General features: G+C 60.6%; 56 protein-coding genes (2 of these 56 cut by a window edge). 29 read left to right on the top strand and 27 right to left on the bottom strand.

Features of this window, described 5'->3' with window-relative positions:
• The 5 genes in view from metW to L8H52_RS15875 are tightly spaced (at most 26 nt apart) and all read left to right on the top strand, a layout consistent with a single transcriptional unit that may run on beyond the window.
• A protein-coding gene (gene metW / locus L8H52_RS15895) for a methionine biosynthesis protein MetW (RefSeq protein ID WP_242207786.1) crosses the window boundary here: on the top strand, positions 1 to 354 show its 3' portion. The gene continues 267 nt to the left of window position 1, outside the view; only the last 354 of its 621 coding nucleotides appear in the window; the start codon falls outside the window, past its left edge; the stop codon is at positions 352 to 354.
• Between the two features lie 26 nt (positions 355 to 380).
• Complete coding sequence (locus tag L8H52_RS15890) at positions 381 to 815, top strand: DUF4426 domain-containing protein (protein ID WP_242207785.1); 435 nt, start codon at positions 381 to 383, stop codon at positions 813 to 815.
• Positions 812 to 1408: an RdgB/HAM1 family non-canonical purine NTP pyrophosphatase gene (gene rdgB, locus L8H52_RS15885; RefSeq protein WP_007913634.1), complete on the top strand. Its 597-nt coding sequence runs from the start codon at positions 812 to 814 to the stop codon at positions 1406 to 1408. The genes L8H52_RS15890 and rdgB overlap by 4 nt, the downstream gene beginning before the upstream one ends.
• On the top strand, positions 1405 to 2610 hold the full coding sequence (hemW, locus tag L8H52_RS15880; protein ID WP_242207784.1) for a radical SAM family heme chaperone HemW: 1206 nt from the start codon (positions 1405 to 1407) through the stop codon (positions 2608 to 2610). Before rdgB ends, hemW begins: the two co-directional genes overlap by 4 nt.
• Before the next feature lie 22 nt (positions 2611 to 2632).
• Positions 2633 to 2956: a DUF3392 domain-containing protein gene (locus tag L8H52_RS15875; RefSeq protein WP_007913629.1), complete on the top strand. Its 324-nt coding sequence runs from the start codon at positions 2633 to 2635 to the stop codon at positions 2954 to 2956.
• A 134-nt stretch (positions 2957 to 3090) separates the two neighbouring features.
• Here the strand turns inward: L8H52_RS15875 and trmB are convergent, their stop codons facing one another.
• From trmB to L8H52_RS15855, 4 genes are all read right to left on the bottom strand, one after another.
• On the bottom strand, positions 3091 to 3816 hold the full coding sequence (gene trmB, locus L8H52_RS15870; protein ID WP_201231625.1) for a tRNA (guanosine(46)-N7)-methyltransferase TrmB: 726 nt from the start codon (positions 3814 to 3816) through the stop codon (positions 3091 to 3093).
• 9 nt (positions 3817 to 3825) lie between these two features.
• Positions 3826 to 4620, bottom strand: a complete 795-nt coding sequence (locus tag L8H52_RS15865; protein WP_016983239.1) for a thiazole synthase — start codon at positions 4618 to 4620, stop codon at positions 3826 to 3828.
• Between the two features lie 60 nt (positions 4621 to 4680).
• Positions 4681 to 4881: a sulfur carrier protein ThiS gene (thiS, locus tag L8H52_RS15860; RefSeq protein ID WP_122604433.1), complete on the bottom strand. Its 201-nt coding sequence runs from the start codon at positions 4879 to 4881 to the stop codon at positions 4681 to 4683.
• Positions 4882 to 4952: 71 nt separating this feature from the next.
• Positions 4953 to 5333 carry a DUF423 domain-containing protein gene (locus L8H52_RS15855; protein WP_242207783.1) on the bottom strand — a complete coding sequence of 127 codons (381 nt, stop codon included), beginning with the start codon at positions 5331 to 5333 and terminating at the stop codon, positions 4953 to 4955.
• Between the two features lie 74 nt (positions 5334 to 5407).
• Here L8H52_RS15855 and mtgA point away from each other — a divergent pair, with 74 nt between their 5' ends.
• Complete coding sequence (gene mtgA, locus L8H52_RS15850; protein ID WP_242207782.1) at positions 5408 to 6130, top strand: monofunctional biosynthetic peptidoglycan transglycosylase; 723 nt, start codon at positions 5408 to 5410, stop codon at positions 6128 to 6130.
• 114 nt (positions 6131 to 6244) lie between these two features.
• On the opposite strand, the gene rpoH is transcribed toward mtgA, so the two are convergent.
• From rpoH to ftsY, 4 genes are all read right to left on the bottom strand, one after another.
• Positions 6245 to 7099, bottom strand: a complete 855-nt coding sequence (rpoH, locus tag L8H52_RS15845; RefSeq protein ID WP_007913617.1) for an RNA polymerase sigma factor RpoH — start codon at positions 7097 to 7099, stop codon at positions 6245 to 6247.
• A gap of 115 nt (positions 7100 to 7214) precedes the next feature.
• Complete coding sequence (gene ftsX, locus L8H52_RS15840; protein WP_099757424.1) at positions 7215 to 8240, bottom strand: permease-like cell division protein FtsX; 1026 nt, start codon at positions 8238 to 8240, stop codon at positions 7215 to 7217.
• Positions 8237 to 8908: a cell division ATP-binding protein FtsE gene (gene ftsE, locus L8H52_RS15835; protein WP_008065082.1), complete on the bottom strand. Its 672-nt coding sequence runs from the start codon at positions 8906 to 8908 to the stop codon at positions 8237 to 8239. The genes ftsX and ftsE overlap by 4 nt, the downstream gene beginning before the upstream one ends.
• The gene (gene ftsY / locus L8H52_RS15830) at positions 8905 to 10476 is read right to left on the bottom strand and encodes a signal recognition particle-docking protein FtsY (RefSeq protein WP_242207781.1); all 1572 of its coding nucleotides are present in this window, start codon (positions 10474 to 10476) and stop codon (positions 8905 to 8907) included. The genes ftsE and ftsY overlap by 4 nt, the downstream gene beginning before the upstream one ends.
• On the opposite strand from ftsY, the gene L8H52_RS15825 reads away from it, so the two are divergent.
• From L8H52_RS15825 to L8H52_RS15800, 6 genes are all read left to right on the top strand, one after another.
• Positions 10475 to 10669, top strand: a complete 195-nt coding sequence (locus tag L8H52_RS15825) for a hypothetical protein (protein WP_025112092.1) — start codon at positions 10475 to 10477, stop codon at positions 10667 to 10669. The genes ftsY and L8H52_RS15825 overlap by 2 nt on opposite strands.
• Before the next feature lie 152 nt (positions 10670 to 10821).
• Entirely contained in the window at positions 10822 to 12177 is a 1356-nt protein-coding gene (locus L8H52_RS15820) for a pitrilysin family protein (protein ID WP_242207780.1), read from the top strand.
• On the top strand, positions 12170 to 13657 hold the full coding sequence (locus tag L8H52_RS15815; protein ID WP_242207779.1) for a pitrilysin family protein: 1488 nt from the start codon (positions 12170 to 12172) through the stop codon (positions 13655 to 13657). The genes L8H52_RS15820 and L8H52_RS15815 overlap by 8 nt, the downstream gene beginning before the upstream one ends.
• Positions 13657 to 14271 (top strand): 16S rRNA (guanine(966)-N(2))-methyltransferase RsmD, encoded by a 615-nt coding sequence (gene rsmD / locus L8H52_RS15810; RefSeq protein WP_242207778.1) that lies wholly within the window; start codon positions 13657 to 13659, stop codon positions 14269 to 14271. Before L8H52_RS15815 ends, rsmD begins: the two co-directional genes overlap by 1 nt.
• 63 nt (positions 14272 to 14334) lie before the next feature.
• Positions 14335 to 15330, top strand: a complete 996-nt coding sequence (locus tag L8H52_RS15805; protein ID WP_242207777.1) for a hydrolase — start codon at positions 14335 to 14337, stop codon at positions 15328 to 15330.
• Positions 15327 to 16169: an AraC family transcriptional regulator gene (locus L8H52_RS15800; RefSeq protein ID WP_242207815.1), complete on the top strand. Its 843-nt coding sequence runs from the start codon at positions 15327 to 15329 to the stop codon at positions 16167 to 16169. Before L8H52_RS15805 ends, L8H52_RS15800 begins: the two co-directional genes overlap by 4 nt.
• A 101-nt stretch (positions 16170 to 16270) precedes the next feature.
• Here the strand turns inward: L8H52_RS15800 and L8H52_RS15795 are convergent, their stop codons facing one another.
• Positions 16271 to 17125: a sulfurtransferase gene (locus tag L8H52_RS15795; protein ID WP_242207776.1), complete on the bottom strand. Its 855-nt coding sequence runs from the start codon at positions 17123 to 17125 to the stop codon at positions 16271 to 16273.
• 32 nt (positions 17126 to 17157) lie between these two features.
• Complete coding sequence (locus L8H52_RS15790; RefSeq protein WP_007913599.1) at positions 17158 to 17829, bottom strand: TetR/AcrR family transcriptional regulator; 672 nt, start codon at positions 17827 to 17829, stop codon at positions 17158 to 17160.
• A gap of 128 nt (positions 17830 to 17957) precedes the next feature.
• Here L8H52_RS15790 and L8H52_RS15785 point away from each other — a divergent pair, with 128 nt between their 5' ends.
• From L8H52_RS15785 to L8H52_RS15765, 5 genes are all read left to right on the top strand, one after another.
• Positions 17958 to 19406 carry a coniferyl aldehyde dehydrogenase gene (locus L8H52_RS15785; protein ID WP_347340749.1) on the top strand — a complete coding sequence of 483 codons (1449 nt, stop codon included), beginning with the start codon at positions 17958 to 17960 and terminating at the stop codon, positions 19404 to 19406.
• A gap of 29 nt (positions 19407 to 19435) precedes the next feature.
• The gene (locus L8H52_RS15780) at positions 19436 to 19981 is read left to right on the top strand and encodes a twin-arginine translocation pathway signal protein (RefSeq protein WP_242207774.1); all 546 of its coding nucleotides are present in this window, start codon (positions 19436 to 19438) and stop codon (positions 19979 to 19981) included.
• 91 nt (positions 19982 to 20072) lie between these two features.
• The gene (locus L8H52_RS15775; RefSeq protein ID WP_242207773.1) at positions 20073 to 21668 is read left to right on the top strand and encodes a GMC family oxidoreductase; all 1596 of its coding nucleotides are present in this window, start codon (positions 20073 to 20075) and stop codon (positions 21666 to 21668) included.
• A 115-nt stretch (positions 21669 to 21783) separates the two neighbouring features.
• On the top strand, positions 21784 to 22263 hold the full coding sequence (coaD, locus tag L8H52_RS15770; protein ID WP_003229157.1) for a pantetheine-phosphate adenylyltransferase: 480 nt from the start codon (positions 21784 to 21786) through the stop codon (positions 22261 to 22263).
• A gap of 148 nt (positions 22264 to 22411) precedes the next feature.
• A complete protein-coding gene (locus L8H52_RS15765; RefSeq protein WP_038358877.1) occupies positions 22412 to 22663 on the top strand; it encodes a YfhL family 4Fe-4S dicluster ferredoxin in 252 nt (83 codons plus the stop codon).
• A gap of 131 nt (positions 22664 to 22794) precedes the next feature.
• Here L8H52_RS15765 and L8H52_RS15760 read toward each other — a convergent pair whose 3' ends face one another.
• The 3 genes from L8H52_RS15760 to L8H52_RS15750 form a co-directional block, all read right to left on the bottom strand.
• The gene (locus L8H52_RS15760) at positions 22795 to 23118 is read right to left on the bottom strand and encodes a multidrug transporter (protein WP_242207772.1); all 324 of its coding nucleotides are present in this window, start codon (positions 23116 to 23118) and stop codon (positions 22795 to 22797) included.
• Positions 23119 to 23187: 69 nt separating this feature from the next.
• Positions 23188 to 24000 (bottom strand): bifunctional DNA-formamidopyrimidine glycosylase/DNA-(apurinic or apyrimidinic site) lyase, encoded by an 813-nt coding sequence (gene mutM, locus L8H52_RS15755; RefSeq protein WP_007913582.1) that lies wholly within the window; start codon positions 23998 to 24000, stop codon positions 23188 to 23190.
• Positions 24001 to 24012: 12 nt separating this feature from the next.
• Positions 24013 to 24825, bottom strand: coding sequence for an HDOD domain-containing protein (locus tag L8H52_RS15750; RefSeq protein WP_242207814.1), 813 nt, complete (start codon positions 24823 to 24825; stop codon positions 24013 to 24015).
• A gap of 227 nt (positions 24826 to 25052) precedes the next feature.
• On the opposite strand from L8H52_RS15750, the gene L8H52_RS15745 reads away from it, so the two are divergent.
• The 6 genes from L8H52_RS15745 to ilvD all read left to right on the top strand — a co-directional run bounded on the left by L8H52_RS15745 (position 25053) and on the right by ilvD (position 32767).
• Positions 25053 to 25592, top strand: a complete 540-nt coding sequence (locus L8H52_RS15745) for a type 1 glutamine amidotransferase domain-containing protein (RefSeq protein WP_242207771.1) — start codon at positions 25053 to 25055, stop codon at positions 25590 to 25592.
• A 172-nt stretch (positions 25593 to 25764) separates the two neighbouring features.
• Complete coding sequence (locus L8H52_RS15740) at positions 25765 to 26961, top strand: class I SAM-dependent rRNA methyltransferase (RefSeq protein WP_242207770.1); 1197 nt, start codon at positions 25765 to 25767, stop codon at positions 26959 to 26961.
• Positions 26962 to 27396: 435 nt separating this feature from the next.
• Entirely contained in the window at positions 27397 to 28470 is a 1074-nt protein-coding gene (locus tag L8H52_RS15735) for a SagB family peptide dehydrogenase (RefSeq protein WP_242207769.1), read from the top strand.
• The gene (locus tag L8H52_RS15730) at positions 28467 to 29444 is read left to right on the top strand and encodes a diiron oxygenase (RefSeq protein WP_242207768.1); all 978 of its coding nucleotides are present in this window, start codon (positions 28467 to 28469) and stop codon (positions 29442 to 29444) included. The genes L8H52_RS15735 and L8H52_RS15730 overlap by 4 nt, the downstream gene beginning before the upstream one ends.
• A complete protein-coding gene (locus tag L8H52_RS15725; RefSeq protein WP_242207767.1) occupies positions 29437 to 30669 on the top strand; it encodes a multidrug effflux MFS transporter in 1233 nt (410 codons plus the stop codon). Before L8H52_RS15730 ends, L8H52_RS15725 begins: the two co-directional genes overlap by 8 nt.
• A gap of 256 nt (positions 30670 to 30925) precedes the next feature.
• Positions 30926 to 32767: a dihydroxy-acid dehydratase gene (ilvD, locus tag L8H52_RS15720; protein WP_053124757.1), complete on the top strand. Its 1842-nt coding sequence runs from the start codon at positions 30926 to 30928 to the stop codon at positions 32765 to 32767.
• Between the two features lie 207 nt (positions 32768 to 32974).
• Here the strand turns inward: ilvD and L8H52_RS15715 are convergent, their stop codons facing one another.
• The gene (locus tag L8H52_RS15715; protein WP_242207766.1) at positions 32975 to 34036 is read right to left on the bottom strand and encodes a haloacid dehalogenase-like hydrolase; all 1062 of its coding nucleotides are present in this window, start codon (positions 34034 to 34036) and stop codon (positions 32975 to 32977) included.
• 241 nt (positions 34037 to 34277) lie between these two features.
• On the opposite strand from L8H52_RS15715, the gene L8H52_RS15710 reads away from it, so the two are divergent.
• Positions 34278 to 35669, top strand: a complete 1392-nt coding sequence (locus L8H52_RS15710) for an L-cystine transporter (protein WP_242207765.1) — start codon at positions 34278 to 34280, stop codon at positions 35667 to 35669.
• A 103-nt stretch (positions 35670 to 35772) separates the two neighbouring features.
• Here the strand turns inward: L8H52_RS15710 and L8H52_RS15705 are convergent, their stop codons facing one another.
• The gene (locus L8H52_RS15705) at positions 35773 to 36285 is read right to left on the bottom strand and encodes a dihydrofolate reductase (protein ID WP_242207764.1); all 513 of its coding nucleotides are present in this window, start codon (positions 36283 to 36285) and stop codon (positions 35773 to 35775) included.
• Positions 36286 to 36370: 85 nt separating this feature from the next.
• Here L8H52_RS15705 and L8H52_RS15700 point away from each other — a divergent pair, with 85 nt between their 5' ends.
• Positions 36371 to 37744 (top strand): DUF2868 domain-containing protein, encoded by a 1374-nt coding sequence (locus L8H52_RS15700; RefSeq protein WP_242207763.1) that lies wholly within the window; start codon positions 36371 to 36373, stop codon positions 37742 to 37744.
• The gene (locus L8H52_RS15695; RefSeq protein WP_242207762.1) at positions 37737 to 39122 is read left to right on the top strand and encodes a GTPase/DUF3482 domain-containing protein; all 1386 of its coding nucleotides are present in this window, start codon (positions 37737 to 37739) and stop codon (positions 39120 to 39122) included. Before L8H52_RS15700 ends, L8H52_RS15695 begins: the two co-directional genes overlap by 8 nt.
• Positions 39123 to 39394: 272 nt before the next feature.
• Here the strand turns inward: L8H52_RS15695 and L8H52_RS15690 are convergent, their stop codons facing one another.
• The 7 genes from L8H52_RS15690 to L8H52_RS15660 form a co-directional block, all read right to left on the bottom strand.
• A complete protein-coding gene (locus L8H52_RS15690) occupies positions 39395 to 39955 on the bottom strand; it encodes a phosphonate degradation HD-domain oxygenase (protein WP_242207761.1) in 561 nt (186 codons plus the stop codon).
• A complete protein-coding gene (locus L8H52_RS15685; RefSeq protein ID WP_242207760.1) occupies positions 39955 to 41088 on the bottom strand; it encodes a TIGR03364 family FAD-dependent oxidoreductase in 1134 nt (377 codons plus the stop codon). Before L8H52_RS15685 ends, L8H52_RS15690 begins: the two co-directional genes overlap by 1 nt.
• A gap of 145 nt (positions 41089 to 41233) precedes the next feature.
• Entirely contained in the window at positions 41234 to 42259 is a 1026-nt protein-coding gene (locus L8H52_RS15680; protein WP_242207759.1) for a putative 2-aminoethylphosphonate ABC transporter substrate-binding protein, read from the bottom strand.
• Positions 42260 to 42295: 36 nt separating this feature from the next.
• Positions 42296 to 44020 carry a putative 2-aminoethylphosphonate ABC transporter permease subunit gene (locus L8H52_RS15675; RefSeq protein ID WP_242207758.1) on the bottom strand — a complete coding sequence of 575 codons (1725 nt, stop codon included), beginning with the start codon at positions 44018 to 44020 and terminating at the stop codon, positions 42296 to 42298.
• On the bottom strand, positions 44020 to 45096 hold the full coding sequence (locus L8H52_RS15670; protein WP_095112817.1) for a putative 2-aminoethylphosphonate ABC transporter ATP-binding protein: 1077 nt from the start codon (positions 45094 to 45096) through the stop codon (positions 44020 to 44022). The genes L8H52_RS15675 and L8H52_RS15670 overlap by 1 nt, the downstream gene beginning before the upstream one ends.
• 221 nt (positions 45097 to 45317) lie before the next feature.
• The gene (locus tag L8H52_RS15665; RefSeq protein WP_242207757.1) at positions 45318 to 46181 is read right to left on the bottom strand and encodes a LysR family transcriptional regulator; all 864 of its coding nucleotides are present in this window, start codon (positions 46179 to 46181) and stop codon (positions 45318 to 45320) included.
• 13 nt (positions 46182 to 46194) lie between these two features.
• Positions 46195 to 48450: a heavy metal translocating P-type ATPase gene (locus L8H52_RS15660; RefSeq protein ID WP_242207756.1), complete on the bottom strand. Its 2256-nt coding sequence runs from the start codon at positions 48448 to 48450 to the stop codon at positions 46195 to 46197.
• A gap of 84 nt (positions 48451 to 48534) precedes the next feature.
• On the opposite strand from L8H52_RS15660, the gene cadR reads away from it, so the two are divergent.
• The gene (gene cadR, locus L8H52_RS15655) at positions 48535 to 48984 is read left to right on the top strand and encodes a Cd(II)/Pb(II)-responsive transcriptional regulator (RefSeq protein WP_034153703.1); all 450 of its coding nucleotides are present in this window, start codon (positions 48535 to 48537) and stop codon (positions 48982 to 48984) included.
• 125 nt (positions 48985 to 49109) lie between these two features.
• On the opposite strand, the gene L8H52_RS15650 is transcribed toward cadR, so the two are convergent.
• The 3 genes from L8H52_RS15650 to L8H52_RS15640 all read right to left on the bottom strand — a co-directional run bounded on the left by L8H52_RS15650 (position 49110) and on the right by L8H52_RS15640 (position 51807).
• Entirely contained in the window at positions 49110 to 50081 is a 972-nt protein-coding gene (locus tag L8H52_RS15650) for a thymidylate synthase (RefSeq protein WP_007913001.1), read from the bottom strand.
• A 50-nt stretch (positions 50082 to 50131) separates the two neighbouring features.
• Positions 50132 to 50947: a prolipoprotein diacylglyceryl transferase gene (gene lgt, locus L8H52_RS15645; RefSeq protein WP_201236402.1), complete on the bottom strand. Its 816-nt coding sequence runs from the start codon at positions 50945 to 50947 to the stop codon at positions 50132 to 50134.
• Positions 50948 to 51024: 77 nt separating this feature from the next.
• A complete protein-coding gene (locus tag L8H52_RS15640; protein WP_122604460.1) occupies positions 51025 to 51807 on the bottom strand; it encodes a sulfite exporter TauE/SafE family protein in 783 nt (260 codons plus the stop codon).
• 132 nt (positions 51808 to 51939) lie between these two features.
• Here L8H52_RS15640 and L8H52_RS15635 point away from each other — a divergent pair, with 132 nt between their 5' ends.
• Positions 51940 to 52686, top strand: coding sequence for an NRDE family protein (locus L8H52_RS15635; protein WP_242207755.1), 747 nt, complete (start codon positions 51940 to 51942; stop codon positions 52684 to 52686).
• Positions 52687 to 53000: 314 nt separating this feature from the next.
• Here L8H52_RS15635 and ptsP read toward each other — a convergent pair whose 3' ends face one another.
• Together ptsP and L8H52_RS15625 are read right to left on the bottom strand one after the other, a co-directional pair.
• Positions 53001 to 55280, bottom strand: coding sequence for a phosphoenolpyruvate--protein phosphotransferase (ptsP, locus tag L8H52_RS15630; protein ID WP_242207754.1), 2280 nt, complete (start codon positions 55278 to 55280; stop codon positions 53001 to 53003).
• A gap of 22 nt (positions 55281 to 55302) precedes the next feature.
• Entirely contained in the window at positions 55303 to 55782 is a 480-nt protein-coding gene (locus L8H52_RS15625; protein WP_003229203.1) for an RNA pyrophosphohydrolase, read from the bottom strand.
• A 143-nt stretch (positions 55783 to 55925) separates the two neighbouring features.
• Here L8H52_RS15625 and L8H52_RS15620 point away from each other — a divergent pair, with 143 nt between their 5' ends.
• A protein-coding gene (locus L8H52_RS15620) for an HAD family hydrolase (protein WP_242207753.1) crosses the window boundary here: on the top strand, positions 55926 to 55936 show its 5' portion. Its footprint extends 646 nt past the window's final position; only the first 11 of its 657 coding nucleotides appear in the window; it begins with the start codon at positions 55926 to 55928; the stop codon falls past the right edge of the window.

The following is a 55936-nucleotide window of genomic DNA, read 5'->3' as shown; positions in this document are numbered from 1 at the left end:
CATTACCCGGACAAGATCCTCGACGAAATGCTCCGGGTCGGTCGCCAGTGCATCATCACCTTCCCGAACTTCGGTCACTGGCGCTGCCGCTGGTACCTGGCGAGCAAAGGCCGCATGCCGGTCTCCGAGTTCCTGCCATACACCTGGTACAACACGCCGAACATTCACTTCTGCACCTTCGAAGACTTTGAAGAACTTTGCCGCGAACGTGATGCGAAGGTCATTGATCGGCTTGCCGTGGATCAACAGCACCGTCACGGGTGGGCCAGTAAGCTATGGCCTAATCTGTTAGGTGAGATCGGTATCTACCGCGTCAGCAGCCCGCAGCTTGCAGACCACAAAATCGCGGTCTGAATCCCGGCATTTCGAGGAGCACGATCATGGGTCGTTTAGCATTGTTGTTATTGACTGCCTGCCTGAGCGCCAGCGCCATGGCGGCCGATGTCATCAAGGGTGAGCGTCAGGAAACCTTTGGCGACGTCACGGTGCACTACAACACCTTCAACTCGACGTACCTGCAACCGGACATCGCCAAGGCGGCGGAGCTGATCCGCAGCAAGAATCAGGGCGTGATCAATGTCTCGGTAATCAAGGACGGCAAACCGCTGGTCGCCAACGTCACCGGCACGGTCAAAGACCTGACCAGCCAGAGCGTGCCGCTGAATTTCAAGCAAGTCACCGAGCAGGGTGCGATCTACTACATCGCCCAATACCCGGTGCCTCAGCAGGAAACCCGCACCTTTGAAATCAAGGTGCAGAACGGCGACAAGATCAACACCATCAATTTCAACCAAGAACTCTTTCCCGGCGAATGATGAACATCAAGCAGCTCGTACTGGCCAGCCATAACGCCGGCAAACTCAAAGAACTTCAGGCCATGCTCGGCGAATCGGTGCAACTGCGCTCGATTGGCGAGTGGAGCAAGGTCGAGCCGGAAGAAACCGGTCTGTCGTTCGTCGAGAACGCGATCCTCAAGGCGCGCAATGCCGCACGCATTTCCGGGTTGCCGGCGCTGGCCGACGATTCCGGTCTGGCGGTGGATTTCCTCGGCGGTGCGCCGGGCATCTATTCGGCGCGTTATGCCGACGGCAAAGGCGATGCAGCCAACAACGCGAAACTGCTCGATGCGCTGAAGGATGTGCCGCAAGCCGAGCGCGGTGCGCAGTTCGTTTGCGTGTTGGCGCTGGTGCGTCACGCCGATGATCCGTTGCCGATCCTCTGCGAAGGCTTGTGGCACGGGCGCATCCTCACCGCTGCCAGCGGCGAGCACGGTTTCGGTTATGACCCGCTGTTCTGGGTGCCGGAACGTGACGTCTCCAGCGCCGAGCTGAGCCCGGCGGACAAGAACCAGATCAGCCACCGCGCCCGTGCAATGGATCTGCTGCGCCAGCGTCTGGGCTTGAAATGACCCGTGACTCTTCTGCGCCGTCGCTGATTGTCGGCGGCGCCACTTCTTCGCCTCGGGCACCGTTACCAACGCTGCCGCCCCTGGCGCTGTACATCCACATCCCGTGGTGTGTGCGCAAATGTCCGTATTGCGACTTCAACTCGCATACTGCCAGCCCGGTGTTGCCGGAGCAGGAATACGTCGACGCCCTGCTGGCCGATCTCGATCAGGATCTTCACGCTGTTTACGGCCGTGAAATCAGTTCGATCTTCTTTGGTGGCGGCACGCCGAGCCTGTTCAGCGCCGAAGCCCTCGGGCGGCTACTGGAAGGCGTCGAGCAGCGCATTCCGTTTGCCGACGACATCGAAATCACTCTGGAAGCCAATCCCGGCACCTTCGAGCAAGAGAAGTTCGTCGCCTATCGCAAGTTGGGGATCAATCGCCTGTCGATCGGTATCCAGAGCTTCCAGCAGGAAAAGCTCAAAGCGCTGGGCCGCATTCACAACGGTGACGAAGCCGTGCGCGCGGCCGGTATGGCGCGTCAGGCCGGGTTCGATAACTTCAACCTCGACTTGATGCACGGTTTGCCCGATCAGTCGCTGGACGATGCCTTGAGCGATTTGCGCCAGGCTATCGAACTGAATCCGACGCACATTTCCTGGTATCAACTGACGCTGGAACCGAACACGGTGTTCTGGAACCAGCCGCCGGTGCTGCCGGAAGACGACACGCTGTGGGACATTCAAGAAGCCGGGCAAGCGCTGCTGGCTGAACACGGTTACGCGCAGTATGAAGTCTCGGCTTATGCACAGGCCGGGCGTCCGGCGCGGCATAACCTCAATTACTGGAGTTTTGGCGACTTCATCGGCATCGGCGCGGGTGCCCACGGCAAGCTGAGTCATCCCGACGGGCGCATCGTGCGTACCTGGAAGACCCGTCTGCCGAAGGACTACCTCAACCCGGCAAAAAGCTTCCAGGCTGGCGAAAAAGCGCTGACCAACGACGAGATGCCGTTCGAGTTTCTGATGAACGCCTTGCGCCTGACCGCGGGCGTCGAATCGCGCCTGTATCCGGAGCGCACTGGTCTATCGCTGGAAAGCCTCGCCGAAGGCCGGGCAGCGGCAGAACAAAGCGGTCTGTTGCAGGTCGAACCGTCACGTCTGGCGGCCACCGAGCGCGGACAGCTGTTTCTCAACGACTTGCTGCAACAATTTCTGAACTGATTTCAGTGTTAAGGGAAAACGCATGGATTTGATACTCGACCTGCTCGCCACCGTCTCCCGCTGGAGCCGCAGCAACCTCTCGGAAATCGCTCTGGCCCTGGTGGGCTGCCTGCTGGTGCTGTTCGGCGCTGACTTCAAAGGCTGGGTCGAACAGCGCCTGGGCAGCATCGCCGGCGCCCTGCGCGTGCCGCTGATGGCACTGCTGTGCGTGATCGGCAGCGGCGCCGCACTGATCTACGCCACGCCGTGGGTGATCAAGGGTCTGAGCCAGTTCAACAACTACAGCCTGGCGCCGGTGTTGTTGGTGGTGCTGGTGCTGATCGGCGTCGTAGCTGACCGCCGCTGATTTTTCGGCCGCTTTTGATCGTTCCCATGCTCCGCGTGGGAATGCCTCAATGGACGCTCTGCGTCCGCTGTGGGACGCAGAGCGTCCCGGGCAGCATTCCCACGCAGAGCGTGGGAACGATCATAGCGTGATACTTAGGACTGCTTTTCGAACTTCAGGTCCCATACGCCATGGCCAAGACGTTCGCCGCGGCGTTCGAACTTGGTGATCGGGCGTTCGGCCGGGCGTGGCACGCACTTGCCGTCTTCGGCGAGGTTGCGATAGCCCGGCGCGACGTTCATCACTTCCAGCATGTATTCGGCGTACGGTTCCCAGTCGGTGGCCATGTGCAGAATGCCGCCGACCTTCAACTTGCTGCGTACCAGCTCAGCGAACGAGGCCTGAACGATACGGCGCTTGTGGTGGCGGCTCTTGTGCCACGGATCCGGGAAAAACAGCATCAGGCGATCGAGGCTGTTGTCGGCGATGCAGCGGTTGAGCACTTCGATCGCGTCGCAATCGTAGACCCGCAGGTTGGTCAGGCCCTGAGTCAGCACGCCATTGAGCAGCGCGCCGACACCCGGGCGGTGCACTTCAACGCCGATGAAGTCCTGATCCGGTGCCGCCGCTGCCATTTCCAGCAGCGAGTGGCCCATGCCGAAACCGATCTCCAGCGAGCGCGGTGCCGAACGGCCGAACACTTGATCGTAATCCACCGGCGCGTCAGCCAGCGGCAGCACGAACAGCGGCGTGCCTTGATCCAGACCTTTTTGCTGGCCTTCGGTCATGCGCCCGGCGCGCATCACGAAACTCTTGATGCGGCGGTGTTGGCGCTCGTCGCCCTCTTCCGTCTGGATAGGCGTGTCGTTCGATTCAGTCATCAATGGCTCTTACTTGATCAGACCATCCAGCGGCGAGGAGGCGCTGGCATAGAGTTTTTTCGGCATACGGCCAGCGAGGTAGGCCAGACGGCCTGCAACGATGGCGTGTTTCATGGCTTCAGCCATCATCACCGGCTGCTGGGCGTGGGCGATGGCCGAGTTCATCAGCACCGCATCGCAACCCAGTTCCATGGCGATGGTCGCGTCGGACGCAGTGCCGACACCGGCATCGACCAACACAGGGATCTTGGCTTCTTCGAGGATGATCTGCAGGTTGTACGGGTTGCAGATCCCCAGACCGGAACCGATCAGACCGGCCAGCGGCATCACCGCGATGCAGCCGATTTCCGCCAGCTGGCGGGCGATGATCGGGTCATCGCTGGTGTAAACCATCACGTCGAAACCTTCCTTGACCAGCGTTTCGGCGGCTTTGAGGGTTTCGATGACGTTAGGGAACAGAGTCTTTTGGTCAGCCAGCACTTCCAGCTTGACCAGGTTGTGACCGTCGAGCAGCTCACGGGCCAGGCGGCAGGTGCGCACGGCTTCGATGGCGTCGTAGCAACCGGCGGTGTTCGGCAGGAAGGTGTAGCGCTGGGGCGAGAGCACGTCGAGCAGGTTCGGCTCGCCTTCGATCTGGCCCAGGTTGGTGCGGCGCACGGCGAAGGTGACGATCTCGGCACCCGAGGCTTCGATGGCCTGACGGGTTTCTTCCATGTCACGGTACTTGCCGGTACCGACCAGCAAACGCGACTGGTAAGTACGACCGGCCAGCACAAAAGGCTTGTCGCTACGAACGATGCTCATGGGGAATCCTCTTTAGGAGTGAGGGTCTTGCAGAATTCTGTGCCCTTGCGGGCCGCCCGATCAGCCGCCGCCGATGGCGTGCACGACTTCGACGTTGTCACCGTCATTGAGCGTGGTGTCGGCATGCTGGCTGCGCGGAACGATATCCAGATTGAGTTCGACTGCCACCCGGCGTCCGGTCAGTTCCAGACGGGTGATCAGGGCCGCAACGGTCTCGCCGTCGGGCAGTTCAAGGGATTCGCCGTTCAATTGAATGCGCATGCACAACGCCGCCATCATTTTTAGGGGCTGGCATTCTAGCCCGATCATGACCTAAAGGTCAGCACCAAGCGTCAAGCGGTTGGTTGCAGGCGCCAGGCGGCGAGCCCCAGGCACAGCCAGCCGACCAGAAATGCCAGGCCACCGAACGGGGTGATGATGCCGAGCTTGCTGATACCGGTCATGGTCAGCACGTACAGGCTGCCGGAGAACAGCAGGATGCCGACGGCGAACGACACGCCAGCCCAAGCGACCAGTCTGCCCTGAATCTGCGTGGCCAACAGCGCCACACCGAACAGCGCCAGGGTGTGCACCAATTGATAGGTGACGCCGGTGTGGAAAATTGCCAGATACTCGGGTGTCAGGCGGTTTTTCAGGCCGTGGGCTGCGAATGCGCCCAAAGCGACCCCGGTAAAACCAAAAAAAGCGGCCAGCATCAAAAAGCTACGCAGCATTGGGAACTCCAGTCAGACGCAATCGGCAGGGTCTGTATAATGGCCCGCTCCACCGGTTCGGCCAAGCCATCTCTATGCTGCGTACTATTTTCCGTCGTCTCACGAAGGCCCTGCTCTGGTTCGCGGGTGGCAGCATCTTGCTGGTGCTGGTGTTCCGCTTCGTGCCGCCGCCGGGCACGGCGTTGATGGTCGAGCGCAAAGTCGAATCCTGGATCGATGGCGAGCCGATTGACCTGCAACGTACCTGGAAGCCATGGGACGAGATCTCCGACGACCTCAAAGTCGCGGTCATGGCCGGTGAGGATCAGAAATTTCCCGAGCATTGGGGCTTTGACTTCAGTGCGATTCAGGCCGCGTTGGCGCACAACGAGCTCGGTGGATCGATTCGCGGCGCCAGCACCTTGAGTCAGCAGGTTTCGAAAAACCTGTTTCTGTGGGCCGGGCGCAGCTATCTGCGTAAAGGCCTGGAAGCGTGGTTTACCGCGTTGATCGAGATTTTCTGGCCCAAGCAGCGGATTCTTGAGGTGTACCTGAACAGCGTCGAGTGGGATGACGGGGTATTTGGTGCAGAGGCTGCGGCCCGCCATCACTTTGGCGTGAGCGCGAAATCGCTGTCACGGCAGCAGGCGAGTTATCTGGCTGCCGTTTTGCCCAATCCGCGCGTATGGAGTGCGAGCCATCCGACCGCTTATGTGTCGCGTCGGGCCGGGTGGATTCGGCAGCAGATGAGTCAGTTGGGTGGGGATAGCTATTTGCTGGGGCTCAATGATTCGCGGCGGGCGCCGTGGTCTCGCTAACCAGTCACGAATCTTCCAAACCCTGAAGATCCCATGTGGGGGCCAGTACGTCCGCACAAATGAAAACGCCCCGATCATCGCTGATCGGGGCGTTTTTTATTGCCGAGGCGCCGGTTATGCGGCGATCGACAATTTGAGCTTGTTCATCGCGCTCTTCTCGAGCTGACGGATCCGCTCAGCCGACACGTTGTACTTCTGCGCCAGGTCGTGCAGCGTGGCTTTCTCTTCTGCCAGCCAGCGCTGGTAGAGGATGTCGCGGCTACGTTCGTCCAGCACTTCCAGCGCTTCGTGCAGGTTGCTGTTGGAGTTGTCGCTCCAGTCGGCATCTTCCAGTTGACGCGCCGGGTCGTACCGGTGGTCTTCCAGGTAGTTGGCCGGCGACTGGAAAGCGCTGTCGTCGTCGGCTTCAGCAGCCGGGTCGAAGGCCATGTCATGGCCGGTCAGGCGACTTTCCATCTCGCGCACTTCACGCGGTTCAACGCCGAGGCTTTCCGCCACACGGTGGACTTCCTCGTTGTTCAGCCACGCCAGACGTTTCTTCTGGCTGCGCAGGTTGAAGAACAGCTTGCGCTGGGCCTTGGTGGTCGCGACTTTCACAATGCGCCAGTTGCGCAGGATGAATTCGTGAATTTCCGCCTTGATCCAGTGCACGGCGAACGACACCAGACGCACACCCATTTCCGGGTTGAAGCGCTTCACGGCCTTCATCAGGCCGACGTTACCTTCCTGGATCAGGTCAGCCTGAGCCAGACCGTAGCCGGAATAGCTACGGGCGATATGTACGACAAAACGCAGGTGGGCGAGCACCATCTGCCGAGCCGCCCCCAAATCCTGCTCATAGTAGAGACTCTCGGCCAGTTCACGCTCCTGCTCCGGCGTCAGCAATGGAATGCTGTTGACGGTGTGCACGTAAGCTTCCAGGTTCGCACCCGGAACCAACGCATACGCAGGTTGCAAAGAATTGGTCATACGAAAAAACCTCCCACTTACATACTCGTGCCTCTCGGCACTGCGAAAAATTGACCGGGAATTCAAGTGCAAGTTCCCAAAAAAACCGCAAGGTCAATCACGCGCAAAAAAGATTCTACTTCGGCGCCAGCTCCCTGAGATGACGTGCGACTGCAATCCATGCACCGATATAACCCAACAGCACCGCGCCAAGCAAGAGCGACAGACCATCGGCAACTGGCACTCCGGCCAGCGCGAAATCACTGCCGTACAAGCCGGCCAGCCCAACCACCGCGTCGTTCAGCCAGTTCAGGCCGAACGCCAATACACCCCAGGACAACAGTCCCGCACCGAAGCCATACAACGCACCCATATAAAGGAAGGGACGTCGCACATAGCTGTCAGTGCCGCCGACGAGTTTAATCACTTCTATCTCGGTGCGGCGGTTTTCAATATGAAGACGAATGGTATTGCCTATCACCAAAAGTAATGCAGAAACCAAAAGCACCGTCAGACCGAAAACAAAACGGTCGCCAAGCTTGAGGATGGCAGCCAGACGCTCGACCCAGACTAGATCAAGTTGCGCCTGTTGTACCTTGGGCAGCTCGGAAAGTTTTTGTCTTAATGCTTCCAGCGTCGGCTTGTCGACTTCGTTCGGCGTCACCAGCACAACGCCCGGCAGCGGGTTCTCCGGCAGCTCGCGCAGGGCTTCACCCAGCCCGGACTGCTGCTGGAACTCTTCCAGCGCCTGATCACGGCCGACATATTCAGCATCAGCTACGCCGGGCATGCCTTTGATCTGTTCACGCAAAGACTCGCCCTGTTCCGGGCTGGCGTCGAGTTGCAGGTACAGCGAGATCTGCGCCGCTCGCTGCCACGAGCCGCCCAGACGCTCGACGTTGTTGAGCAGCAGCGACAAGCCCATCGGCAGGCTCAGCGCCACAGCCATCACCATGCAGGTGAAGAAACTGCCGATTGGCTGTTTGCCAAGGCGACGCAGGCTGTCGAGCAGGCTGGCGCGATGGCTTTCGATCCAGGCGCGGAACAGCGTGGCGAAGTCCGGGCCATCGTCTTCGTCGTGTTTTTTCTTCTTCGGTGGTTGCGGATCGGCGGCTTTCGGGGCCACGCGTTCGGAAACCTTCGGACTGCGTGTCGCACTCATTCTCCGGCCTCCCCGTCGCCAATCAATCGGCCGCGTTGCAGGGTCAGCATGCGGTGACGCATGCGCGCGATCAGTGCCAGGTCGTGACTGGCGATCAGCACGCTGGTGCCCAGACGGTTGATGTCTTCGAACACGCCCATGATTTCCGCCGCCAGACGCGGATCGAGGTTACCGGTCGGTTCGTCCGCCAGCAGCAAGGCCGGACGGTGAACGATGGCGCGAGCAATACCGACACGCTGCTGCTGACCGGTGGACAGGTCGCCCGGATACAGATCGGTTTTATCCGAAAGTGCCACGCGCTCCAGCGCCGAATCGACACGCTTGGCGATTTCGGCTTTGGACAGCCCGAGAATCTGCAGCGGCAACGCGACGTTGTTGAACACCGTGCGATCGAACAGCAACTGGTGATTCTGGAACACCACGCCGATCTGCCGGCGCAGGAACGGAATCTGCGCGTTGCTGATGGTGCTCAGGTCTTGCCCGGCCAACAGCAGTTTGCCGCTGGTCGGACGTTCCATCGCCAGCAACAGGCGCAACAGCGTGGATTTACCGGCACCGGAGTGGCCGGTGACAAACAAGAACTCGCCACGACGGACTCGAAAGCTCAGCTCATGCAAGCCGACGTGACCGTTCGGGTAGCGTTTACCGACCTGTTCGAAACGAATCATGAACGCTCCCGCTCGGCAAACAGTGCCTGGACAAAGGGTTCGGCTTCAAAGGTACGCAAATCGTCGATGCCTTCACCGACACCGATGTAGCGGATCGGCAGACCGAACTGCTTGGCCAGGGCGAAAATCACCCCGCCCTTGGCGGTGCCGTCGAGTTTGGTCAGCGCCAGCCCGGTCAGTTCGACGGTCTGGTTGAATTGCTTGGCCTGGTTGATGGCGTTCTGGCCAGTACCGGCGTCGAGCACCAGCAACACTTCGTGCGGCGCGTCGGCGTCGAGCTTGCCGATGACCCGGCGAACCTTTTTCAGTTCTTCCATCAGGTTGTCTTTGGTGTGCAGACGACCGGCGGTGTCGGCGATCAGCACGTCGATGCCACGTGCCTTGGCGGCCTGCACGGCGTCGAAGATCACCGAAGCCGAGTCGGCGCCGGTGTGCTGGGCGATCACTGGGATCTTGTTGCGCTCGCCCCAGACCTGCAATTGCTCCACAGCGGCGGCGCGGAAGGTGTCACCGGCGGCGAGCATGACTTTCTTGCCTTCCAGTTGCAGCTTCTTCGCCAGTTTGCCGATGGTGGTGGTCTTGCCGGCGCCGTTGACGCCCACCACCAGAATCACGAAAGGCTTGTTCTGCGAGACGATTTTCAGCGGTTGTTCGACCGGTTTGAGCATCGCGGCCAGCTCGGCCTGCAGGGATTTGTACAGCGCGTCGGCGTCGGCCAGCTCTTTGCGGGCAACCTTCTGGGTCAGGCGCTGGATGATCTGCGTGGTGGCTTCGACACCGACGTCGGCGGTGAGCAGACGGGTTTCGAGGTCATCAAGCAGATCGTCGTCGATGGTTTTGCGGCCAAGGAACAGGCTGGCCATGCCCTCGCCGATGCTGGCGCTGGTTTTCGACAGGCCTTGCTTGAGGCGAGCGAAGAAGCCGGCTTTGGTTTCTTCGGTACGCGGGGCTTCGATGGGCGTTTCGGCAACCACTTCAACCGGCACAACTGGCGCAGCGACAACCGGTGCAGGTGCAGGTGCAGGTGCAGGTGCAGGTGCAGGTGCAGGTGCAGGTGCAGGTGCAGGTGCAGGTGCAGGTGCAGGCTCGGGTTGTTGAACAACTGGTGCAACAAACACCGGCGCAACAGGCTCAACGACCACCGGCGCAGCTTCGACAACCGGCTCAACCACGGGCGCCGGAGCAACCTCTGGAACGAACGCAGCAGGCGCAGGAATCTCTGGGGTGATGTGCGGCGCGGTTTCTTCAACCAACGCCACCGGCTCTTCCGCCACCGGCAAGCTCAGCCACGGCTCAGGCGCCGGAGTCAGCGGCAGTTCAGCCGCCACTGGCACTTCTGGCTCAGGCTCAGGCTCAGGCTCGACCGGTTGCAACACCGGCTCGGCAATCGGCAGCACAATCGGTGCCGGCTCTTCTTCTATAACCGGAGCAGGTTGCGGCGCAGGCTCAGGAATCGCGGGCGGCTGTTCGACGACGGGTTCCTGCGGTTTCTTACGCAGCCATCCGAACAGGCTTTTCTTCTCGCCAGCCGCAGCTGGGGTCTTCTTGTCGTCGTTGGAACCAAACATGGAGGACGGCTATCTCACGGTAGCGACGCGCCATAAGGGCGCCCCGGCAAATAAATATTCGATGCAGAACAGACTGTGTTTCATCCAGCTTGTTCACGCGCAACATTTTGTCGAGGCGCCACAGGCACCTCAAAGGTCGATTAATACGAAGGACTGGAACGGCATCGTCGGCGAAAACGCAGAGTTTAGCTGACAAACTCAAAGCTTCTGCCGGGAACCCATACAACCTATCGACCGATCAGTGGCTTGATAGGCGTGGCCGCCAGTAAAACGGATCAGTATCCTAGCACCTCCTCGCCCGCCTAGGCTAAGACCAAGCGGGCAGCCCAACAGGTTAAAAAACGAATGAATGCTCTAGCCCGCCGCGCCGCAGGCCTGCTGCTCAGCACAGTCTGCCTGCCCCTTTCGGCCCTGGCGGCCGACCCGCAACCGACTCACGAATTCACCCTCGACAACGGCCTCAAGGTCGTCGTGCGCGAAGACCATCGCGCGCCAGTGGTGGTCTCGCAGGTCTGGTACAAGGTCGGCTCCAGCTACGAAACCCCGGGCCAGACCGGTCTGTCCCACGCGCTCGAGCACATGATGTTCAAGGGCAGCGAGAAAGTCGGTCCCGGCGAAGCGTCGCTGATCCTTCGCGACTTGGGCGCCGAAGAGAACGCCTTCACCAGCGACGACTTCACCGCTTATTACCAGGTGCTGGCTCGCGACCGTCTGGGCGTAGCCTTCGAACTGGAAGCCGACCGCATGGCCAATCTGCGCCTGCCGGCCGACGAGTTCGCCAAGGAAATCGAAGTTATCAAGGAAGAGCGCCGCTTGCGCACCGATGACAAGCCGATGTCCAAGGCCTACGAACGCTATAAAGCCATGGCCTACCCGGCCAGCGGCTATCACACGCCGACCATCGGCTGGATGGCCGACCTCGACCGCATGAAAGTCGAAGAGCTGCGCCACTGGTACCAATCCTGGTACGTGCCGAACAACGCCACGCTGGTCGTAGTCGGTGACGTTACTCCGGACGAAGTGAAAACCCTCGCCCAGCGCTATTTCGGCCCGATCGCCAAGCGCGACGTGCCACCGGCGAAAAAACCACTGGAACTGGCCGAACCCGGCGAACGCCAGATCACCCTGCACGTGCAGACGCAGTTGCCGAGCCTGATGCTTGGTTTCAACGTGCCGAGCATCGCCACCGCTGAAGACAAGCGCTCGGTCAACGCTCTGCGTCTGATCTCGGCGCTGCTTGACGGTGGTTACAGCGGGCGCATTCCGACGCAACTGGAGCGCGGCGAAGAGCTGGTCTCTGGCGGTTCGTCGAGCTACGACGCCTACACCCGTGGCGACAGCCTGTTCACCTTGTCGGCAACCCCGAACACGCAGAAGAAAAAGACCATGGCGCAGGCCGAGGCCGGTCTGTGGAAACTGCTGGAACAGCTGAAAACCACCGCACCTTCCGCCGAAGAGCTGGAACGCGTGCGCGCGCAAGTGATCGCCGGTCTGGTCTTCGAACGTGATTCGATCACCAGCCAGGCCACCGCGATCGGCCAACTGGAAACCGTCGGCCTGTCGTGGCAACTGATGGACACCGAACTCGCCGATCTGGAAAGCGTGACCCCGCAAGACATCCAGAACGCCGCCAAGCTGTATTTCACCCGCGAACGTCTCAGCGTCGCCCACGTCCTGCCACTGGAGACGACTCATGAGTAAGCGCAAATCCCCACGCCTGCTACTCGGCCTGATTGCCGTGGCGGTGATCGGCTCTGCCGCGCTGTACCTGTCGCCGGGCGCTGACAGCAATGCCAGCGAAGCCCTCGACAACGCCAAGACCAGCCAGAAGCTGCAATCACTGACCGAACTCGACGGCAAGGCCCCGGCCAGCCGCAAACTCGACGTGCAAACCTGGAACACCGCCGAAGGCGCCAAAGTATTGTTCGTCGAAGCCCATGAGCTGCCGATGTTCGACATGCGCCTGATCTTCGCCGCCGGCAGCAGCCAGGACGGCAGCGCATCGGGTCTGGCGGTGCTGACCAACGCAATGCTCAACGAAGGTGTCGCCGGTAAAGACGTCGGCGCTATCGCGCAAGGCTTCGAAGGCCTCGGTGCGGATTTCGGCAACGGCGCTTTCAAGGACATGGCGCTGGCCTCGCTGCGCAGCCTGAGTGCTGCCGACAAGCGTGAACCGGCACTGAAGCTGTTCGCGGAAGTGGTCGGCAAACCGACGTTCCCGGCCGACTCGTTCGCGCGCATCAAGAACCAGCTGCTCGCCGGTTTCGAATACCAGAAACAGAACCCCGGCAAACTCGCCAGCCTCGAGCTGATGAAGCGTCTGTATGGCGATCATCCGTACGCGCATTCGAGCGACGGCAACCCGCAAAGCGTGCCGAAGATTACCCTCACGCAACTGCGCGAGTTCCACGCCAAGGCCTACGCCGCTGGCAACGTGGTGATCGCGCTGGTCGGTGACTTGTCTCGCGCAGAAGCCGAGGCGATTGCCAATCAGGTCTCTTCTGCCCTGCCGAAAGGCCCGGCGCTGGCGAAGATCGCGCAGCCGCAGGAACCGAAGGCCAGCACTGGCCATATCGAATTCCCGTCGAAGCAGACCAACCTGATGCTCGCGCAACTGGGCATCGACCGTGACGACCCGGATTACGCGGCGCTGTCGATGGGCAACCAGATACTCGGTGGCGGTGGTTTCGGCACACGCCTGATGAGCGAAGTGCGCGAGAAACGCGGCCTGACCTACGGCGTGTACTCGGCTTTCAGCCCGATGCAGGCGCGTGGCCCGTTCATGATCAACCTGCAGACCCGCGCGGAAATGAGCGAAGGCACCCTGAAACTGGTGCAGGACGTACTCGCCGACTATCTGAAAACCGGGCCGACGCAGAAAGAACTCGACGACGCCAAACGCGAACTCGCCGGCAGCTTCCCGCTGTCCACTGCGAGCAATGCCGATATCGTCGGCCAACTCGGCGCGATGGGCTTCTATAATCTGCCGCTGAGCTACCTGGATGATTTCATGCGTCAGTCGCAAAGCCTGACCGTGGAACAAGTCCGCGACGCCCTGAACAAACACCTGAGCACGGACAAAATGGTCATCGTCACCGCGGGTCCAACCGTGCCGCAAAAGCCGTTACCGGCCCCATCTGATAAACCTGCCGAGCAACCGCTCGGGGTTCCGGAGCATTAATGGCGACTCGTTCCCCTAAGAAACCTGCGCACAACGTTCACAACGGTGTGAACCAGTTGCGCATCATTGGCGGCCAATGGCGCAGCCGCAAGCTGAGCTTCCCCGACGCGCCGGGCCTGCGCCCGACGCCGGATCGCGTGCGTGAAACCTTGTTCAACTGGCTCGCACCGTACGTTGAAGGGGCTAAGGTGCTTGATCCGTTCGCCGGCAGCGGCGCGCTGTTTCTCGAAGCATTGTCCCGTGGCGCGGCCATGGGTCAGGCGCTGGATGCCAGCAACATTGCGGTGTCCAGCCTGAAAGAACACCTCGGCACCCTGCGCTGCACCAACGGTCAGGTACAAACGGCTGATGCCCTGCGTTATCTGGAAACCCAGACCGCCAGCCCGTTCGACCTGGTATTCCTCGACCCGCCGTTCAATCAGAACCTGCTGCCGGCCGTTTGCACCTTGCTCGAAGAGCGTCAGTGGCTGGCCCCCGACTCGTGGATCTACACTGAAAGCGAAACGGCGCCATCGACGCTGGGCCTGCCGGGCAACTGGCGCCTGCACCGCGAACAGAAATCCGGCCGGGTTTACTACGCGCTGTGGCAACGTACGGCAGAGATCGCCGGTTAACCGACCGGTCTGAATCAGCGGCGTCCCTTCCAATGGGGTCGCCGCTCTGCATCGAGAACCATCGTGTCCGCCTCTTCAGAACGCTTCACCCCCGCCCTCGGCCTCGGCAATCCGCACCTGCAAACCTTGTGGGGGCCGCTGTGGCGCAAAACCGTGCATATCGAACGTGAACGCGAACGCCTGTGGCTTGAGGATGGCGACTTTCTCGACCTCGACTGGCACGGCCCGCACACCGCCGATGCGCCACTGGTGCTGGTGCTGCATGGGCTGACCGGCTCGTCCAATTCGCCTTATGTAGCGGGTATCCAAAAAACCTTGGCCGATCAAGGCTGGGCCAGTGTCGCGCTGAACTGGCGCGGCTGCTCGGGCGAACCGAATCTGCTGCCGCGCAGCTACCACTCCGGTGCCAGCGAAGACCTCGCTGAAACCATCAGGCACCTGCGCGCCAAACGTCCGTTGGCGCCGTTGTATGCCGTCGGTTATTCCCTCGGCGGCAACGTGTTGCTCAAGCATTTGGGCGAAACCGGCAGCGCCAGTGGTGTGCTCGGCGCTGTGGCGGTGTCGGTGCCGTTTCGGCTCGATCAATGCGCCGACCGGATCGGCCAGGGCTTTTCCAAGGTCTATCAGGCGCACTTCATGCGCGAGATGGTCGCCTACATCAAGAACAAGCAACGGCAGTTCCAGCATGACGGTCGCGAGGACGGCCTTGCGGCACTGGCAGCGCTTGGCTCGCTGGAAAACATGCGTACGTTCTGGGATTTCGATGGCCGGGTGACCGCGCCGCTACATGGTTTCAACGATGCCGAGGATTACTACCGGCGCGCATCGAGCCGCTATTTCCTCGGAGAGATCCGCACCCCGACGCTGATCATTCAGGCGGCGGACGATCCATTCGTATTCCCGCACAGCTTGCCCCAGGCCAGTGAACTGTCGGCCTCAACCGCATTTGAGTTGCAGCCACGCGGCGGTCACGTCGGTTTCGTCGACGGCTCAGTGCGCCAACCCGGCTACTACCTCGAACGCCGCATCCCGCAATGGCTGGCCAGCCTGCCCACATGAGCGATCAGGGCGAGTCGATCCGATTCTGGCAAACCGCGCCGCTGGCCGGGGTCGAATTGTTGTCGGCGCGCTACATCGAGCAGCGTTTCGCCCCTCATGTGCACGACGGCTTCGTGATCGGCATGATCATGGCCGGTGCCCAGCGCTACCGTTATCGCGGCGCCGAGCATCTGGCCGGCAGCGGCACGCTGGTACTGATCAATCCCGATGAGCTGCACACCGGGCACAAAGGTACCGAGGACGGCTGGCTGTACCGGGCGTTTTATCCCGACACCTCGCAAATCGTTTCACTGCTGGATGAGCTGGAGCTGTCCACCACCAACCTGCCGGCGTTCGGCGCCACGCTGTATAGGGATCCGGATCTGGTCAACGGCTTTGCGCAGTTGCACCGCCTGCTCGAAAGCCCGGCCACCGCGCTGCAGCAGCAAACGGTGTGGCGCGAAATGATGTTGCTGCTGTTGCAGCGCCATGCGGCAGTGCCGGTGCCCGGTCGGGCCGGCAAAGAACACCGCGCGGTGCTGTTAGGCAAAGAATTGTTGCACGCGCAACTGGCGGCGCCACCATCACTGGAAGAACTGGCGGCGGCGGTCAATCTATCGCCGTTCCATTTCGCCCGGGTGTTCCGCCGCGCTACCGGCATGCCGCCGCACACTTGGCTGATGCAGCAACGCATCGCTCAGGCGCGCGCACTTCTGCAACATGGCTGCCTGCCCGTGGAGGTCGCCACACAATTGGGGTTTGCCGACCAGAGCCATTTGAGCCGGCAGTTCAAGCAGGCTTATGGTGTCGGGCCAGCCGCGTATCGCAGTGCCCGACAATTTCCTTCAGACAACGAATAACCAATGTGGGAGCGAGCTTGCTCGCGAAAGCGGTGTGTCAGTCCAAGAAATAGTGGCTGACAGGACGCCTTCGCGAGCAGGCTCGCTCCCACAGGTATTGATTATTCGCCGGTGGCGATACCGCGCGAAGGCTCATTGATCCACTCACTCCACGACCCGGCATACAACGAGCCCAGCGGATATCCAGCCAGACCCAACGCGAACAGGTTGTGACACGCCGTCACGCCAGAACCGCAATAAGCCACCAGATCCGCTGGCGAACGCTCGCCGAGCTTCGCGGCAAAACGCTGCTTGAGTTGCTCCGCCGGCAGGAATCGCCCATCGCTGCCGAGGTTATCGGTGAACGCCGCGCACTGCGCACCGGGAATGTGCCCGGCCACCGGATCGATCGGTTCCACTTCACCCTTGAAGCGCGGTAAGGCGCGGGCATCGATCAAGGTCAACCCATGCTGGCCAAGACGCTTTTGCAATTTTTCGGCGCTGATCAGCAAGCTCATGTCCGGTTGACCACTGAAGTTGCCACGCGCAACCGTCGACGCATCCAGACTCAGCGGCAACCCCGCCGCGTGCCAGGCCTTGAGCCCGCCATCGAGAATGAACACGCCGTCGCGCTTGCCCAACCACGCCAGCAACCACCATGCCCGCGCGGCATAGGCACCGGGACCGTCGTCATACAGAACCACTTCGCTGTCATTGTTGATGCCCCAGGCTTGCAGACGCTCGATCAGCGCCGCCGGCTCGGGCAGTGGATGACGCCCGGTCACGCCTTTGACCACAGTGCCGCTGAGGTCACGCTCAAGATCAGCGAAGCTCGCCCCGGCAATGTGCCCTTCGGCATAGCTGCGCTGGCCGTAGTCCGGGTCTTCGAGGGCAAAACGACAATCGAGAATCACCAGCCCCGGCTGCGCCTTGCGGGCATCCAGTGCTTCGGGGCTGATCAGTTGCGCAATCGGCATAGCGGGCTCCTGAGGGATTTCAACAGAACGGTTTATTTCACGTCTTCAAGGGCCTGGGCCAGCGGCACGTAGAACTCCTCGAACAACGCATTGACCTCGTCACGCGCCTGCTCGGTGACAAACCCGGCTTCCAGCACCAGCACCTGGTACACGCCACGTTTAATGGCCTGCTCACTGAGGTGGTTGGAGTTTTCGCGGGTGGTGCACAGGAAGCGCACCCAGGATGTCAGGATGATCCAGGCGTTGAGGGTCAGGGATTCGATCTGCACGCGGTCCATATCGAGAATCCCGGCGGCGACAAAACCTTCGTAGATCGCCGCGCCCTGAATCACGCAGCGTTGGGAGAAGCGCCGATAACGGGCGGCCAGCTCTGGATCGCTGTCGAGCAGATGCTCGAGATCACGGTGCAGAAAGCGGTAACGCCACATCGCCGAGAGCAGTTCCTTGAGATAGAAACGCTTGTCTTCGACGGTCGCCGCACGCCCCTGCGGCGGGCGCAGAAAGCTGTCCACAAGGCTTTCGTACTCACTGAACAACACGGCGATGATCGCCTGCTTGTTGGGGAAGTGGTAGTACAGGTTGCCCGGAGAAATCTCCATATGGGCGGCAATGTGATTGGTGCTGATGCTGCGCTCGCCCTGCTGATTGAACAGCTCAAGGCTGTTCAGCACGATACGCTCGCTGGTTTTTATTCGTGGGGCCATGGCTTGAGCTTTAATTCAGAGTGCGTTGGGGGGCATCTTACGACCTAACCGGAAATGGATAAAACACTGCTGTGCAGGGAAGTCATTTGACTTTCTAGAGCATAGACTCTAAAAAGTTCATCACTACAATAAATCCGGAGCAGACCATGACTGCCGACATTGCTTACCTGCAAACGCTGCAACAACCCCTGGCGGAGCTGGACAGGTTGTTCGAGGCGCAGCGGGCCGCGTATGCCGCCAACCCAATGCCGCCCGCCGCCCAGCGCCAGCAATGGCTGAAAGCGTTGAGCGATTTGTTGAGCAATGAACGCCAGGCATTGATCGAGGCGATCAGCGCCGATTTCAGCCATCGCAGCGCCGATGAAACCCTGCTCGCCGAGCTGATGCCAAGCCTGCACGGCATTCATTACGCCAGCCGTCATCTCAAAGGCTGGATGAAAGCCTCGCGGCGCAAGGTCGGTATGGCGTTCCAGCCCGCTTCGGCAAAAGTGGTCTATCAGCCATTGGGCGTGGTGGGTGTCATCGTGCCGTGGAATTACCCGTTGTATCTGGCCGTCGGCCCGCTGGTCGGCGCCTTGGCGGCGGGCAACCGGGTGATGCTCAAATTGAGCGAATCGACCCCGGCCACCGGCTTGTTGATGAAAGAGTTGCTGGCGCGAATTTTCCCCGAAGACCTGGTCTGCGTGGTGCTCGGTGAGGCCGACATCGGCGTGGCGTTTTCCCGTTTGCGCTTCGACCACTTGCTGTTTACCGGCGCCACCAGCATCGGCAAACACGTGATGCGCGCCGCCGCCGAAAACCTCACCCCGGTCACCCTGGAACTGGGCGGCAAGTCGCCGGCCATCGTCTCCCGCGATGTCCCGCTCAAGGATGCCGCCGAACGCATCGCCTTCGGTAAAACCCTCAACGCCGGGCAGACCTGCGTCGCCCCGGATTACGTGCTGGTGCCGGAAGATCGGGTCGGCGCTTTCGTCGAAGCCTATCGCCAGGCCGTGCAGGGTTTTTATCCGACACTCGCCGACAATCCGGACTACACGGCGATCATCAACGAACGCCAACTGGCGCGACTCAACGGCTACGTCAGCGACGCGACCAGCAAGGGCGCGCTGTTGATTCCGCTGTTCGAACAAGGTCAGGGCCGGCGCATGCCACACAGCGTGCTGCTGAATGTCAGCGACGAGATGACGGTGATGCAGGACGAAATCTTCGGCCCGTTGCTGCCAATCGTGCCGTATCAGGATCTGGAACAGGCATTTGCTTACATCAATCAGCGGCCACGACCTCTGGCTCTTTACTACTTTGGCTACGACAAACGCGAACAAAACCGTGTGCTGCACGAAACCCATTCCGGCGGCGTCTGCCTGAACGACACGCTGCTGCATGTGGCCCAGGACGATATGCCCTTTGGCGGCGTCGGCCCTTCCGGCATGGGCCACTACCACGGCCACGAAGGCTTCCTGACCTTCAGCAAAGCCAAAGGCGTGCTGATTAAACAGCGCTTCAACGCAGCCAGACTGATTTACCCGCCCTACGGCACATCGATTCAGAAGCTGATCCAGAAGCTGTTCATTCGCTAAACCTTCGTCACCGCCGGGTAATAAAAACAATGCACCCAAGCCTGACCGAAACACCTGCACTGTCCCGCCGTGGCCTGCTGAAATTCAGCCTCGGCGCCACCGCGTTTCTCGCCACTGCCGGACTCGGTGCCAGCCTCAGCGGCTGCTCGTCGAGCGTCGCGGCCAACGGTTTTATCTCGTTACGCGACGGCGATCTGCTGTTTCTGCGCGCACTGATTCCGGTGATGCTCGACGGAGCCGTGGCGGCCGAGAAACTGCCAAGCGCTGTTGAAGGCACGCTCAAGTCGTTGGACTACAGCCTCGATCACCTGTCGCCGGAGATGCTCAAACTGACCCGGCAACTGTTCGACGTCCTCGGTATGGCGGTGACGCGCGGACCACTCACCGGTATCTGGGGCAGTTGGGAAAACGCTAGTGCCGAGGCAATGCGGCATTTTCTTGATCGCTGGGAAAACAGCTCGCTGAGCCTGTTGCGCATGGGGCACAGCTCGCTGCAGCAGATGGTGCTGATGGCCTGGTACACCCGCGCAGAATCCTGGGTGCATTGCGGTTATCCCGGCCCACCGACCGTTTGAAATCAGCGGCGCGGCCTTCGCGAGCAGGCTCGCTCCCACAGGGGCCAGCCGCGACACCTTGCATCCAAAAATAATAAAGAGAACCTGATCGATGCCCGTACCCGACCCGTTCCGCGAAGGCCTCGCCCGAGGCTGGAAAACCTATAACGGCGCACAACTGAGCGGCGACCTGAGTCTTGAAGCTGACGTGGCGATCATCGGCAGTGGCGCCGGTGGCGGCACCACGGCGGAAATCCTCAGCGCTGCCGGCTACAAAGTCCTGCTGATCGAAGAGGGCCCGCTGAAAACCAGTTCCGATTTCAAAATGCTCGAAGACAAGGCCTACAGCAGCCTCTATCAGGAAGGCATCGGCCGCATGAGCAAGGACGGCGCAATCACCATCCTGCAAGGACGCGCGGTTGGCGGCACCACGCTGATCAACTGGACCTCGAGCTTTCGCACCCCAGAGCCGACCCTGGAACACTGGGCCAAAGAACACAACGTCAAAGGCCACAGCCCCGCCGAGATGGCGCCGTGGTTCGAGAAAATGGAACAGCGCCTCGGCGTTGCGCCATGGATGGTCCCGCCCAACGCCAACAACGACGTGATCCGCAAAGGCTGCGAACAACTCGGTTACAGCTGGCATGTGATTCCGCGCAATGTGCGCGGCTGCTGGAACCTCGGGTACTGCGGCATGGGCTGCCCGACCAACGCCAAGCAATCGATGATGGTCACCACGATTCCGGCGACGCTGGAAAAGGGCGGAGAGTTGCTCTATCTCGCTCGCGCGGAGAAGCTGTTGATCAGCGGCGACAAAGTGACCGGCCTGCAATGTGTAGCGATGGATGAGCGTTGCGTCGAACCGACCGGGCGCAAAATCAACATCAAGGCGAAGCACTACGTATTGGCCGGCGGTGGCATCAACAGCCCGGCGCTGTTGCTGCGTTCAGATGCACCGGACCCGCATGCAAACCTGGGAAAACGCACCTTCCTGCACCCGGTGAACATGTCCGCCGCGCGCTTCGACGAAGTCATCAACCCGTTTTACGGGGCGCCGCAGTCGATCTATTCCGACCATTTCCAGTGGAAGGACGGCACCACCGGGCCGATGGCCTTCAAACTCGAAGTGCCGCCGCTGCACCCGGCGCTGGCGGCCACGCTGCTCGGTGGCATTGGTGAAGAAAGTGCGCAACACATGGCTGACCTGCCACACACCCACGCCATGCTGGCCTTGATGCGTGACGGTTTTCACCCGGACAGCACCGGTGGCGCAGTCGAATTACGTGGCGATGGTTCGCCGGTGCTCGACTATCAGGTTTCAGCCTACGCTTGGGAAGGCTTGCGCCGGGCCTTTCATGTCATGGCCGAAATCCAGTTTGCCGGCGGCGCGAAATCGGTAATGCCGATGCACGCCGACGCCCGTTACGTGAAGACCCTGGCCGAGGCACGCACGCTGATCGATGGTTTGAGCCTCGAGTTGTATCGCACGCGTCTGGGCAGCGCGCATGTCATGGGCGGCTGCGCGATGGGTGAAGACCCGAAAAGCGCGGTCACCGACAGTCTCGGCCGGCATCATCAACTGGCTAATCTGTCGATCCACGACGGCTCGCTGTTCCCCACCAGCATCGGCGCCAACCCGCAATTGTCGGTGTATGGCCTGACCGCGCAACTGGCCACATCCCTCGCCGATCGACTGAGAAACCCGTGAAAAAAGCGATTATTCGCATCGTCTATAGTGCTTTCTTACCCAACAGGCGACTTGGCCGACCGGGACGGCTGCGATACCATCCGACTCCCCAACGGACTCCCGCCAGGACGACGCGATGAACCGAGTGTTGTACCCAGGTACCTTCGACCCTATTACCAAGGGCCATGGCGATCTGGTCGAACGCGCCTCGCGCCTGTTCGATCACGTGATTATTGCGGTCGCTGCCAGCCCGAAGAAAAACCCGCTGTTCCCGCTGGAACAACGGGTCGAACTGGCTCGCGAGGTCACCAAACACCTGCCGAACGTGGAAGTGGTCGGTTTCTCGACACTGCTCGCGCATTTCGCCAAAGAGCAGAACGCCAATGTGTTCCTGCGTGGTCTGCGCGCGGTGTCGGACTTCGAATACGAATTCCAGCTGGCCAACATGAACCGCCAGTTGGCCCCGGATGTCGAGAGCCTGTTTCTCACCCCGTCCGAGCGTTATTCGTTCATTTCGTCGACACTGGTGCGGGAAATTGCTGCGCTGGGCGGCGATATCAGCAAGTTCGTCCACCCCGCCGTGGCTGACGCGCTGACCCTGCGCTTCAAAAAGTAGGAACTGCCGCAGGCTGCGATCTTTTGATCTTAAAATGATCGCAGTCCAGTGCCCTTGATCGCACCCGCGTGCACTGCGCTCGCCAATGCGGCACAATTGCGCGCATTGATTTATAGCGCCCGGGCCTGCTGCCCCGGCTGGAGTTAGCATGTCCCTGATCATCACCGACGATTGCATCAACTGCGACGTCTGCGAACCCGAGTGCCCGAACGCCGCCATTTCCCAAGGCGAAGAGATCTACGTGATCGACCCGAACCTGTGCACCCAGTGCGTCGGCCACTACGACGAACCGCAATGCCAGCAGGTTTGCCCGGTGGATTGCATTCCGCTGGACGAAGCTCATCCGGAGACTGAAGAACAGTTGATGGAGAAGTACCGCATCATCACCGGCAAGGCCTGATCCGCCGGATTTGTAGCGCTCTTTCGGCCTCTTCGCGAGCAGGCTCGCTCCCACATTTGAAATGCGTTCCAATGTGGGAGCGAGCTTGCTCGCGAAAGGGCCATCAGCATCAGCGCAAACCCCTGATCAGCTCACTCGCGCTGCTCAAACCCCTCCCCCGTACACCCCAGACACCGCACAAACGCTGCCTTCGCCGGATCGACCACCAGCGCCTGCCCGGCATCGCCAACTCCGCCACCCAACGCGGTAAACGGCAGCGACACGACAAATACCCCCGCACCAATCACCGTCGCCACCACCAATAAAGGTCGGGCAATCAGCAAGTCGCCGATCATCGCGTAGGCCGGGGGATTCTGGATGGTGTAACGCGGATCGCCGCTGCCGTTTTCCGTGGCCTGAACAGCCAGACTGGAACACAGCAGCAGCGTAACAACGAGGACTTGCAAGGACTTCATGGCACGATCCTTCGGGCTGAACAGTGAGACAACTCACTATAGACCGTAGGACTTTTTCAGCCTTTTGCCTCAGCTCTGGCAGCGCGGGCAGAACACACTGGCACGCTGCCCCAGCTTCACTTCACGCAGCCCGGTGCCACAGACCTTGCAGTGTTCACCGCCACGGCCATAAACAAACAGCTCCTGCTGGAAATAGCCCGGCTGGCCGTCGCCACCGATGAAATCACGCAGCGTGGTGCCGCCACGCTCGATGGCGGCAGCAAGAATACGTTTGATCTCGATCGCCAGCTTCAGATACCGCCCACGCGAAATACCACCGGCCTCGCGGCGCGGATCAATCCCGGCAGCAAACAACGCTTCGGTCGCATAGATATTGCCGACCCCGACCACCACTGCGTTGTCCATGATGAACGGCTTGACCGCCATCGAACGCCCGCGCGACAGCTGAAACAGACGCTCACCATCGAACAGATCGGTCAGCGGTTCCGGGCCAAGGCGAATCAGCAGTTCATGATTGAGCGGATCATTGCTCCACAGCATCGCGCCGAACCGTCTCGGATCGGTATAGCGCAATGCCAACCCCGATTCCAGCTCGATATCGACATGCTCATGCTTGAGCGCCGGGAGGCCGACCTCGACCAGACGCAAATTGCCCGACATGCCCAAATGGCTGATCAACGTACCGACTTCGGCGTTGATCAACAGATACTTGGCACGACGTTCGACCAGCACGATGCGCTGCCCGGACAGACGCACATCGAGGTCTTCCGGGATCGGCCAACGCAGGCGCCGATCACGCACGATCACCCGGCTGACGCGTTGGCCTTCCAGATGCGGGGCAATTCCCCGGCGGGTGGTTTCGACTTCCGGCAGTTCAGGCATGGCGTTCTCGAATCAATGCGCGCCGAGGTCGCGAATCGTTTGTTTGAGGGTTTCGAAGTCGTAATCCGACAGCCCTACATAGTCGAGTACCAGCGGCCCGACGGCGTTCCATTCGAAATCTTCGGCCTGGTTGCCCAGCACGCGATAAGACGCGCAAATGTGCTCGGCCATCTTCAGGATCGCCAGCAGGTTTTTCAGCTGGCTGTTGCGCGACGACTCGTCGTTGAAAATCGCCAGGGCATTGTGGTGATTGGCGATGGCCGCACTGACATGCTCCGGCAGGCGCCAGGACTTGGCGGTGTAGTAACCGACCACTGCATGGTTGGTATTGAACTCGCTGTTCTCGGTGTCGACCACCCGACATTCGGCGCTGGCATTGGCGTAAGCCTTTTCCAGCACCGTCATATAATTGGGGAACCGTTGCAGCATCAACGGCACGCCGCAATCGTGGAACAGGCCCAAGGCGTAAGCCTCGTCACCCGCCTGAGTGCCAATACGCTTGGCCAGCGTCAGGCACGTCATCGCCACATCCTGGGCGGTGTCCCAGAAACGGTTGAGGGTGACGATGGTGTCATCGTTCATCTCGCCCTTGATCGACTGTGCGTTGATCAGGTTGATGATCGAGCGGCTGCCCAACAGGTTCACCGCACGCTGGATCGAGGTGATCTTGTTGCTCAGGCCGTAATACGGCGAGTTGACGATTTTCAGCAGCGAGCCGGACAGACCGGGATCCTGGGCGATCAGCTTGGCGATCACCTCCAGGTCCGGGTCGGGCATGTACTGCTCCATTTGCAGATCCACCATGATCTGCGGTTGCGCCGGCACACTGATGCCTTGCAGCGATTGTTGAATCTGTTCGGTGGTCAGCTCTTGGGACATAAGTACACACTCTGGGACAGGCGGCGATTCTAACCGCTGAAACCGCAGGGCGACACACCGATGGGCACATCGCAGGAACTTTCATTCAAGCTCAGGCTTCGGATTTTGTAAGGCCCGCTGGACAGTTTCTGTCCGACGCGGCAACAAATTCCCGCAGACTCAGGAGCTTATCGATGGCCACCTCACTCAATGGCAAGCGCGTCGCTTTTTTGGTAACCGATGGTTTCGAACAAGTTGAATTGACAGGTCCCAAGCAAGCGCTGGAACAGGCTGGCGCCCAAGTCGACATTCTTTCGGCCGAGGCTGGCAAGGTCAAAGGCTGGAATCACGACAAACCGGCAGACGATTTCAAGGTCGACCAGACCTTTCAGGCCGCCAGCAGCGAGCAATACGACGCGATCGTTCTGCCGGGCGGCGTGCAGAACTCCGACACCATCCGCATCGATCAAGACGCCCAGCACCTGGTCAAGACAGGCGCGTCTGCCGGCAAGCCGATTGCGGTGATTTGCCATGGCGGCTGGTTGCTGATCTCGGCGGGGCTGGTCAACGGCAAGACCATGACCAGTTACAAGACGCTCAAGGATGACCTGATCAATGCCGGGGCTAATTGGGTCGACAAGGAAGTGGTCAAGGACGGTCACCTGATCAGCAGCCGTCAGCCGGATGATATTCCGGCGTTCAGTCGGGAGTTGATCAACGCACTGTCGGCGTAATATTCAAGACAGCTTCGCGAGCAGGCTCGCTCCCACATTGGTCTTGTGTCGGTCACAAGCCCTTTGTGGGAGCGAGCCTGCTCGCGAAAGGGCCATCAGCGTTTCATCGCTCTCCAAACCCGACACAAGTCGCAACACGCTATACTCCCGCTCTTTTTTCCGGAGCGACGTCATGTCCCTGCCTAGCTTGCGCCTCAAAGCCAACGCCGACCGTCGCCTGCGCGCCGGTCACCTGTGGGTCTACAGCAACGAAATCGATGTAGCCGCCACCCCTTTGCACGGCTTCCAGGCCGGCGATCAAGCCATCCTCGAAGCTGCCGGCGGCAAACCGCTGGGCATCGTGGCGATGAGCCCGAACAACCTGATCTGCGCTCGCCTGCTGTCGCGCGACGTCAAAGTGCAACTGGACAAATCGCTGCTGGTGCACCGCCTGAACGTGGCTCTGTCACTTCGCGAGCGCCTGTTCGACAAGCCGTTCTATCGTCTGGTCTACGGTGATTCCGACTTGCTGCCAGGCCTGGTCGTCGACCGTTTCGGCGACATCCTCGTCGTACAGATCGCTTCGGCCACCATGGAAGCGCATAAAGATGACGTGATCGCCGCACTGACCCAAGTGCTCAAGCCAAGCGGCATCCTGTTCAAGAACGACTCCGCCGCACGCGACGCCGAAGGCCTCAACCGCTACGTCGAAACCGTTTTCGGCCTGGTGCCGGAGTGGGTTGCGCTGGAAGAAAACGGCGTGAAATTCGAAGCACCGGTCATTCAGGGCCAGAAAACCGGCTGGTTCTACGATCACCGCATGAACCGCGCACGCCTGGCCCCGTACGCCAAAGGCAAACGTGTTCTCGACCTCTATAGCTACATCGGTGGCTGGGGCGTACAGGCTGCCGCATTCGGCGCCAGCGAAGTGTTCTGCGTCGATGCTTCGGCTTTCGCCCTCGATGGCGTAGAGCGCAACGCCGCACTGAACGGTTTCGCCGACAAGATGACCTGCATCGAAGGCGACGTCTTCGAAGCCCTGAAAGAACTCAAGGCCAGCGAGGAGCGCTTCGACGTCATCGTTGCCGACCCGCCAGCGTTCATCAAACGCAAGAAAGACATGAAAAACGGCGAAGGCGCCTACCGTCGCCTGAACGAGCAAGCCATGCGCCTGCTCAACAAGGACGGCATCCTGGTCAGCGCGTCGTGCTCGATGCACTTGCCGGAAGATGACCTGCAGAACATCCTGCTGACCAGCGCTCGTCACCTGGATCGCAATATCCAGTTGCTGGAGCGTGGCGGTCAGGGCCCGGATCACCCGGTGCACCCGGCCATCGCTGAGACCCGTTACATCAAGAGCATCACCTGCCGCTTGCTGCCCAACAGCTGATCCCTGCGGATAACGGGGAGCCAGCAGGCTCCCCGTTTTTTTGCGTGCCACCCTTCCTCCTCGCTATTCCCAATACTTCCTACAATTATTTTCTCGCTGACGTGCAGGATATTTCCTTACGTCCTTTAATTATTGAAACTTACCCTACAAGTTTATTTCCGGCTAAAGACTGCTCCGACAAAATTACTGGAAATTTCCTACTTAATATCCTCTTGCCAATAATCCATTACAAACTATTATGAAGTTGTCACCACGAGGTGACTCAACTATCAACGAACAAGGAGTTCACATCATGAAAAGTATTTCTCTGGAAAGTAAAAAAATCGCAAACCTGGCTTTTCTGGTTGCTTCCAAAGCCCGCTAAGTGAGTCAGGACGCCGGGGAGTGCCGGCAACCCGGCGTCCTTTTGACTTTATCCAGAGTGAATCGACCCATATGCACATCAATCCTTATCTATTTATATTGCCACGCTCGCCCGGACAAATTGTATGGAATTATAAAAGCCATACTCAACACGAACTCGACTTAAACTACGCCTCTCGCTTCGCCCAACTAATAAACAAACCAGACCTGTTCGACGCCGACAACATAATAGACATACAACTATTAAACGCAGACATACTAACCGTTTCAAAAATAGACGTCCCAAAATGGGGCTGGGATGAATTATCGAAGATCTATCACATCGGTACGCAAAATATTCCGTGTGAATATCCACCGCAGAACATCCATGAGTGGGCCAGACAATATCTGGCGCATTGCAATGAGGTATTGGCCACTCCACCTCCCGCGACCGGCGGCCCGCAGCCTGAATCCGAGCAACGTCTTGCCCTGCCCGCTCCGTGCACATTGGGTAATGACAGCCTGAAAAATGCGCTGCTTCAGCGCAAAACCTGTCGCAGCTACACCGGTGCAGCGATGACGCTCAATGACGTCGGCACTCTGCTTTACCTTTCTCTCGGCTATCTGCACGAACGCGAAGGAGATGGCGACGACAGCATCGCCACAGGCCTTGGCGCACGTCGAAGCAGCCCTTCCGGGGGAGGCCTGAACGCCTGCGAAGGCTTCTTGCTGGTCCGGAATGTTGTTGATCTGGAGCCCGGCATTTATGCCTACCATCCGGACGATCATTCCCTGAGCCGGGTCAATCCATTGCCTGAGCCCGCCCTGGGCCATTTGCTCGGCGGCCAGCACTTCATCAACAACCTGCCACTGGGATTGTTCATCACCGCCCGGTTTGACCGGCTCTGGTGGAAATATGAACACTCGCGGGCCTATCGCATGGCCTTCGTTGAAGCCGGCCACCTGTCGCAAACCTTTCAACTGGTCGCCACGGCATTGGGTCTCAACACCTGGCTGACCGGGGCATTTGCCGACCGTCAGGTCGAAGCGCTCCTCAATCTCGAGGGTAGCGCTGAACAACCGCTGTTTTTTGTTGGCTGCGGAGAAAGCGATGGACAGGTGATGTGCCACGAGATGCGCGAACTGTTGCGCGAGGGGCAGGCATGAGCCAGTCAATTGCCGACCCGGATGAAGGGCCGGTGTCATGGGCACTCAAATTCACCTTGGGCGATTGGGAGAGCCGTGCTTCCGTGCGCAGCAGTACCCATGATTATCAACTGCCCGACGATGTGCCGCTGCAACTGCAAACCCGCCACTGGTTTCCACCTGCGTTTCTGCCCTATCTGGCACATCCGGCCATTCAAGCGGCCGGGCGTGAAGTGTTGCATCGGCTATCAGCCAACCATCTGGTGCACTTTCTCGATTACACCACCCTGCTCGAACACCGCATCGTCAATCGTGCAGTGGAAGTCATCGTGCACCGTGAGCTGCCCATCTACGTGCCTCTGGCAATGAAACACGCAGCGCTGCAGCTCTACACCGATGAGGGCTACCACGCACTGTTCTCCAATCGACTCGCTGAACAGATCGCCAGCTTCTACGGGATCACTGGACGTCCGGCGATTCCGAAGCGCATCACCCGCCTTAACGCATTGATCGCTCGCACGCCGGAAAAGAACCGGCCACTGGCATGGTTTCTGCTCGGCTTCGTCTCGGAAACCATCATCGCCCGAGAGCTGCTGGACGTCTGTCGCGACAGCCTGGTGTCCAGCGTGAGCGACATGCTGCGCGACCATCTGACTGATGAAGCCCGCCACAGTCGTTACTTCGCCGAAGTGTTCCATTACTTCTGGCTGTCCATGAACAGCCGCCAGCGCCTGTTTGTCAGCAAAACACTGCTGGAGATCATCGGGATTTTTTTCGAGGTCGACGAACACTGGCTGCAACAGAGTCTGCGAGGAGCAGGCATTGCCGACAGCGATGTGAGAGACATCATCGGCAGCATGGCAACGGCGCACGCCAATCGAGCACGTGCACGATCAGGCTCCATTGCAACGCTGGACGCACTGCGCAAGGCCGGTTTTTTCGCACTTCCTCATAACCAGAAACTTTTTGCCAAGGCAGGACTGATCGATGGATAAAGGAAAATCCGTGGTAACCACCACGCAGCGCCGCGCTGCTGTCAGCCTGTTGCTGGCCATGGTGCTGCTAGGCGTGTTTCCACTGGATGTTCTGCTGCCTTCATTTCCCGCGTTGGCGGCACACTTTCGCAGCTCCCCGGCGGATATCGCACTGTCGATCAGCCTGTTCGCCGTGGGGATCGCGTTTGCCCAGTTGCTGATCGGCCCTCTCTCGGACGTGATCGGGCGCAAAGGCTTGTTACTCGCCGGCATGAGCGTATCGATGCTTGGCGCGCTCGGCTGCGTGCTGACCTCCGATTACACGCTGTTCCTGGTCTTTCGGGTGATACAGGCCTTGGGTTGTGGCTGTTTCGTGTTGTCCCAGGCGCTGGTGCAGGATCTGTTCGAAGGTGAGGAGCGCGACCGCTTGCGTATCCTGATGGTCACGGCCACCGGGATTTTCATTTCGGTGTCGCCGCTGGCCGGGACCTTTTTGCAAGCCACACTCGGTTGGCGCGGCAGCTTTTGGGTGTTTAACGCGTTGTCCGCCATGGTGCTGATCAAGGCCTGGCTGTTTTTACCGAGCAGCCGTCCAGCGTCGGGGGGGTCGCCGATCGGCTTCATTCAGTCCTATCGACGCGTGTTGGGGGACTTCGAGTTTGTCGGCTACTGGCTGATTTCGGCGTTTGCCTTCGCCTGCCACTTCTCGTTCATCGTGATCTCACCGCTGATTTTCATGGACCAACTGCAACTCGCGCCTTATGACTTTTCGCTGATCCTGCTGGTTTACGGTGCGGCCTACGTTGTCGGCGGGATCATCGCGGCGGTACTCAATCGACGCATCACGCCGGTTCAGCAAATTTTCACCGGGCTGAGCCTGATACTGCTGTCGGGACTGGCGATGCTGTACCTGGCGGCCAATCATGCGCTGGCGCCGGCCACGGTGTTGATCCCGATGCTGATCTGCACCGCCGGCACCACCATTGCCCGCCCCGCCGCCACCTCTCGGGCCATGGGCCTGTTCCCTGAAAACGCCGGGACCTCGGCCTCGGCGGGCAGCACGATCATCTTTATTTGTGGAGGGCTGATCAGCGCCTTGATCAGCCTCAGTCCGGCCAATCTGCAATCGACGCTGGGCTACAGCTTCGTGTTGCTGAGCACGATCGCGCTGGCGCTCAACAACAAACTCAGCCGTCGCGCCAGAGAGCATGAAGCCAATGCCGCAGCGCGATCCACCGGTGGTTAAACCTGCCGGTCGTCATCCCATACACGCCGTCTGCACTGGAACAACGCTTTGCGCCATTCCCTCCAGACGCCAGCGGTGTAGAATCGGCTGATTCATCGCCATTCATCCCCCGGCGGGTTTATGAGCTCAGGCTGAGACCAGCGGCGATCCCGCAACGTCATCGGCAACTTCCGGACACACGGCCATTGCTGAGTGTTCCAGACGTCAATAGAAGCTCACTCCCATTTAGTACCTGATTAGCCGCCCGGAGTGCTCCATGCCAGATTACCGCTCGAAAACATCCACCCACGGCCGCAACATGGCCGGCGCCCGCGCACTGTGGCGCGCCACGGGGATGAAAGATGACGACTTCAAAAAGCCGATCATCGCCATTGCCAACTCGTTCACCCAGTTCGTACCAGGCCACGTGCACCTGAAGGATCTGGGCCAACTGGTCGCCCGTGAAATCGAACGCGCTGGCGGCGTAGCGAAAGAATTCAACACCATCGCCGTGGATGACGGCATCGCCATGGGCCACGACGGCATGCTCTATTCGCTGCCGAGCCGCGAGATCATCGCCGACTCCGTCGAATACATGGTCAACGCCCACTGCGCCGACGCCATCGTCTGCATCTCCAACTGCGACAAGATCACCCCGGGCATGTTGATGGCGGCCTTGCGCCTGAACATTCCGGTGATCTTCGTTTCCGGCGGCCCGATGGAAGCCGGCAAGACCAAACTCGCGTCCCACGGCCTCGACCTCGTCGACGCCATGGTAATCGCCGCCGACGAAAGCGCTTCTGACGAGAAAGTCGCCGAGTACGAGCGCAGCGCCTGCCCGACGTGCGGTTCGTGCTCCGGCATGTTCACCGCCAACTCGATGAACTGCCTCACCGAAGCACTGGGTCTGGCATTGCCCGGCAACGGTTCGACCCTGGCCACTCACAGCGATCGCGAGCAGCTGTTCCTGCAGGCCGGCCGCACCATCGTCGAGTTGTGCAAGCGTTACTACGGCGAGAACGACGAATCGGTGCTGCCGCGCAACATCGCCAACTTCAAAGCGTTCGAGAACGCGATGACGCTCGACATCGCCATGGGCGGTTCGACCAATACCATCCTGCACTTGCTCGCTGCCGCCCAGGAAGCCGAGATCGATTTCGACCTGCGCGACATCGACCGTCTTTCGCGTACCGTTCCACAGCTGTGCAAAGTCGCGCCGAACATCCAGAAGTACCACATGGAAGACGTGCACCGTGCCGGCGGCATCTTCAGCATCCTCGGTTCGCTGGCCCGTGGCGGTCTGCTGCACACCGACCTGCCGACCGTGCACAGCCGCAGCATGGAAGAAGGCATCGCCAAGTGGGACATCACCCAGACTGACGATGAAGCCGTGCACCACTTCTTCAAGGCCGGCCCGGCCGGTATCCCGACGCAGACGGCGTTCAGCCAGTCGACCCGTTGGGAAACCCTGGATGACGACCGTGAAAACGGCTGCATCCGCAGCGTTGAACACGCCTATTCGCAAGAAGGTGGTTTGGCCGTGCTATACGGCAACATCGCTCTCGATGGCTGCGTGGTGAAAACCGCCGGTGTCGACGAATCGATCCACGTCTTCGAAGGCAACGCGAAGATCTTCGAAAGCCAGGACAGCGCCGTACGCGGCATCCTCGCTGACGAAGTGAAGGCTGGCGACATCGTCATCATTCGTTACGAAGGCCCGAAAGGCGGCCCGGGCATGCAGGAAATGCTCTACCCGACCTCGTACCTGAAATCCAAAGGCCTGGGCAAAGCCTGCGCATTGCTCACCGACGGACGTTTCTCCGGCGGCACGTCGGGCCTGTCCATCGGTCACGCTTCGCCAGAGGCTGCAGCCGGTGGCGCGATCGGTCTGGTGCAGGACGGCGACAAAGTGCTGATCGACATTCCGAACCGCTCGATCAACCTGTTGGTCAGCGATGAAGAACTGGCGGCACGCCGTGCCGAGCAGGACAAGAAAGGCTGGAAACCGGTCGAGATTCGTCCACGCAAAGTGACCACCGCCCTCAAGGCTTATGCCTTGCTGGCGACCAGTGCCGACAAAGGTGCCGTGCGTAACAAAGCGATGCTCGACGGGCTGTAAGCGTCAAATCGCCGAAACAAAAATGCCCCGTCAAAGTGCGGGGCTGATCGTTCCCACGCTCTGCGTGGGAATGTCTCAAGGGACGCTCCGCGGCCAGTGACGCGGAGCGTCACGGGCTGCATTCCCACGCAGAGCGTGGGAACGATCAATGGTGACTGACGCTACGCTTTCGCGAGCAGGCTCGCTCCCACATTGGCCCTGTGTCTATTACTGAATCTCCTCCGGTTTGACGATCACCCAATTCTTGTCCGCCGTCACCGGCAACCCTTCTTTCGCCTGCGCCGCCGCGTGCTTGGCCATCATGCCGTTCAACTGCGTCATGTACTTGTCTTTGCGGTTGATCCACAGGTGAATCCCGCCCTTCGCCACGTCGACATCGTGGAACAGCATGTAACCGTCACTGGTCGGGGTATCGCCACCGACCAATACCGGTTTTTTCCATTCATCGATGTAGGTCAGGATAGCCGCGTGCTTGCCGGCCATCCACGTCGCCGGCGTCCACAGATACGGCGTCAGCTCAAGCCCAAGGTTGGCCTTCTCGTCATATTTGCCGGCAGTGATCTGCTTGCGCGCGGTGGTCAGTTCGTTGGTTTCACGGTTCTTCAGCAGCGTGGTCACGCCAATGACGTTCTGCGGTTTGACGTTGTAGCCGTACTTCGGATCCGCCGCGACCATACGCACCAGTTCCTCAGAGGCCGCGGTCATCACGTAGACCTCGATGCCGTTCTCCATCAGCTTGTTGTAGAGCTCTTGCTGACCGGTAAAGATTTTCGGCGGATTAACGTCGAGGTTCTTGACCACGTCGCCTTCGTAATACGTCGCCGGCACCGGTTTGCCCGAAGCCATCAGCTCATCGACGTAGCCTTTGAGTTCCTTGAGGGTGAAGCCGGAGAACACCTGCGCCACCCACGGGTAGCAGACCATGTCGTCGACTTCGCAGAGGCGATAGTAGTAGCTGAACAGGCTTTCCTTGTGGTCGGCGGTGTCCTTGAACGGCATCAGTTTCAGGGAAGGATCGAGTTTGTCGCGGGTGATCAGGCCTTTGTTTTCCATGAACGGCAGCAACGACTCTTCGAGGTCGTAGCGGTAACTGGTGTTGTCCATGTCGAACACCGCGTAGTTACCCTTGTTGGCGTTGGCCGCGATCATTGCGTCCAGCGCTTTGGCCTGATCGGCCGGCCAGTGTTTCAGGTCGGTGGCGAAGGCCTGAGTGGCCAGACCCATGCCCACAGCCAGTGCGACAGCCAGAAATTTCGGTGCGAACTTCATAAGCCTCTTCTCCCTGATTCAAAGAGATCGACGCTAACAAATAAGTGTGACAGTCCTCGTCTGTCAGCGACCGCCCACGTCCCTATCGCGCCAGATGCATTGCCGAGAGCGACACGCGCTTATTCCAAAAACGACGGACGCCCTAAGATTTCGGTATTAAATCATTGCAAATCAAGCTGTTAGGCTTGCCGGTTCGCAGCAGCCCCGGAAGGCTGTTGGCAAAGTCTTTCCTGGAGTTCTCATGAACCTACCGTTGATTCTCAACCTGCTGGTGTTCCTCGCCCTGCTCTTTGGCCTGGCGCAAACCCGCCACACCACCTGGAGCCTGGCGAAAAAAGTCCTGCTCGCACTGGCGATGGGCGTCGCGTTCGGCGTGGCCCTGCACACTGTTTACGGTGCCGGCAACCCGGTGCTGAAAGCCTCGATCGGCTGGTTCGATCTGGTCGGTAACGGTTACGTGCAGTTGCTGCAAATGATCGTTATCCCGCTGGTGTTCGCCTCGATCCTCAGCGCCGTGGCGCGTCTGCACAACGCTTCGTCGCTGGGCAAGATCAGCTTCCTGACCATCGGCACCCTGCTGTTCACCACCGCGATTGCCGCGCTGATCGGCATCGGTCTGACCAACCTGTTCGGCCTCACCGCTGAAGGTCTGGTCGCTGGCACGCAGGAAATGGCCCGTCTGCAAACCATTCAGACTGACTACGCCGGCAAGGTTGCCGACCTCAATGTGCCGCAACTGCTGCTGTCGTTCATCCCGCAAAACCCGTTTGCCGATCTGGCGCGGGCCAAGCCGACGTCGATCATCAGTGTGGTGATTTTCGCTGCATTCCTCGGGGTTGCCGCGTTGCAACTGCTCAAGGATGACGTCGAGAAAGGTCAGAAAGTGATCAATGCCATCGACACCCTGCAAGCCTGGGTGATGCGTCTGGTGCGTCTGGTGATGAAGCTGACCCCGTACGGCGTGCTGGCGCTGATGACCAAAGTGGTCGCCGGTTCCAACCTGCAGGACATCATCAAACTCGGCAGTTTCGTCGTGGTGTCGTACCTCGGACTGGGCCTGATGTTTGTCGTGCACGGTTTGCTGGTATCGGCGGCCGGGATCAACCCGTTGCGCTTCTTCCGCAAGATCTGGCCGGTGCTGACATTCGCGTTCACCAGCCGCTCCAGCGCCGCGAGCATTCCGCTGAGCATTGAAGCGCAGACCCGGCGTCTGGGGATTCCGCAATCGGTGGCGAGTTTTGCCGCATCGTTCGGTGCGACCATCGGCCAGAACGGTTGCGCGGGCTTGTACCCGGCGATGTTGGCGGTGATGGTTGCGCCGACCGTGGGCATCAACCCGCTGGATCCGCTGTGGATCGCGACGCTGGTGGCGATTGTGACGTTGAGTTCGGCCGGTGTGGCCGGTGTCGGTGGCGGCGCGACGTTCGCGGCGCTGATCGTGCTGCCGGCGATGGGCTTGCCGGTGTCACTGGTGGCGTTGCTGATTTCGGTTGAGCCGCTAATCGATATGGGCCGCACGGCGTTGAACGTGAGTGGTGCGATCACGGCTGGGGCGATTACCAGTCAGGTGATGCAGCAGACTGATAAAGAATTGCTGGATGCTGATGAGCATGCGGAGTTGGCGCAGGCTTAAGTCGTTCAGCGACTGAGCGGGCCTCTTCGCGAGCAAGCTCGCTCCCACATTGGATCTGTGATCGACACAAATCCCTGTGGGAGCTAGCCTGCTCGCGAAGCTCTTAAGCCTTTTCCCAGACTTCGAAGTTGTACGCAGGTTTATCGCCCTCAGCCGGATTCGGCAGATTCGACACCAGTTTCCACTGGTGCAAATCAAACTCCGGAAACCACGCATCCCCTTCCGGGCTCAACGCCACGCGCGTCAGATACAGACGATCCGCCTGCGCCAGCCCTTGCGCGTACAACTGCGCACCGCCAATCAACATCAGCTCATCGACGCCCTGCGCTTTCGCCCATTCCTCGGCGCGAACCACGGCCGCTTCCAGCGACGGATAAACTTCCGCACCTTCCAGCACCAGATCGGCCTGGCGGCTGACCACGATATTGAGGCGGCCCGGCAACGGACGGCCAAGCGAATCCCAGGTCTTGCGACCCATGATGATCGGCTTGCCCAAGGTCGTGGCCTTGAAGTATTTGAAGTCCCCCGGCAGGTGCCAGGGCATGCTGTTGTCGACGCCGATCACACGGTTTTCACCGAGGGCTGCGATCAGGCTGAGGGGGAGTGATTTAGTCATGCCGGCGAGGATACCAGAGCCGCGCTTACCCCGATAAGCGCCACAGCGGTTATGCTCAGCGCTCATTTAAGCGACGGGATGCCGCGTGACTGAACTGACTCCACTGCAAAACCTCTGGCTGACCGAGACCGTGCGCCTGCGCGAAGAACACGCAGGCCCGCTGGAAGATCTGGAAGCCAATCGTCTGGCGCGCACAGCCGGCGGCGATCTGCCGAGCCGTATTCAGCGACGGGCGCTATGGCTGGCCGAGCGTGACGGACTGACATCTGCGCTCAGACACTGGCTGCAAGGCGCACGTCTGGCGCTGGTGTTGCTGATGATCTTCGCAGTATTGAGCGGCGCCGGCCTGGCCTTCGCCGCGCTGGGACAAACGCCGGTCAATGTGTTCTGGGCCCTGGGCAGCCTGCTCGGGTTGAACCTGATTCTGTTGATGAGCTGGTTGCTGGGATCGATCTTTGCCGGCGAACACGGCGCCACGCTCGGACGACTATGGCTGTGGCTCAGCGAAAAAATGGCCCGCGATGCCAAAGCCGCGCAACTGGCACCGGCCCTGCTGCTGATGCTGCAACGCAAGAGACTCAACCGCTGGGCGCTCGGTACGCTGGTCAACGGTTTGTGGTTACTGGCGATGCTCAGCGCATTGATTCTGCTGCTGACGTTGATGGCGACCCGGCGCTACGGTTTCGTCTGGGAAACCACGATTCTCAGCGCCGACACCTTTATCCATGTCACCCACGCGCTCGGCTATCTGCCGTCGCTGCTCGGTTTCAACGTACCGACCGTGGAAATGATCCGGGCCAGCGGCGACGGCGCGCTCGACATCGAAAGCGCGCGTCAGGCCTGGGCGACCTGGCTGGTTGGCGTGTTGGTGGTGTACGGCGTGCTGCCGCGTCTGCTGCTGACGCTATTGTGCTTCTGGCGCTGGAACAGCGGCAAAGCCGCGCTGCGTCTGGACTTGAACCTGCCCGGCTACGCGCAACTGCGCGAACGCCTGATGCCGACCAGCGAACGCCTCGGCGTCAACGATCCGGAGCCTGCGCAACTGCACCGTGTCGAAAGCAGCGTCGGCGAACTCGCCAGCGAAGGTGCATTACTGGTCGCCATCGAACTCGACGAACAACGTCCATGGCCGCCAGCGCTGCCGAAAAACGTAAGCAATGCCGGCATTCTCGACAGTCGCGAATCGCGCCATAAACTCCTCGAACAACTGAGCCGCTTTCCGCCGGCACGCTTGGCGATTGCCTGCGACCCGCGGCGTTCACCGGATCGCGGCAGCCTCGCCTTGATCGCCGAACTGGCGCGCAACGCCGGAGAAACCCGCGTCTGGCTGCTGCAAGCGCCACCCGGTGAAGCACTGGATGCCGAACGCCTCGGCGACTGGCACATCGCGCTGCAACAGCTGGAGTTGCCCTTCGCCGATTGCGCGCCGTTGAACTGGCTGGAGACTGGCCATGACTGATGCCTGGAAAGCGCCGCTGAAACTCGCCGTGGTCGGCCACACCAACGTCGGCAAGACTTCGCTGTTGCGCACGCTGACCCGCGATGTCGGCTTCGGCGAAGTCTCCCATCGCCCGAGCACCACGCGGCATGTCGAGGGTGCGCGGTTGTCGGTGGACGGCGAGCCGTTGCTCGATCTCTACGACACGCCGGGGCTGGAAGACGCCATCGCCCTGCTCGACTTTCTCGAACGTCTGGAACGCCCCGGCGAACGCCTCGATGGCCCGGCGCGACTGGCGCGGTTTCTCGACGGCAGCGAGGCACGCCAGCGCTTTGAGCAAGAAGCCAAAGTGCTGCGGCAATTGCTCGCTTCCGATGCCGGTTTGTATGTGATTGATGCCCGCGAACCGGTGCTGGCCAAGTACCGCGATGAACTGGAAGTGCTCGCCAGTTGCGGCAAACCGCTGCTGCCGGTGCTGAATTTTGTCAGCAGCGCCAACCATCGCGAGCCGGATTGGCGCGAGGCGCTGGCACGGCTAGGGCTGCATGCACTGGTGCGTTTCGACAGTGTGGCGCCGCCAGAAGATGGCGAGCGGCGACTGTATGAAAGTCTGGCGCTGCTGCTGGAAAACGCTCGTCCGCAACTGGAACGCTTGATTGCTGATCAACAGGCTCAACGCCTCGCGCGCCAGCAAAGTGCGGCGCGGTTGATTGCTGAATTACTGATCGACTGCGCCGCGTGCCGGCGCAGTGTGGTCAGCGAGGCGGAGCAGGAACAGCAAGCCATCAGCGAACTGCGCAAGGCTGTGCGTCAGCGCGAGCAGAAGTGTGTGGAGGCGCTGCTCAAGCTGTATGCGTTTCGTCCGCAGGATGCGGCGGCGAGTGATTTGCCGTTGCTGGACGGGCGTTGGGGCGATGACCTGTTCAACCCGGAAACCTTGAAACAACTCGGTGTGCGCGTGGGTGGCGGTATTGCTGCGGGTGCGGCGGCGGGGGCTGGGGTGGATTTGCTGGTTGGCGGGATTACCCTTGGCGCGGCGGCGTTGGCAGGGGCGATTGCTGGCGGTGCGCTGCAAACGGCGCGCAGTTATGGCAGCCGGTTGCTGGGCAAGATCAAAGGGCAGCGCGAGCTGACCGTGGATGATGGGGTGTTGCGGTTGTTGGCGTTGCGCCAGCGGCAGTTGGTGTTGGCGCTGGATCAGCGTGGGCATGCGGCGATGGATGCCGTGCAAGTGGCGACACCGCAAGACAAGACCTGGCGCGAGGGCAAGTTGCCGGAAGCGTTGAACAAGGCGCGGGCGCATCCGCAGTGGTCGTCGTTGAATCCGCAGGCGAAGTTGAATCAGGCGGAAAGGCAGGAGCAGGTTGAGGCGTTGGTGGGGAAGGTGCTGGAGCTGTAGACGCCGACCCTCACCCCAGCCCTCTCCCGGAGGGAGAGGGAGCCGACCGTGTTGTTCTTCCGTCATACGTCGACCTGAGATATCCAGTCGAACTCAGGTTTGAAAGGCATGAAAATCGGCCCCCTCTCTTCCTCAAAGAAAAAGGGAGAGAGGGCTGACCGTGGTGTTCTTGGGTCTTACATCGACCTGAGATATCCAGTCGAACTCAGGTTTGAAAAGCATGAAGATCGGCCCCCTCTCCCTCTGGGAGAGGGCTGGGGTGAGGGTCGCAATCATCTGGCCGACAACAAAACCTCAGCCTTGCGCTTCAAAACCGCCAAATCAATAACCGGCACTGCCATCTCCTTGGCCAACTCATCCCACTGCCTCATCCGCAGGCTGACGGCACACAACGGATCCCGCTCAAACTCATCCGCCTCAGCCTCGCTCATCACCCCACCCTGATACCCCAGCGTCCGCCGACTCGCCTCACTCAGCCGTTCAAAATACCCCGGCTCACGCAACGTCAGATACCGCTTGGCCTGCACGTGAAACTCCACCAGCCGCGCCATACGCTCACTGAAACCGGCCTCACGCAAATAATCCGCACCCAGGCGTTCATGGCTGACCACGCCATACCCGCCCATGTTCTCCGCGCCCTCGGCACACAGATGGCCGATGTCATGGAAGAACGCCGCGAGCACCACTTCATCATCAAAACCTTCGGCGATCGCGAGTTCAGCGGCCTGGGACATGTGCTCGATCTGCGACACCGGTTCGCCGATGTAATCGCTGGTGCCAAAGCGTTCGTACAGCGCGAATACCTTGGCGACGGTTTGCTCGTGACCTGTCATCAAATTTCCTCCAGCAACTGCGCAACGTTGCGTTCAGCCAGCGCCGGGCCGACGCTCATGCCGACGCCGGTGTGCATCAGCGCCACACTCAGCCCGGGTGCCGGGCGCAGGAACGAAAACGGCCCCGGCCCCCGGGAACCATAGACGCCCTGCCAGCGCTCGACCACTTGCACCTTGCAGCCCAGCGTCTGCTCGGCCAACTCGATCATCCAGTCATCCACCTGCTCGGCGTTGAACGGTGAAGGGTCGCTGCCGTAATGGTGCGAGTCACCGATGATCAGTTCGCCGTACGGCGTCGGGCTGATCAGCAGGTGAATACCGTTGTCGTGCAGGTGCGGTTGCTCATGGAGGATATGCGCCTGCACCGCCGCCGCTTCCGCCAGATCGGCGAAGGCGCCGTAGTGCACGCAGCTCAGGCCGGTGAGCAAGGCGTGTTGCAGATTCAGATCGATCTGCGGTTTGGCCCGGAGCATCTGCAGGCGGCAGATTTGCGGGTCGAGCGCGGCAATCGGTTCGGCCAGCAGGGTCTGATAGTCGTGGCCGGAGCAGACGATGATCTGCTTTGCGGTAAACGTCCCGGCGGTGCTGTGCAGGCGCCCGGGTTCGACGTCGCGCACCATTGTCGAGAAGTGAAATTCGACACCGAGGTCGCGGCGCAGGTAATCGATCAATGCAGGGATCGCTTCGCGCGAATACAGCTGTTGATCGTCGATGCCGTGAAGGGCGGCGCGGTGATGGCTGAACTGGCCTTTGTACAAGTCGCGCAGTGCCGCGCCGCGCAGCAATTGAATGTTGTAACCGTGTTCCACGGCGCGACCGTTGCAGAAGGCTTCGAGCAGATGTTCTTCGGCTTCGGTGCGGGCGAACAGATAGGAACCGTTGCGCTTGATTTGCAAACCGGCGAGCTGCGCCCAATCACCCCAGATCTCGCGGCTGGCCTTGGCCAGTTCGAGCATGGTGCCCGGTGGCTGGCCGGTGACCAGGGCTTGGCCGAAGTTGCGCACCGAGGCGCCCAGCGGCGTGGCGGTGCGTTCGAAAACGGCGACCTTGAGGCCGCGTTTGGCGGCGGCGTAGGCGTGGGACAGGCCGAGAATGCCGGCGCCGACGATGAGCAGGTCTTTGTGTTGTGTCATTTAGAAATGTCCTGCATGAGAGACCACTTTCGCGAGCAGGCTCGCTCCCACAGGGATTTTTAGTGCCCACAGCATTTGCGTTCACTGAAGATCCAATGTGGGAGCGAGTCTGCTCGCGAAGGGGCCCTGTCAGTCGATAAAGATCTTACTTGGCAACCACTTTCTCGGACTTGCCGTCATAACGCTTGCGCCACTCGGTGAGAATCTCGTCACGATTCTTCGAGGCCCAGGCGAAGTCGTTCTTGATCAAACGCTGCTCGTAATCCGCTGGCAATTCAGTCTGCGGCTTGGCAATCCCCGGCTGTGCAAGAACAGCGAAGTTCTCCTTGTACAGATCCATCGCCTCAGCACTTGCCGAGAAGTCAGCCAGTTTCTTCGCCGCCTCTTCATGCGGCGTACCTTTGATCACCGCAGTCGCTTCGATCTCCCAGCCCAGACCTTCCTTCGGCAGGATGATGTCCAGTGGCGCGCCCTGACGCTTCAACTGTACCGCCGGGTATTCAAAGGAAATGCCGATCGGGAATTCCCCCGCCGCCGCCAGTTTGCAAGGCTTGGAACCGGAGTGAACGTACTGGCCGATGTTCTGGTGCAGCCCGTCCATGTAGGCCCAGCCCTGCTTCTCGCCGAAGGTTTGCAGCCAGGCGCTGACGTCGAGGAAACCGGTGCCGGACGACGCCGGGTTGGGCATGACGATCTTGCCCTTGTACTCAGGCTTGGTCAGGTCCTGCCAGCTCACCGGTTTAGTCAGGCCCTGCTTCTCGGCTTCGACAGTGTTGAAGCAAATCGTTGCGGCCCAGACGTCCATACCGACCCAGGCTGGCGGGTTGGCAGCGTCACGGTAGTTCGCGCCGATCTTGCCGAGGTCCTTCGGCGCGTAGCTTTGCAGCATGCCTTGCTGATCGAGGATCGCCAGGCTCGACGCCGCCAGGCCCCACACCGCGTCAGCCTGCGGACGGGCCTTTTCGGCGAGCAGTTTGGCGGTGATGATCCCGGTGGAATCACGTACCCATTTGATCTCGACGTCCGGGTTGGCCTTTTCGAACGCGGCTTTGTAGGCGGTCAGTTGCTCGGCTTCGAGGGCGGTGTACACCGTCAACTCGGTTTTTGACGCGAAGGCATTCAGGCTGAAAGTAGCGAGCACCGCAGCGGCCAGGGCCATAGGCTTGAACATGATCGTTTTCCTGTAGTGAGTTGAACGGAGGTGGAATCAGTGACCAGGCGCGGTTTGCCGCCAGGCTTGAGAACGGCGCAGCAAGCCGCGCGAAGCCCACGCCAGCAGCAAGGACACGCCCGCCGAGGTGAACAGAATCAGGGTCGACATCGCCGCCGCGCCGCCGACGTTGCCAGCGTCATCCATGTTCAACACCGCGACTGCTGCGAGGATGGTGTCGGGGCTGTAGAGGAAGATCGCCGCCGACACCGTGGTCATCGCCGAGACGAACAGGTAGCGCACGATATCGAGCAGCGCCGGTAGGCAGATCGGCACGGTGACGCGCAGGTAGTGCCGATACAGCGGCGCCTTCAGCGACAACGCGGCGGCTTCGAACTCGGCGTCGAGTTGGCGCAGCGCGGTGGTCGCGGTCATTTGTGCGGTGGTCAGGTAGTGCGCGATGGTGCAGACGATCAGCAGGGTCATCGTCCCGTACAGCACATGCAACGGGTTACCCGTGAGGTTGAAGAAGAAGACGTAGCCGAGACCGAGCACCAGCCCCGGCACCGCCATCGGTACAAAACTGAGCATGCGCAACGCCAGGTTGAGGCCACGTTGGCTGCGGGTTTTCTCCATCAGGTAAGCGCCGGTGAAGATCAACACACTGCCGATCAGCGCCGTGCCCAAGGCCATCTTCAGACTGTTGCTGTAGGCCAGCCAGCCACCGCCGGCGGTTTCGTTGAACTGGTAGTGGTTGAGCGACAGCGACAGGTTGTACGGCCAGAATTTCACCAGCGACGAGAACACCGCCATGCCGAACACCAGAATCAACGCCGCGCTGATCAACAGGACGATCGCCAGATAGCAGCCATCGCGCAGCTTCGACGGCGCCGGTTTGAACACCTGCGCCCGACCGCTCATGGAGTCACCGTGACGGCGGCGCAGCCAAGCATCGACACCGAAGCTGAAAAGCGCCGGCAACAAGAGCACCATGCCGATCAACGCGCCGCGACCGAATTGCTGTTGGCCGACCACGGCTTTGTAGGCTTCCAGCGCCAGCACTTGATAGTCGCCACCGACCACCACCGGCACCCCGAAATCGGTGATGGTCAGGGTGAACACCAGACAAAATGCGGCGAACACTGCTTGGCGTGTCGCCGGCCAGGTGATGCTGCGGAAAGCCTTGGCCGGACTGGCGCCCATGCTCGACGCGGCATCGAACAATCGTGCATCGGCCAGCGACAGCGCCGAGAGCAAAATCATCAGCGCATGCGGGAAGGTGTAAATCACCTCGCCCAGCACAATCCCCCAGAACCCGTAGATGTTGTCCGAGAGCAAGCCGCGCAACATGCCCTGGTTGCCGAACAGATAGACCAGCGCAATGCCCGGCAGCATCGACGGTGCCATCAGCGGCAACAACGAAATGCCTCGCCAGATACCTTTCGCCGGAATCAGCGTGCGTTGCAGCGCGTAGGCAAACAGATAGGCCAGCGGTACGACGATGGCCGCGACGCTGAGGGAAACTTTCAGACTGTTGCCGAGCAGCCAGTGGAAATTCTCGCTGGTGACCATCTCCTTCGCCGCGACCCAGCCACCGCCCTGCCCGGCCTCACTGCTGAAACCGCGCCAGAAGATCGCCAGCAACGGCAGCAACACCGCGACGCCGAGCAACAGCAGCAAGACAACTTTGCCGCCGACGACAAAGAGGCGGTCGCCGATCTCGGCTTTCGAAGTCTGCCGCACCTGCTTGTGCGGTAGCGGCAGCGCGAGGTTGCTGTTCATCAGGCAAACACCTGCAGGCTGCGCGGCGGCAAGGCGACCATGATCTGCTGAGCGCCGAGGCGCGGCATGGCTTCCGGGGCGAGTTCGGCGAGCAGTGCGTGGCCCGGCAGTTGATCGAGTTCGAAACTCATGCGGCAGCGATTGCCGAGGAAGGTGATCTCGCGGACTTTGGCCGGAAACAGGTTTTCTTCGTGCACTGGTGGATTGACGTTGATCGCTTCCGGGCGGCAGAACAACCGACCCGAGGCGCGCTGGATGCTGCCGTCGCTGAGGCGCAGGTTCATTCCGCCGACCTGCGCGTGAGTGTCGCTGCTGCGCTGGAAGGGCAGCCAATTGCCTTGGCCGACGAACTCGGCCACGAACGGTGTGGCCGGGCGGTTGTAGATTTCCTGCGGGGTGGCGTACTGCTCGACGCGGCCGTTGTTCATCACCGCGATGCGGTCGGCCATCAGCATGGCTTCGTCCTGATTGTGCGTGACCATCAGTGTGGTGATGCCGAGGTTGCGTTGCAGTTGGCGCAGTTCGGTGCACAGGTGCTCGCGGACGCGGGCGTCGAGGGCCGACATCGGTTCGTCGAGCAATAACAGAGATGGTGCCGGCGCTAGAGCGCGGGCCAGCGCGACACGTTGCTGTTGGCCGCCGGATAATTGGCCGGGATACTTTTTCTCGCTGCCGGTGAGGCCGACCAGTTCGAGCATCTGCCCGACGCGACGGCGCACTTCATCACGACCGCTGCCGGCGAGGCCGTAGGCAATGTTCGCTTCGACGGTCAGATTGGGGAACAGCGCGTAGGACTGGAACAGAATCCCGTAGTCGCGGGCTTGCGGGGCGAGGTGCGAGACGTCGCGCTCGCCGAGGTACAACTCGCCGCTGTCCTGTTTCTCCAGACCGGCGATGCAACGCAGCAACGTGGTCTTGCCGCAACCCGACGGGCCAAGCAGGCACACCAGTTCACCGGCAGCGACGTCGAGGGAGACGTTATCCAGCGCAGTGAACGCGCCGAAGCGTTTCTGCACGCCGCGCACTTTCATCGGCGCACCGGGGTTGGTCAGGGCAGTTGCGATGGCAGGATTCATGGACAGACCTCATCAAGCAGATGAGGCCAATCCTAGAGTTGTAATGCGTCCGTCATGTGGCAACGAGGCAAAAACGAGCGATAGTGGTATTCGGGGATTTTGGTTCACCAGAGATCGTTCCCACGCTCTGCGTGGGAATGCCTCATCGGACGCTCCGCGTTCGGCTCTTGGGACGCAGAGCGTCCAGGGCTGCATTCCCACGCGGAGCGTGGGAACGATCATTACGCAGGGGACATTTCCTGGGCCAAGCCGAGGAACGCCGCCGGCAACCGCGCGCCCTTCCTTTCTTTCAGGCAATACAAATACTCGGGAATCTGCGGCGCATTCTCGATCGTCAACACCCGCAACTGCGGATCATGCGGCACTTCCTGCCGCGCAATAATGCTGATACCGATATTGCGCAACACCGCCTCCCGAATCGACTCACGGCTGCCGATCTCCAGCAGCGGCCCGAAACTCACCCCGGCAGTCGCCAGCAACTCTTCAGTCAGCCGCCGCGTGGTCGAGCCCGACTCACGCATCAACAACGTATGCCCGGCCAACGCGCTCAACGCCACATGCTCCTGCGCCGCCAGCGGATGATTGCGATGCACCGCCAACACCAGCGGATCCGTCCCGAGCACCCGGCGAATCAACCGCGCGTCATCGAGCAATTGCGACGACGCAGCGATGTCCACCCGGTAATCCTCCAGCGCTTCGAGCACCTGCTGCGAGTTGCCGATTTCCACCGACACTTCCACCTGCGGCAAGCGCTCGCGGAAGGTCTTCACCAGATCGAGAATGTAATACGGCGCCGTCGCCGCGATGCGTAACGTGCCTTGCACCTGACCGCTGTTGCGCAGGAAAAACTCGATGTCGGCCTCTTGCTGCAACAGCATCTTGACCATCGGCAGCAACCGCGCGCCTTCATCACTGACGCTCAGACGCCGGCCGCCACGGTAGAACAACTCCACCGAATACTGGCTTTCCAGATGGCGGATCTGCGTGGTCACGGTGGGTTGGCTGAGGCCGAGTTTTTTCGCCGCCAGCGTGATGCTGCCCAGGCGGGCGACCATGTAAAACGCTTTCAGCTCGGCACTCAGCACAACCTTTCCTCATCTATTTGCGCAGCAGGCGCAAGCCGTTGAACACCACCAACAGGCTCACGCCCATGTCGGCGAACACCGCCATCCACATGGTGGCGAGCCCGGCGAAGGTTACCGCAAGAAAGATAGCCTTGATCACCAAAGCCAGCGCGATGTTCTGTTTCAGAATGCTCGCGGTGTCGCGCGACAGGCTGATGAAGGCCGGAATCTTGCGCAGATCGTCGTCCATCAGGGCGACATCGGCGGTTTCGATCGCTGTATCGGTGCCGGCGGCGGCCATGGCGAAACCGATCTCGGCGCGGGCCAGTGCCGGCGCATCGTTGATGCCGTCGCCGACCATGCCGACCCGCCGACCCTGTGCATAAAGGTCTTCGATAGCTTGCAGTTTGTCGGTCGGCAGCAAGTCACCACGGGCCTCGTCGATGCCAACCTGGGCGGCAATCGCCTGCGCGGTGTGGACGTTGTCGCCGGTGAGCATCAGGGTTTTCACCCCGAGTTTGTGCAATTGGCGGATCGCTTCGCGGCTGGTTTCCTTGACGGTGTCGGCCACCGCGAACAGCGCCAGCGGGCCGGAACTGTCGAGCAGCAGCACCACGGATTTGCCCTGTTTCTCCAGCGCGAAGAGTTTTTCTTCCAGTGCTGGCGAGCACAGGCCGAGTTCTTCGACCAGACGATGGTTACCCAAGTGGTAGGTCTGGCCGTTGATGTCGCCTTTGACGCCACGCCCGCCCAGTGCTTCGAAGTTATCCACAATCAGCGCGGCGAAGTTTTTATCCACAGCGGCGTTGGCGATGGCCAGCGACACCGGGTGATCGGAGCGACCGGCCAATGCCGCCGCGATGGCCGGTGCGGTGGCATCGGCGGTTGGGTCGAGGGACAGGTAATCGGTCTGCACCGGTTTGCCGTGGGTGATCGTGCCGGTTTTATCCAGCGCCAGATAATCCAGTTTAAAACCGCCCTCCAGGTACACCCCGCCCTTGACCAGAATGCCTTTGCGCGCCGCTGCCGCGAGGCCGCTGACGATGGTCACCGGGGTGGAAATCACCAGTGCACATGGGCACGCGACCACCAGCAACACCAGCGCGCGGTAGATCCAGTCGAACCACACGGCGCCCATGAACAGCGGCGGAATGATCGCCACGGCCAAGGCAAACACGAACACCACCGGCGTGTAGATTTTCGAGAATTGATCGACGAAGCGCTGGGTCGGCGCGCGCGCGCCTTGGGCCTGTTCGACGGCGTGGATGATCCGCGCCAGGGTCGAGTTGTTCGCCGCTGCGGTCACCGTGTATTCCAGCGACCCGGCCTGGTTGATGGTGCCGGCGAAGACTTTGTCGCCGATGGTTTTTTCCACCGGCAGGCTTTCGCCGGTGATCGGCGCCTGATCGATGGTTGAACTGCCACTGACAACTTCGCCGTCCAGCGCAATGCGCTCGCCGGGTTTCACTCGTACGCGGGCACCGAGTTCGACGCTTTTCACATCCTGTTCGATCCACGAACCGTCAGCCTGCAACACCGTGGCTTGCTCCGGCGTCATCTGCATCAAACCGCTGATCGCATTTCGCGCACGGTCCAGCGAACGTGCTTCGATCAGCTCGGCGACGGTGAACAGGAACATCACCATCGCCGCTTCCGGCCATTGGCCAATGAGGATTGCACCGGTTACAGCGATGCTCATCAGCGCGTTGATGTTGAGGTTGCGGTTCTTCAGGGCGATCCAGCCCTTTTTATAGGTGGTCAGGCCACCGCTGAGGATCGACACCAGCGCGATGATCGCCACCACCCAAGTGGGCGCGGCGTTGGTGAAGTGGATGACTTCGGCAGCGAGTGCGCTGACACCGGACAGCGCCAACGGCCACCAGTGTTTTTTCACTGGCACCGGGGCCGGAGAGTCGACGCCCGCCTCCAAGGGTTCGGCGTGCATGCCGAGGGATTTGATCGCTTCGGTGATCGGCTCGGTGCCCGGCAGGTTATGGGTCACGCCGAGTACGCGGTTGATCAGGTTGAATTCCAGTTGCTGCACACCGGCGAGTTTGCCGAGCTTGTTCTGGATCAGCGTCTGCTCGGTCGGACAGTCCATTGCCTCGATGCGGAAGCTGCTCAGCCGCGCATCGGCGCTGGTTTTCTCGCTCAACTGCACCAGCGCAGGCGCGGCGGCTGTCGACGAGCAGCAGGAATCGCCGCCGTGTGAATGTTTATGCACCGGCTGCAATTTATGACTGTGATCGTGGCCGTCGCCGGGCTTGTGGGTGTGCTGGGAATCGCTCATTGGTCGCGTCCATGAAGGTGCCTGTTGCCAAGTAAAGACCCTGTAGCCACTATAGGGTCAAGCACCCTTTTGGAGATTGTCGTCATGAAGATCGGAGAACTGGCCAAACTCACCGACTGCGCCGTGGAAACCATCCGCTACTACGAGCGCGAAAACCTCTTGCCAGAGCCGGCCCGCAGCGACGGCAACTACCGCGTCTACACCCAGGCCCACGCCGAACGCCTGACGTTCATCCGCAACTGCCGCACCCTCGACATGACCCTCGAAGAAATCCGCAGCCTGCTGACCCTGCGCGACAGTCCGCAGGATCAGTGCGAGAGCGTGAATGCGTTGATCGACGAACATATCCAGCATGTGAAGGCGCGGATTGATGGGTTGTTGGCGTTGCAGACACAACTGCTCGACCTGCGCCAACGTTGTGGCGAAGGGCCGATGGCCGATCAGTGCGGGATTTTGCAGCGGCTGGAAGTGAGTGGCGGAGTCGTCGCCACCGAAGTCGAACACTCCCACGTAGGCCGCAGCCACGGCCATTAAGACTCACGCAAAACCAAATGTGGGAGCGAGCCTGCTCGCGAAAGCGGTGTATCAGTCGACATCTCTATGACTGACACGCCCTCTTCGCGAGCAGGCTCGCTCCCACAGGGGTTTTATGCAACGGCTTAGACCGCCATCGGCGCGGTCATTGGCGCGTGGTGCTCGTAGCCTTCCAGCGAGAAATCGCTCGGCTCGACCAGTTCCAGCCATTCCGGCTGGTACACGCCAGTCTTGGCAAACTCCGGCACACGATCCGAGATCTTCAGCTTAGGCATGGCGAACGGCTCGCGTTTGAGCTGTTCGTTGAGCATGTCCAGGTGGTTCTCGTAGACGTGCGCATCACCGATGAAATAGGTGAACCAGCGCGGCGTGTAGCCGGTCAGGCGACCGATCAGGCTCAGCAGCGCGGCGCCTTCGGTGAGGTTGAACGGCGTGCCCAGACCCAGATCGTTGGAACGGATGTAGAGGGTCAGAGAAATCTCTTTGGTCTCGACATTCGGGTGGAACTGGTACAGCAAGTGGCACGGCGGCAGGGCCATTTCATCCAGCTGGGCGACGTTCCAGCCGTGGAACAGAATACGGCGGCTGCCCGGATCGTTGATGATCGTGTCGACGCACTGACGCACTTGGTCGATGGCTTTGTACAACACCACGTAAGCCTGGCCGTCTTCTTCGCCCTGAGCGATCTGCTTGTAGCCGTTGGCCAGGGTTTGTTCGATGGCGGCGGTGTTGCTCAGCGGGATCTGCTTGTACGCCGGCCATTTGCGCCATTGCACGCCGTAGATTTCGCCGAGGTCGTCGTCGCCCTGACGGAACGGGTTGGCCAGCCACTGCGCGTTTTCGTTGGCGTTCTGGTCCCAGACCTTGCAGCCCAGCGCCCGGAATTCAGCGGCGTTGTTCACGCCACGGAGAAACCCGCACATCTCGCCGATGGCCGATTTGAAGGCCATTTTGCGCGTGGTGATCGCAGGAAAACCTTCCTGGAGATCGAAACGCAGCATCGCACCCGGAAAACTGATGGTGTTGATGCCGGTGCGATTGGCCTGCTTAGTGCCGTTCTGAATGACGTGCGAGACCAGTTCGAGATATTGCTTCATGAGTTACCTGTGTCCTTTGAGCCCCGGCGTCGCGCGCCGGGGTTCGTAGTTTAAGCCGTCGGCGCGAGCGGTGCTGCCGGTGCGCGACGATAGGCCAGCCAGATCAGGAACAGCCCGCCGATGATCATCGGCACACAGAGCACCTGCCCCATGGTCAGCCAGTTCCAGGCCAAGTAGCCGAGCTGCGCATCCGGCACGCGAACGAATTCGACGATGAACCGGAAGATGCCGTAGAACAGCGCAAACATGCCCGACACGGCCATCGTCGGGCGCGGTTTGCGCGAGAAAATCCACAGGATCAGGAACAGCGCCACGCCTTCCAGCGCGAACTGATACAGCTGCGACGGGTGACGCGGCAGTTGCGCCGGATCGCTGAACGGCGGGAACACCATCGCCCACGGCACGTCGGTGGCTTTGCCCCACAACTCGGCGTTGATGAAGTTACCGATGCGCCCGGCGCCCAGGCCGATCGGCACCATCGGCGCGACGAAGTCCATCAGCTGGAAAAACGACTTGCCGTTGCGCTTGCCGAACCACAACGCGGCCAACATCACACCGATAAAGCCGCCGTGGAACGACATGCCGCCCTTCCACACTTCGAAAATCAGCGTCGGGTTGGCCAGATAAGCGCTCAGATCGTAGAACAGCACGTAACCCAGACGTCCGCCGACGATCACGCCCATCGACATCCAGAAGACCATGTCGGAGAGTTTCTCCTTGGTCCAGGTCGGGTCGAAACGGTTGAGCCGGCGCGACGCCAGCAGCCACGCACCGCCGATGCCGATCAGGTACATCAGACCGTACCAGTGGATTTTCAGCGGACCGATGGCCAGGGCCACCGGGTCGATCTGCGGGTAAGGCAGCATTGCGACTCCTCGTTAGAGTTGAAACCAGAATTCCCGGGCGACGCTGCCACCTCAGGATTAAGCCAGGATTGCGACGGTTAAAGCAGGAAGCTCACACCCACGCTGAACAGCAAAGCGGCGAACAGCCGTTTCAGCAAGCGCGGCGACAACCGATGCGCCAAACGCGCGCCGATGCGGGCGAAAACCATGCTGGTCAGGGCGATGCCCAACAACGCCGGCAAATACACAAAACCGAGACTATGCGGTGGCAACAACGGATCGTGCCACCCCAGAATCATGAAACTTAATGCACTGACCAGCGCGATTGGCAGCCCGCAGGCCGAAGAAGTCGCCACCGCTTGCTGCATCGGCACACTGCGCCAGGTCAGAAACGGCACGGTCAGCGAGCCGCCACCGACGCCAAAAATCGCCGAGGCCCAGCCGATCACACTGCCGGCCACAGTCAGACCGAGCTTACCCGGCACCGTTCGGCTGGCCTTGGGTTTGATATCCAGCGCCAGTTGCACCGAGATGATCAAGGCGAACACGCCGATGATCTTTTGCAGGTGCGGGCCGGAGATCGCTTCTGCAGTCAGGGCACCGAAACCCGCGCCGAGCAGAATGCCGACGGCCATCCACATGAAGATCGGCCAGCGCACCGCGCCGCGTCGATGATGCTCACGTACGGCGTTGACCGAGGTGAAGATGATCGTCGCCAGCGATGTCCCGACCGCCAGGTGGGTGAGGATCGACTGATCAAAGCCTTGCAGGGTGAAACTGAACACCAGCACCGGCACGATAATGATCCCGCCGCCAACGCCAAACAGCCCGGCCAGCACGCCCGCACAGGCGCCCAGCGCCAGATAGAGCAGAAATTCCATGGCCGTCTCCCCAGACCGCATCCGCAAAACCGGAGCGGCATGGTAACGGATGCACCCCCTCAGGCGGAACTGGCGATGGATGCACGGACGCCGGATGCGTACAGTGGACAAAAATCACACAAGGACCACCTTATGTGCCTGATTGTTTTCGCCTGGCGCCCGGGTCATGCCCAGCCGCTGATCGTCGCGGCCAACCGTGACGAGTTTTACGCCCGGCCGAGCCTGCCCTTGGCGCAATGGCCGGAGGCGCCACATGTGCACGCGGGGCGTGATCTTGAGGCCGGCGGCACCTGGCTGGGGATCGGCGCCAACGGGCGCTTTGCCGCGCTGACCAATATTCGCGATCCGCAGCAGCCGCCGGCACGCAAGTCGCGGGGCGAGTTGGTGGCGCGGTTTCTCACGGGCGATGCGTCGATTGATGATTATTTGAGCGATGTGGTCGGGCGTTCGGCGGAATATGCCGGGTTTAATCTGCTGCTCGGCAACAGTCATGAGCTGTGGCATTTCAATGCGCGGCTGTCGGAGCCGGTGATGCTGGAATCAGGCGTCTATGGGTTGTCGAATGCCGGACTGGATACGCCGTGGCCGAAGTTGCTCAAGGCCAAGGCTGCGTTGAGTGCAGTGCTGGATAATCCGCAGCCTGCGCGGTTGTTGGGGTTGTTGAGTGATGCGCAGGTTGCGCCGTCGGCTGAGCTGCCGGATACGGGGGTGGGGTTGGCGACTGAGACTTTGTTGTCGAGTGTGTTTATTGCCAGTCAGAGTTATGGGACGCGGGCGAGTACGGCGTTGGTTGTGCAGGCGGATGGGGCGCGGCAGATGGTTGAGCGGAGTTTTGGGCCGTATGGCGGGCATTTGGGCGAGGTGGAGATAACAGCTTAAGAGCAAACCCTCACCCCAGCCCTCTCCCAGAGGGAGAGGGGGCCGACCGAGGTGTCTTGGGCCATACATCGACCTGAAAGACCGAATCGACTATGGATTCAGCACGCACCTTCAAGTCCGTGCGAATCGATTATGGACTCGGCAAATCACCTTCAAATCGGTGTGAATCGATTATGGATTCAGCAAAGCACCTTCAAATCGGCGTGAGTCGATTATGGATTCAGCAAAGCACTTTCAGGTCGGCGTAACTCGGCAGCATCCCCCAATCAGTCCCCTCTCCCTCCGGGAGAGGGCTAGGGTGAGGGGCTTTTGATTCAGAGGGCCTTGACAACCGCCGGCGGATTCATCTTCGACAACCCAAGGTTCTTCAGCGCCAATTGCAACGAGCTGTGGATAACTTGCGGGTTATCAATGGTCATCAACTCGGCCAACAATTCCTTGGCCTTGCTCAGATTGACCTGACGCAACATCCACTTCACCTTCGGCAAGTTGGTGGCGTTCATCGACAGGCTGTCAAAACCCATCGCCATCAACAGCACTGCTGCTGCCGGATCACCGGCCATCTCGCCGCAGATACTTACCGGTTTGCCTTCCGCGTGAGCGTCGCGCACCACGGTTTGCAGCGCTTGCAGCACCGCCGGGTGCAGGTAGTCGTAGAGATCAGCCACACGCGGGTTGTTGCGGTCGACGGCCAGCAAATACTGGGTCAAGTCGTTGGAACCGACCGACAGGAAGTCGACCATCCGCGCCAGCTCCTTGGTCTGATACACCGCTGCCGGAATCTCGATCATTACGCCAATCGGCGGCATCGGCACGTCGGTGCCTTCGTCGCGCACTTCGCCCCAGGCCCGGTGAATCAGGTGCAGGGCTTCTTCGAGTTCGTGGGTGCCGGAGATCATCGGCAGCAGAATCCGCAGATTGTTCAGGCCTTCGCTGGCCTTGAGCATCGCGCGGGTCTGCACCAGGAAGATTTCCGGGTGGTCGAGGGTGACGCGAATGCCGCGCCAGCCGAGGAACGGGTTGTCTTCCTTGATCGGGAAGTACGACAGCGACTTGTCACCACCGATGTCGAGGCTGCGCATGGTCACCGGTTGTGGGTGGAACGCGGCGAGCTGCTCGCGGTAGATCGCCAGTTGCTCCTTCTCGCTCGGGAAGCGCTGGTTGATCATGAACGGCACTTCGGTGCGGTACAGACCAACACCTTCGGCGCCACGCTTCTGCGCCCGCGCCACGTCGGCGAGCAGACCGGTGTTGACCCACAGCGGCATGCGGTGACCGTCGAGGGTCACGCACGGCAGGTCGCGCAGGGTGTCGAGGCCCAGCGCCAGTTGTTTCTCTTCTTCGACGACTTCGGCGAACTGTTTGCGCAGCACTTCGCTCGGGTTGGTGTAAACCTCGCCGCGGGTGCCGTCGACGATCATTTCGATGCCGTCAACCTTGGCGTACGGCAGGTCGACCAGACCCATCACCGTCGGAATACCCATCGCTCGGGCGAGGATCGCGACGTGCGAGTTACCCGAACCGAGTACCGAGACCAGACCGACCAGCGTGCCTTCCGGCACCTCGCCGAGCATCGCCGGCGTCAGTTCTTCGCTGACCAGAATGGTTTTTTCCGGGTAGACCAGGTTCTGCTGGCGCTCTTCCTGCAAATAGGCGAGCAGGCGGCGACCGAGGTCTTTGACGTCCGACGCACGCTCACGCAGGTAGGCGTCGTCCATCAGTTCGAAACGGTTGACGTGCTCGGTGACCACCTGACGCAGCGCGCCCTGGGCCCACTGGCCGGTCTTGATCACGGTGGTGATTTCGCTGCCCAGCGAGGCATCGTCGAGCATCATCAGGTAAACATCGAACAGCGCGCGCTCTTCCGGGCGCAGCTGCGTCGCCAGCTTGGCGGACAACGCGCGCATGTCGGCGCGCACGCCTTCGATGGCGGTCTTGAACAGCGCCAGTTCCGCGTTGATGTCAGTGATGTGTTTGTCCGGCACCACGTCGAGATCGGCCGGCGGCAGCATGACCACCGCCGTACCGACCGCCGCACCCGGCGAACCCGGCACGCCGACGAACTTGGCTTCCTGAATGCCTTTGCCCTGACGGCCCAGACCCCGGATCGACCCGGTGGCCTCGGCGTGGGCGATAACCCCGGCGAGCTGCGCGCTCATGGTCACGAGGAAGGCTTCTTCACCTTCGTCGAACTGGCGGCGTTCTTTTTGCTGGATGACCAACACGCCGACGACGCGGCGGTGGTGAATGATCGGTGCACCGAGGAACGAGGCGTAACGCTCTTCACCGGTTTCGGCGAAGTAGCGGTAACGCGGGTGATCCGCAGCGTTTTCGAGGTTCAGGGGTTCTTCACGCGTGCCGACCAGACCGACCAGACCTTCGTTGGGTGCCATGCTGACCTTGCCGATCGAGCGCTTGTTCAAGCCCTCGGTGGCCATCAGGACGAAGCGGTTGGTCTCGGGATCAAGCAGGTAGACCGAGCAGACCTGGCTGCCCATGGCCTCTTTGACGCGCAACACAATAATCCCCAACGCCGCCTTGAGATCCTTGGCGGAGTTAACTTCCTGGACGATCTTGCGCAGCGTATTGAGCATGGCTCGGGGTCGAACTCCGTCGTCAGTCGCGCGCTAAAAGGCGCGGGGCAAGCTCTTTGAGGGCGCGGCGATACACCTCGCGCTTGAATGTCACCACCTGGCCCAACGGATACCAATAGCTGACCCAGCGCCAGCCATCGAACTCCGGTTTACCGGTCAAATCCATCCGCACCCGCTGCTCGTTGGAGATCAGGCGCAGGAGAAACCATTTCTGTTTCTGGCCGATGCACAGCGGTTGGCTGTGCGTACGCACCAGACGTTGCGGCAAACGATAGCGCAACCAGCCCCGAGTACAGGCCAGTATTTCAACATCTTCACGTTCCAGGCCAACTTCTTCGTTCAGCTCGCGGTACAAGGCGTCTTCCGGCGTCTCTTCAGGGTTGATTCCCCCTTGCGGAAACTGCCAGGCATCTTGATTGATACGGCGAGCCCATAGCACCTGGCCGGCGTCATTCGTCAGAATGATCCCGACATTGGGGCGGAAACCATCGGGGTCGATCACGGCAACAACCTCGCAAACGCATGTCGCCGCATTGTTCCACAAAGGTTGATAAGGCGGCAACGAAGCTTCCTACCTTATGTGCACTCTTGTGAAAAGACCGTATTCTTGTCGCCTTTTTACAGACTTATCAGCGGGTAACTGCAATGCGCCTGGC

Source organism: Pseudomonas sp. CROZ-RG-20F-R04-15, from assembly GCF_022662375.1.
Taxonomy (GTDB): Bacteria; Pseudomonadota; Gammaproteobacteria; order Pseudomonadales; family Pseudomonadaceae; genus Aquipseudomonas.
Note: the sequence above shows the minus strand (reverse complement) of the source record. Positions and strands in the feature narration are given on the sequence as shown.

What these genes read in the sequence shown, in the direction of transcription:
- L8H52_RS15815 (WP_242207779.1), top strand. Translation starts at nt 12,170, where the DNA reads ATGAGTAAGCGCAAATCCCCACGCCTGCTACTCGGCCTGATTGCCGTG.
- L8H52_RS15825 (WP_025112092.1), top strand. Translation starts at nt 10,475, where the DNA reads ATGGAGGACGGCTATCTCACGGTAGCGACGCGCCATAAGGGCGCCCCG.
- L8H52_RS15875 (WP_007913629.1), top strand. Translation starts at nt 2,633, where the DNA reads ATGGATTTGATACTCGACCTGCTCGCCACCGTCTCCCGCTGGAGCCGC.
- L8H52_RS15745 (WP_242207771.1), top strand. Translation starts at nt 25,053, where the DNA reads ATGGCCACCTCACTCAATGGCAAGCGCGTCGCTTTTTTGGTAACCGAT.
- L8H52_RS15635 (WP_242207755.1), top strand. Translation starts at nt 51,940, where the DNA reads ATGTGCCTGATTGTTTTCGCCTGGCGCCCGGGTCATGCCCAGCCGCTG.
- L8H52_RS15820 (WP_242207780.1), top strand. Translation starts at nt 10,822, where the DNA reads ATGAATGCTCTAGCCCGCCGCGCCGCAGGCCTGCTGCTCAGCACAGTC.
- L8H52_RS15765 (WP_038358877.1), top strand. Translation starts at nt 22,412, where the DNA reads ATGTCCCTGATCATCACCGACGATTGCATCAACTGCGACGTCTGCGAA.
- ptsP (WP_242207754.1), bottom strand. Translation starts at nt 55,280, where the DNA reads ATGCTCAATACGCTGCGCAAGATCGTCCAGGAAGTTAACTCCGCCAAG.
- L8H52_RS15670 (WP_095112817.1), bottom strand. Translation starts at nt 45,096, where the DNA reads ATGAATCCTGCCATCGCAACTGCCCTGACCAACCCCGGTGCGCCGATG.
- L8H52_RS15890 (WP_242207785.1), top strand. Translation starts at nt 381, where the DNA reads ATGGGTCGTTTAGCATTGTTGTTATTGACTGCCTGCCTGAGCGCCAGC.
- L8H52_RS15795 (WP_242207776.1), bottom strand. Translation starts at nt 17,125, where the DNA reads ATGCCGATTGCGCAACTGATCAGCCCCGAAGCACTGGATGCCCGCAAG.
- hemW (WP_242207784.1), top strand. Translation starts at nt 1,405, where the DNA reads ATGACCCGTGACTCTTCTGCGCCGTCGCTGATTGTCGGCGGCGCCACT.
- L8H52_RS15790 (WP_007913599.1), bottom strand. Translation starts at nt 17,829, where the DNA reads ATGGCCCCACGAATAAAAACCAGCGAGCGTATCGTGCTGAACAGCCTT.
- L8H52_RS15855 (WP_242207783.1), bottom strand. Translation starts at nt 5,333, where the DNA reads ATGCTGCGTAGCTTTTTGATGCTGGCCGCTTTTTTTGGTTTTACCGGG.
- L8H52_RS15660 (WP_242207756.1), bottom strand. Translation starts at nt 48,450, where the DNA reads ATGAGCGATTCCCAGCACACCCACAAGCCCGGCGACGGCCACGATCAC.
- L8H52_RS15690 (WP_242207761.1), bottom strand. Translation starts at nt 39,955, where the DNA reads ATGACAGGTCACGAGCAAACCGTCGCCAAGGTATTCGCGCTGTACGAA.
- L8H52_RS15780 (WP_242207774.1), top strand. Translation starts at nt 19,436, where the DNA reads ATGCACCCAAGCCTGACCGAAACACCTGCACTGTCCCGCCGTGGCCTG.
- mtgA (WP_242207782.1), top strand. Translation starts at nt 5,408, where the DNA reads ATGCTGCGTACTATTTTCCGTCGTCTCACGAAGGCCCTGCTCTGGTTC.
- L8H52_RS15715 (WP_242207766.1), bottom strand. Translation starts at nt 34,036, where the DNA reads ATGAAGTTCGCACCGAAATTTCTGGCTGTCGCACTGGCTGTGGGCATG.
- L8H52_RS15675 (WP_242207758.1), bottom strand. Translation starts at nt 44,020, where the DNA reads ATGAACAGCAACCTCGCGCTGCCGCTACCGCACAAGCAGGTGCGGCAG.
- L8H52_RS15760 (WP_242207772.1), bottom strand. Translation starts at nt 23,118, where the DNA reads ATGAAGTCCTTGCAAGTCCTCGTTGTTACGCTGCTGCTGTGTTCCAGT.
- L8H52_RS15695 (WP_242207762.1), top strand. Translation starts at nt 37,737, where the DNA reads ATGACTGATGCCTGGAAAGCGCCGCTGAAACTCGCCGTGGTCGGCCAC.
- L8H52_RS15800 (WP_242207815.1), top strand. Translation starts at nt 15,327, where the DNA reads ATGAGCGATCAGGGCGAGTCGATCCGATTCTGGCAAACCGCGCCGCTG.
- L8H52_RS15735 (WP_242207769.1), top strand. Translation starts at nt 27,397, where the DNA reads ATGCACATCAATCCTTATCTATTTATATTGCCACGCTCGCCCGGACAA.
- lgt (WP_201236402.1), bottom strand. Translation starts at nt 50,947, where the DNA reads ATGCTGCCTTACCCGCAGATCGACCCGGTGGCCCTGGCCATCGGTCCG.
- L8H52_RS15865 (WP_016983239.1), bottom strand. Translation starts at nt 4,620, where the DNA reads ATGAGCATCGTTCGTAGCGACAAGCCTTTTGTGCTGGCCGGTCGTACT.
- coaD (WP_003229157.1), top strand. Translation starts at nt 21,784, where the DNA reads ATGAACCGAGTGTTGTACCCAGGTACCTTCGACCCTATTACCAAGGGC.
- rpoH (WP_007913617.1), bottom strand. Translation starts at nt 7,099, where the DNA reads ATGACCAATTCTTTGCAACCTGCGTATGCGTTGGTTCCGGGTGCGAAC.
- L8H52_RS15740 (WP_242207770.1), top strand. Translation starts at nt 25,765, where the DNA reads ATGTCCCTGCCTAGCTTGCGCCTCAAAGCCAACGCCGACCGTCGCCTG.
- L8H52_RS15775 (WP_242207773.1), top strand. Translation starts at nt 20,073, where the DNA reads ATGCCCGTACCCGACCCGTTCCGCGAAGGCCTCGCCCGAGGCTGGAAA.
- ftsX (WP_099757424.1), bottom strand. Translation starts at nt 8,240, where the DNA reads ATGAGTGCGACACGCAGTCCGAAGGTTTCCGAACGCGTGGCCCCGAAA.
- L8H52_RS15640 (WP_122604460.1), bottom strand. Translation starts at nt 51,807, where the DNA reads ATGGAATTTCTGCTCTATCTGGCGCTGGGCGCCTGTGCGGGCGTGCTG.
- L8H52_RS15710 (WP_242207765.1), top strand. Translation starts at nt 34,278, where the DNA reads ATGAACCTACCGTTGATTCTCAACCTGCTGGTGTTCCTCGCCCTGCTC.
- ftsE (WP_008065082.1), bottom strand. Translation starts at nt 8,908, where the DNA reads ATGATTCGTTTCGAACAGGTCGGTAAACGCTACCCGAACGGTCACGTC.
- mutM (WP_007913582.1), bottom strand. Translation starts at nt 24,000, where the DNA reads ATGCCTGAACTGCCGGAAGTCGAAACCACCCGCCGGGGAATTGCCCCG.
- L8H52_RS15705 (WP_242207764.1), bottom strand. Translation starts at nt 36,285, where the DNA reads ATGACTAAATCACTCCCCCTCAGCCTGATCGCAGCCCTCGGTGAAAAC.
- L8H52_RS15725 (WP_242207767.1), top strand. Translation starts at nt 29,437, where the DNA reads ATGGATAAAGGAAAATCCGTGGTAACCACCACGCAGCGCCGCGCTGCT.
- rdgB (WP_007913634.1), top strand. Translation starts at nt 812, where the DNA reads ATGATGAACATCAAGCAGCTCGTACTGGCCAGCCATAACGCCGGCAAA.
- cadR (WP_034153703.1), top strand. Translation starts at nt 48,535, where the DNA reads ATGAAGATCGGAGAACTGGCCAAACTCACCGACTGCGCCGTGGAAACC.
- L8H52_RS15650 (WP_007913001.1), bottom strand. Translation starts at nt 50,081, where the DNA reads ATGAAGCAATATCTCGAACTGGTCTCGCACGTCATTCAGAACGGCACT.
- L8H52_RS15685 (WP_242207760.1), bottom strand. Translation starts at nt 41,088, where the DNA reads ATGACACAACACAAAGACCTGCTCATCGTCGGCGCCGGCATTCTCGGC.
- L8H52_RS15680 (WP_242207759.1), bottom strand. Translation starts at nt 42,259, where the DNA reads ATGTTCAAGCCTATGGCCCTGGCCGCTGCGGTGCTCGCTACTTTCAGC.
- trmB (WP_201231625.1), bottom strand. Translation starts at nt 3,816, where the DNA reads ATGACTGAATCGAACGACACGCCTATCCAGACGGAAGAGGGCGACGAG.
- L8H52_RS15730 (WP_242207768.1), top strand. Translation starts at nt 28,467, where the DNA reads ATGAGCCAGTCAATTGCCGACCCGGATGAAGGGCCGGTGTCATGGGCA.
- rsmD (WP_242207778.1), top strand. Translation starts at nt 13,657, where the DNA reads ATGGCGACTCGTTCCCCTAAGAAACCTGCGCACAACGTTCACAACGGT.
- ilvD (WP_053124757.1), top strand. Translation starts at nt 30,926, where the DNA reads ATGCCAGATTACCGCTCGAAAACATCCACCCACGGCCGCAACATGGCC.
- ftsY (WP_242207781.1), bottom strand. Translation starts at nt 10,476, where the DNA reads ATGTTTGGTTCCAACGACGACAAGAAGACCCCAGCTGCGGCTGGCGAG.
- thiS (WP_122604433.1), bottom strand. Translation starts at nt 4,881, where the DNA reads ATGCGCATTCAATTGAACGGCGAATCCCTTGAACTGCCCGACGGCGAG.